At 54.8% G+C, this 57,176-nt stretch carries 57 protein-coding genes and 2 tRNA genes (1 of these 59 only partly in view); 17 read left to right on the forward strand and 42 right to left on the reverse strand.

From position 1 onward, the window contains the following. Positions 1–70 precede the first annotated feature (70 nt). The 4 genes from rssA to Y017_RS10880 are packed head-to-tail and all read right to left on the reverse strand — an operon-like array spanning position 71 to position 2,342. Complete coding sequence (gene rssA, locus Y017_RS10865) at positions 71–1,000, reverse strand: patatin-like phospholipase RssA (RefSeq protein ID WP_011588078.1); 930 nt, start codon at positions 998–1,000, stop codon at positions 71–73. After that, a complete protein-coding gene (locus Y017_RS10870; protein ID WP_011588077.1) occupies positions 997–1,206 on the reverse strand; it encodes a DUF1289 domain-containing protein in 210 nt (69 codons plus the stop codon). The genes rssA and Y017_RS10870 overlap by 4 nt, the downstream gene beginning before the upstream one ends. Next, positions 1,199–1,735: a gamma carbonic anhydrase family protein gene (locus tag Y017_RS10875; RefSeq protein WP_035460797.1), complete on the reverse strand. Its 537-nt coding sequence runs from the start codon at positions 1,733–1,735 to the stop codon at positions 1,199–1,201. The genes Y017_RS10870 and Y017_RS10875 overlap by 8 nt, the downstream gene beginning before the upstream one ends. Before the next feature lie 34 nt (positions 1,736–1,769). After that, positions 1,770–2,342, reverse strand: a complete 573-nt coding sequence (locus tag Y017_RS10880; protein WP_035460800.1) for a CoA pyrophosphatase — start codon at positions 2,340–2,342, stop codon at positions 1,770–1,772. 354 nt (positions 2,343–2,696) lie between these two features. Here Y017_RS10880 and Y017_RS10885 point away from each other — a divergent pair, with 354 nt between their 5' ends. After that, complete coding sequence (locus Y017_RS10885; RefSeq protein ID WP_035460802.1) at positions 2,697–2,975, forward strand: hypothetical protein; 279 nt, start codon at positions 2,697–2,699, stop codon at positions 2,973–2,975. Positions 2,976–3,046: 71 nt separating this feature from the next. Here Y017_RS10885 and Y017_RS10890 read toward each other — a convergent pair whose 3' ends face one another. Then, the gene (locus Y017_RS10890) at positions 3,047–3,709 is read right to left on the reverse strand and encodes a helix-turn-helix transcriptional regulator (RefSeq protein WP_231483483.1); all 663 of its coding nucleotides are present in this window, start codon (positions 3,707–3,709) and stop codon (positions 3,047–3,049) included. Between the two features lie 338 nt (positions 3,710–4,047). Here Y017_RS10890 and Y017_RS10895 point away from each other — a divergent pair, with 338 nt between their 5' ends. After that, complete coding sequence (locus tag Y017_RS10895) at positions 4,048–4,605, forward strand: NUDIX hydrolase (RefSeq protein ID WP_011588072.1); 558 nt, start codon at positions 4,048–4,050, stop codon at positions 4,603–4,605. Positions 4,606–4,622: 17 nt separating this feature from the next. On the opposite strand, the gene Y017_RS10900 is transcribed toward Y017_RS10895, so the two are convergent. The 3 genes from Y017_RS10900 to purL all read right to left on the reverse strand — a co-directional run bounded on the left by Y017_RS10900 (position 4,623) and on the right by purL (position 10,055). Further along, positions 4,623–4,958 (reverse strand): NIF3 1, encoded by a 336-nt coding sequence (locus tag Y017_RS10900; protein WP_011588071.1) that lies wholly within the window; start codon positions 4,956–4,958, stop codon positions 4,623–4,625. A 100-nt stretch (positions 4,959–5,058) separates the two neighbouring features. Next, positions 5,059–5,751: a PaaI family thioesterase gene (locus Y017_RS10905; RefSeq protein ID WP_011588070.1), complete on the reverse strand. Its 693-nt coding sequence runs from the start codon at positions 5,749–5,751 to the stop codon at positions 5,059–5,061. Between the two features lie 398 nt (positions 5,752–6,149). Beyond that, positions 6,150–10,055, reverse strand: a complete 3,906-nt coding sequence (gene purL / locus Y017_RS10910; protein WP_035460805.1) for a phosphoribosylformylglycinamidine synthase — start codon at positions 10,053–10,055, stop codon at positions 6,150–6,152. A gap of 421 nt (positions 10,056–10,476) precedes the next feature. Here purL and mltF point away from each other — a divergent pair, with 421 nt between their 5' ends. After that, positions 10,477–11,880 (forward strand): membrane-bound lytic murein transglycosylase MltF, encoded by a 1,404-nt coding sequence (mltF, locus tag Y017_RS10915; RefSeq protein ID WP_011588068.1) that lies wholly within the window; start codon positions 10,477–10,479, stop codon positions 11,878–11,880. 138 nt (positions 11,881–12,018) lie between these two features. On the opposite strand, the gene Y017_RS10920 is transcribed toward mltF, so the two are convergent. The 3 genes from Y017_RS10920 to Y017_RS10930 form a co-directional block, all read right to left on the reverse strand. Next, positions 12,019–12,483: a hypothetical protein gene (locus Y017_RS10920; protein WP_035460807.1), complete on the reverse strand. Its 465-nt coding sequence runs from the start codon at positions 12,481–12,483 to the stop codon at positions 12,019–12,021. 113 nt (positions 12,484–12,596) lie between these two features. Beyond that, positions 12,597–12,673 (reverse strand) — tRNA-Val (locus Y017_RS10925). Between the two features lie 100 nt (positions 12,674–12,773). Then, positions 12,774–13,469 carry a GntR family transcriptional regulator gene (locus Y017_RS10930; protein ID WP_011588066.1) on the reverse strand — a complete coding sequence of 232 codons (696 nt, stop codon included), beginning with the start codon at positions 13,467–13,469 and terminating at the stop codon, positions 12,774–12,776. 194 nt (positions 13,470–13,663) lie between these two features. On the opposite strand from Y017_RS10930, the gene Y017_RS10935 reads away from it, so the two are divergent. Beyond that, complete coding sequence (locus Y017_RS10935; RefSeq protein WP_011588065.1) at positions 13,664–14,209, forward strand: hypothetical protein; 546 nt, start codon at positions 13,664–13,666, stop codon at positions 14,207–14,209. A gap of 723 nt (positions 14,210–14,932) precedes the next feature. On the opposite strand, the gene Y017_RS10940 is transcribed toward Y017_RS10935, so the two are convergent. From Y017_RS10940 to dapA, 5 genes are all read right to left on the reverse strand, one after another. Beyond that, positions 14,933–15,166: a DUF6726 family protein gene (locus Y017_RS10940; RefSeq protein ID WP_011588064.1), complete on the reverse strand. Its 234-nt coding sequence runs from the start codon at positions 15,164–15,166 to the stop codon at positions 14,933–14,935. Positions 15,167–15,251: 85 nt separating this feature from the next. Continuing rightward, positions 15,252–15,968: a phosphoribosylaminoimidazolesuccinocarboxamide synthase gene (gene purC, locus Y017_RS10945; protein ID WP_011588063.1), complete on the reverse strand. Its 717-nt coding sequence runs from the start codon at positions 15,966–15,968 to the stop codon at positions 15,252–15,254. A gap of 26 nt (positions 15,969–15,994) precedes the next feature. Further along, entirely contained in the window at positions 15,995–16,768 is a 774-nt protein-coding gene (locus tag Y017_RS10950; protein WP_011588062.1) for an MBL fold metallo-hydrolase, read from the reverse strand. After that, on the reverse strand, positions 16,768–17,385 hold the full coding sequence (gene bamC / locus Y017_RS10955) for an outer membrane protein assembly factor BamC (protein ID WP_011588061.1): 618 nt from the start codon (positions 17,383–17,385) through the stop codon (positions 16,768–16,770). The genes Y017_RS10950 and bamC overlap by 1 nt, the downstream gene beginning before the upstream one ends. Next, positions 17,382–18,266 (reverse strand): 4-hydroxy-tetrahydrodipicolinate synthase, encoded by an 885-nt coding sequence (dapA, locus tag Y017_RS10960; protein WP_011588060.1) that lies wholly within the window; start codon positions 18,264–18,266, stop codon positions 17,382–17,384. The genes bamC and dapA overlap by 4 nt, the downstream gene beginning before the upstream one ends. A 313-nt stretch (positions 18,267–18,579) precedes the next feature. On the opposite strand from dapA, the gene Y017_RS10965 reads away from it, so the two are divergent. Both Y017_RS10965 and bcp read left to right on the forward strand, forming a co-directional pair. Then, positions 18,580–19,107 (forward strand): glycine cleavage system protein R, encoded by a 528-nt coding sequence (locus Y017_RS10965; RefSeq protein WP_035460809.1) that lies wholly within the window; start codon positions 18,580–18,582, stop codon positions 19,105–19,107. A gap of 53 nt (positions 19,108–19,160) precedes the next feature. Continuing rightward, entirely contained in the window at positions 19,161–19,637 is a 477-nt protein-coding gene (gene bcp / locus Y017_RS10970) for a thioredoxin-dependent thiol peroxidase (protein ID WP_011588058.1), read from the forward strand. Between the two features lie 46 nt (positions 19,638–19,683). On the opposite strand, the gene Y017_RS10975 is transcribed toward bcp, so the two are convergent. Together Y017_RS10975 and Y017_RS10980 are read right to left on the reverse strand one after the other, a co-directional pair. After that, positions 19,684–20,775 (reverse strand): AI-2E family transporter, encoded by a 1,092-nt coding sequence (locus tag Y017_RS10975; protein ID WP_035460811.1) that lies wholly within the window; start codon positions 20,773–20,775, stop codon positions 19,684–19,686. Continuing rightward, on the reverse strand, positions 20,775–21,038 hold the full coding sequence (locus Y017_RS10980; RefSeq protein WP_231483484.1) for a sulfurtransferase TusA family protein: 264 nt from the start codon (positions 21,036–21,038) through the stop codon (positions 20,775–20,777). The genes Y017_RS10975 and Y017_RS10980 overlap by 1 nt, the downstream gene beginning before the upstream one ends. A 125-nt stretch (positions 21,039–21,163) precedes the next feature. Here Y017_RS10980 and Y017_RS10985 point away from each other — a divergent pair, with 125 nt between their 5' ends. Next, positions 21,164–22,597 carry a M48 family metalloprotease gene (locus tag Y017_RS10985; RefSeq protein WP_011588055.1) on the forward strand — a complete coding sequence of 478 codons (1,434 nt, stop codon included), beginning with the start codon at positions 21,164–21,166 and terminating at the stop codon, positions 22,595–22,597. 93 nt (positions 22,598–22,690) lie between these two features. Here Y017_RS10985 and nadA read toward each other — a convergent pair whose 3' ends face one another. The 7 genes from nadA to Y017_RS11020 all read right to left on the reverse strand — a co-directional run bounded on the left by nadA (position 22,691) and on the right by Y017_RS11020 (position 30,724). Next, on the reverse strand, positions 22,691–23,740 hold the full coding sequence (gene nadA, locus Y017_RS10990) for a quinolinate synthase NadA (RefSeq protein WP_011588054.1): 1,050 nt from the start codon (positions 23,738–23,740) through the stop codon (positions 22,691–22,693). A 165-nt stretch (positions 23,741–23,905) separates the two neighbouring features. After that, positions 23,906–25,174, reverse strand: a complete 1,269-nt coding sequence (locus Y017_RS10995; protein WP_011588053.1) for a cyclopropane-fatty-acyl-phospholipid synthase family protein — start codon at positions 25,172–25,174, stop codon at positions 23,906–23,908. Between the two features lie 4 nt (positions 25,175–25,178). Beyond that, positions 25,179–25,997 carry a DUF1365 domain-containing protein gene (locus Y017_RS11000; RefSeq protein ID WP_035460813.1) on the reverse strand — a complete coding sequence of 273 codons (819 nt, stop codon included), beginning with the start codon at positions 25,995–25,997 and terminating at the stop codon, positions 25,179–25,181. Further along, complete coding sequence (locus Y017_RS11005) at positions 25,997–27,289, reverse strand: NAD(P)/FAD-dependent oxidoreductase (protein ID WP_011588051.1); 1,293 nt, start codon at positions 27,287–27,289, stop codon at positions 25,997–25,999. The genes Y017_RS11000 and Y017_RS11005 overlap by 1 nt, the downstream gene beginning before the upstream one ends. 56 nt (positions 27,290–27,345) lie before the next feature. After that, a complete protein-coding gene (locus tag Y017_RS11010; protein WP_011588050.1) occupies positions 27,346–28,800 on the reverse strand; it encodes a deoxyribodipyrimidine photo-lyase in 1,455 nt (484 codons plus the stop codon). Then, positions 28,797–29,708, reverse strand: a complete 912-nt coding sequence (locus Y017_RS11015; protein WP_011588049.1) for a MerR family transcriptional regulator — start codon at positions 29,706–29,708, stop codon at positions 28,797–28,799. Before Y017_RS11015 ends, Y017_RS11010 begins: the two co-directional genes overlap by 4 nt. Beyond that, a complete protein-coding gene (locus Y017_RS11020; RefSeq protein ID WP_011588048.1) occupies positions 29,705–30,724 on the reverse strand; it encodes a DUF523 and DUF1722 domain-containing protein in 1,020 nt (339 codons plus the stop codon). The genes Y017_RS11015 and Y017_RS11020 overlap by 4 nt, the downstream gene beginning before the upstream one ends. Positions 30,725–30,936: 212 nt before the next feature. Between Y017_RS11020 and Y017_RS11025 the strand changes: the two genes are divergently transcribed. After that, on the forward strand, positions 30,937–31,329 hold the full coding sequence (locus Y017_RS11025; RefSeq protein WP_035460815.1) for a DUF2493 domain-containing protein: 393 nt from the start codon (positions 30,937–30,939) through the stop codon (positions 31,327–31,329). Between the two features lie 89 nt (positions 31,330–31,418). Here Y017_RS11025 and Y017_RS11030 read toward each other — a convergent pair. The 15 genes from Y017_RS11030 to aspS form a co-directional block, all read right to left on the reverse strand. Continuing rightward, positions 31,419–31,494: transfer RNA gene (locus tag Y017_RS11030), tRNA-Lys, on the reverse strand. A 72-nt stretch (positions 31,495–31,566) separates the two neighbouring features. Then, on the reverse strand, positions 31,567–32,235 hold the full coding sequence (gene queC, locus Y017_RS11035; RefSeq protein ID WP_035460816.1) for a 7-cyano-7-deazaguanine synthase QueC: 669 nt from the start codon (positions 32,233–32,235) through the stop codon (positions 31,567–31,569). Between the two features lie 80 nt (positions 32,236–32,315). Then, a complete protein-coding gene (gene queE, locus Y017_RS11040) occupies positions 32,316–32,957 on the reverse strand; it encodes a 7-carboxy-7-deazaguanine synthase QueE (RefSeq protein ID WP_011588045.1) in 642 nt (213 codons plus the stop codon). A 94-nt stretch (positions 32,958–33,051) separates the two neighbouring features. Further along, positions 33,052–33,804, reverse strand: coding sequence for a YbgF trimerization domain-containing protein (locus Y017_RS11045; RefSeq protein WP_231483485.1), 753 nt, complete (start codon positions 33,802–33,804; stop codon positions 33,052–33,054). Between the two features lie 15 nt (positions 33,805–33,819). After that, the gene (gene pal, locus Y017_RS11050) at positions 33,820–34,389 is read right to left on the reverse strand and encodes a peptidoglycan-associated lipoprotein Pal (RefSeq protein ID WP_011588043.1); all 570 of its coding nucleotides are present in this window, start codon (positions 34,387–34,389) and stop codon (positions 33,820–33,822) included. Positions 34,390–34,433: 44 nt separating this feature from the next. Then, a complete protein-coding gene (gene tolB, locus Y017_RS11055; protein WP_035460818.1) occupies positions 34,434–35,738 on the reverse strand; it encodes a Tol-Pal system beta propeller repeat protein TolB in 1,305 nt (434 codons plus the stop codon). A gap of 14 nt (positions 35,739–35,752) precedes the next feature. Further along, positions 35,753–36,529, reverse strand: a complete 777-nt coding sequence (locus tag Y017_RS11060) for a cell envelope integrity protein TolA (RefSeq protein WP_035460820.1) — start codon at positions 36,527–36,529, stop codon at positions 35,753–35,755. Beyond that, entirely contained in the window at positions 36,522–36,959 is a 438-nt protein-coding gene (gene tolR, locus Y017_RS11065; RefSeq protein ID WP_011588040.1) for a protein TolR, read from the reverse strand. Before tolR ends, Y017_RS11060 begins: the two co-directional genes overlap by 8 nt. 2 nt (positions 36,960–36,961) lie before the next feature. Continuing rightward, on the reverse strand, positions 36,962–37,648 hold the full coding sequence (gene tolQ / locus Y017_RS11070; protein WP_011588039.1) for a protein TolQ: 687 nt from the start codon (positions 37,646–37,648) through the stop codon (positions 36,962–36,964). After that, positions 37,641–38,084 (reverse strand): tol-pal system-associated acyl-CoA thioesterase, encoded by a 444-nt coding sequence (gene ybgC / locus Y017_RS11075; RefSeq protein ID WP_011588038.1) that lies wholly within the window; start codon positions 38,082–38,084, stop codon positions 37,641–37,643. Before ybgC ends, tolQ begins: the two co-directional genes overlap by 8 nt. Then, on the reverse strand, positions 38,077–39,105 hold the full coding sequence (ruvB, locus tag Y017_RS11080; protein ID WP_011588037.1) for a Holliday junction branch migration DNA helicase RuvB: 1,029 nt from the start codon (positions 39,103–39,105) through the stop codon (positions 38,077–38,079). The genes ybgC and ruvB overlap by 8 nt, the downstream gene beginning before the upstream one ends. A 110-nt stretch (positions 39,106–39,215) precedes the next feature. Continuing rightward, entirely contained in the window at positions 39,216–39,818 is a 603-nt protein-coding gene (gene ruvA / locus Y017_RS11085) for a Holliday junction branch migration protein RuvA (RefSeq protein ID WP_035460822.1), read from the reverse strand. A gap of 109 nt (positions 39,819–39,927) precedes the next feature. Beyond that, positions 39,928–40,446 carry a crossover junction endodeoxyribonuclease RuvC gene (gene ruvC / locus Y017_RS11090; protein WP_011588035.1) on the reverse strand — a complete coding sequence of 173 codons (519 nt, stop codon included), beginning with the start codon at positions 40,444–40,446 and terminating at the stop codon, positions 39,928–39,930. Positions 40,447–40,694: 248 nt separating this feature from the next. Beyond that, positions 40,695–41,438: a YebC/PmpR family DNA-binding transcriptional regulator gene (locus Y017_RS11095; RefSeq protein WP_035460823.1), complete on the reverse strand. Its 744-nt coding sequence runs from the start codon at positions 41,436–41,438 to the stop codon at positions 40,695–40,697. A 93-nt stretch (positions 41,439–41,531) separates the two neighbouring features. Then, complete coding sequence (aspS, locus tag Y017_RS11100; RefSeq protein ID WP_035460824.1) at positions 41,532–43,295, reverse strand: aspartate--tRNA ligase; 1,764 nt, start codon at positions 43,293–43,295, stop codon at positions 41,532–41,534. 368 nt (positions 43,296–43,663) lie between these two features. Here aspS and Y017_RS11105 point away from each other — a divergent pair, with 368 nt between their 5' ends. From Y017_RS11105 to Y017_RS11140, 8 genes are all read left to right on the forward strand, one after another. Further along, the gene (locus Y017_RS11105) at positions 43,664–44,038 is read left to right on the forward strand and encodes an HU family DNA-binding protein (protein ID WP_011588032.1); all 375 of its coding nucleotides are present in this window, start codon (positions 43,664–43,666) and stop codon (positions 44,036–44,038) included. A gap of 136 nt (positions 44,039–44,174) precedes the next feature. Continuing rightward, positions 44,175–44,474 carry a PA4642 family protein gene (locus tag Y017_RS11110; RefSeq protein WP_011588031.1) on the forward strand — a complete coding sequence of 100 codons (300 nt, stop codon included), beginning with the start codon at positions 44,175–44,177 and terminating at the stop codon, positions 44,472–44,474. Positions 44,475–44,668: 194 nt separating this feature from the next. Further along, positions 44,669–45,889: a hypothetical protein gene (locus tag Y017_RS11115; RefSeq protein ID WP_011588030.1), complete on the forward strand. Its 1,221-nt coding sequence runs from the start codon at positions 44,669–44,671 to the stop codon at positions 45,887–45,889. Positions 45,890–45,900: 11 nt separating this feature from the next. Further along, positions 45,901–46,518, forward strand: a complete 618-nt coding sequence (locus tag Y017_RS11120) for a class I SAM-dependent methyltransferase (RefSeq protein ID WP_011588029.1) — start codon at positions 45,901–45,903, stop codon at positions 46,516–46,518. Positions 46,519–46,653: 135 nt separating this feature from the next. Continuing rightward, the gene (locus tag Y017_RS11125; RefSeq protein ID WP_011588028.1) at positions 46,654–47,856 is read left to right on the forward strand and encodes a HAMP domain-containing histidine kinase; all 1,203 of its coding nucleotides are present in this window, start codon (positions 46,654–46,656) and stop codon (positions 47,854–47,856) included. Next, positions 47,853–48,506, forward strand: a complete 654-nt coding sequence (locus Y017_RS11130) for a response regulator transcription factor (protein ID WP_011588027.1) — start codon at positions 47,853–47,855, stop codon at positions 48,504–48,506. The genes Y017_RS11125 and Y017_RS11130 overlap by 4 nt, the downstream gene beginning before the upstream one ends. 68 nt (positions 48,507–48,574) lie before the next feature. Beyond that, positions 48,575–50,335: an autotransporter assembly complex family protein gene (locus tag Y017_RS11135; protein WP_051428758.1), complete on the forward strand. Its 1,761-nt coding sequence runs from the start codon at positions 48,575–48,577 to the stop codon at positions 50,333–50,335. After that, a complete protein-coding gene (locus Y017_RS11140) occupies positions 50,332–53,829 on the forward strand; it encodes a translocation/assembly module TamB domain-containing protein (RefSeq protein WP_035460826.1) in 3,498 nt (1,165 codons plus the stop codon). Before Y017_RS11135 ends, Y017_RS11140 begins: the two co-directional genes overlap by 4 nt. Before the next feature lie 104 nt (positions 53,830–53,933). Here Y017_RS11140 and Y017_RS11145 read toward each other — a convergent pair whose 3' ends face one another. Next, a complete protein-coding gene (locus tag Y017_RS11145) occupies positions 53,934–54,341 on the reverse strand; it encodes a PaaI family thioesterase (RefSeq protein WP_011588024.1) in 408 nt (135 codons plus the stop codon). 147 nt (positions 54,342–54,488) lie between these two features. Here Y017_RS11145 and Y017_RS11150 point away from each other — a divergent pair, with 147 nt between their 5' ends. Beyond that, positions 54,489–56,207: a proline--tRNA ligase gene (locus Y017_RS11150; protein ID WP_035460828.1), complete on the forward strand. Its 1,719-nt coding sequence runs from the start codon at positions 54,489–54,491 to the stop codon at positions 56,205–56,207. A 135-nt stretch (positions 56,208–56,342) separates the two neighbouring features. Here the strand turns inward: Y017_RS11150 and Y017_RS11155 are convergent, their stop codons facing one another. Further along, positions 56,343–57,176, reverse strand: the 3' portion of a protein-coding gene (locus Y017_RS11155) for a DUF4062 domain-containing protein (RefSeq protein WP_231483486.1). The gene runs 213 nt beyond the window's last position; 834 of the gene's 1,047 nt are visible here — the last part of the coding sequence; the start codon falls outside the window, past its right edge; it ends in the stop codon at positions 56,343–56,345.

Consider the following 57,176-nt stretch of genomic DNA (forward strand, 5'->3'; position numbering starts at 1 on the left):
ATGGATAATTGATTACTGTGCGAGAAGCGCAGGCGGAACGCCAACGCCAGCCCTCAATTATCCAGCAGCTTCAAACTCTGTCCGCGATCGGCGAACCCACCCAAGCGAGAATATCGGCTTCATAGCGTTTAACCAGCGCACGCCCTTCTGCTATCGCTTCCTTCGCGCGGTGGAAGTCCATCAGCGCAAAATCTTCCAGCATTGGCACCAGTGTCACCTCTGGTGGGTCGCCAGCCATACGCGAGCGGGTAATACGGTCCTGCATGATATTGATACTAGACGCCACTACATCAAAAAACCCCGGGTCCTGACCATCGCCTGAGGCAAAATAATCCATCATTTTTTGCCAGATGCTGCGCTCTTCAGCGGTGCTCTCTTCACCCTCTGCCTGGCTACGAGTGTCCCGTGACAGGTGAGCGCCCACCAGCTGAGCATTCAAGTTTACCGCGATCACAACATCTGCACCCATGGCTCGAGCCGCAGAAACAGGTACGGGGTTAACCAAACCGCCATCGAGCATCCAGCGCCCCTGCATCTTCACCGGAGAAAACAGGCCAGGCAAAGCACAAGAAGCCCGTGCAGCATCCAACATGCGCCCTTTGGTTATCCAAACTTCGCGGCCGCTGGCCATGTCCGTGGCAACGGTGACCAACTTCTTATCCAGGGTTTCTATTTCGGGATTATCGTGGTTGTTCTGGAAAAAGCTAAACAGCTTCTCCCCCTTCACCATACCTCCGGAAAAGCTGATATCCAGCAAACCAAATACATCTTTCACCGTCAGGGACTCGACCCAATCGGCAAAGGCGTTGAGCGAACCGGTGACATAAGCGCCGCCCACCAAGGCGCCAATAGAGGTACCTGCCACCACCTGAGGATGAACGCCGATCTCATCCAGCGCCTGAATAACGCCAATATGTGCCCACCCCCTGGCCGAGCCACTGCCTAACGCCAAGCCGACAACAGGCTGGACAGGCTCTTGGCTACCCATCTCGGTCGTCATTTATCGTTCTCCTTACGCACTACGCAGGGGGCTGGCTCGCCATTCATGCGCTGATCAATACGGCGAAACACTTCTCGCTTTTCATCATCCGAGAGCAACCCCCAGATGGAAATCTCTCCACCGGTACGGAAACAGCCCACACAGATATCATCTTCATCCAATGCGCAAATCGACACACACGGCGACACTAGCTGTCTTTCAGTCATGGAACCGCTCGTCCACCTCCAGGTGCTGAGCAAACTCTTTCGCGTGGGCCACATAGTGCATGCTGCCCATGGTCAACATAGCCTTATGCCCCTCACCAATTTCTTTCACTACCTTGGCAGGTGACCCCATAACCAAGGAGTTGTCGGGAATTTTCATGCCTTCCGGCACGAGGGAGTTCGCGCCAATGATACAGTTATTGCCAATGACCGCTTTGTTGAGCACCACCGCATTGATACCGATCAGGCTGTTATTACCCACCGTACAGCCATGCAACATGACTTTGTGCCCCACCGTCACATCCTTGCCCAGTTTCATGGGCACACCCGGGTCCACGTGCAATACAGCACCGTCCTGAATATTGGTATTCTCACCAATTTCTATGACATCGTTATCCGCTCGCAGCACCGCGTTGAACCAAATACTGCTGTTGGCTTCCATGATCACCGAGCCGATGACGGTGGCGTTATCCGCTATCCAGTGGCCACCACCACGCTGCTCTAAGCGACGCTCACCAATCTTATAAATCATGCCTTTCCCCTTTTTACTGATACCCAGCGGCGGGTTATTTCACTTCGAACTCAATGCCTGCGTCATAAACATGGTTAATCAAGTCCAGAATCATGAAGGCGGTTAGCCCCCAAATACGCTTGTCTTCATAGTAATAGCTGGGAATACGAAACTGGCGACCAAACACATCGATAGGACTGGAAAGCTCTGGTATCTCATCCAGGAAAAACTGCAAGGGAACCTGAAAAATCGTGTCAATCTCGCCGGGCTCCGCTTGCAGCTCCACGTCAGGACGAACAATGCCCACAAAGGGCGTCACTTTCATACCATAACGGGACGCCAAGGGAGATAATTGCCCGAGCACATCCACATAATCCGGTGACAACCCAACTTCTTCTTCGCTTTCTCGCAAAGCGGTCATCAACAAATCTTTGTCGCCTGGATCCCGCTTGCCTCCAGGAAAGGCCACTTCGCCCGCATGAGTGGGCATGGAATTGGAGCGAACCGTCAGGATGATCTGGGGGTCAGGCACATCCACTAACGGCATTAAAACAGCGGCCTCAGGTAAGGCCAGGGACAATTCTGTGCGTCTGTAATCCGGCAAACGCTGCCTGAGCTGCTCAAGCACACCCTTCTCCAATTCACAAATTCAAACGCTAGTTTGAACAGCCCGGGCGCCCTGAGCAAGCCTTGTCAAAGCCCATTGCCGACCATCGGTCACAAACCCATCCCCCTTTTTGGGGCACGGTAAACTTTTGACTTACGCCAAACGAACTAACTGCTAACTGGCTCTCCCCCCCCCTACACCATACGCATCCCGCCATTTTCCCTGAAAACCGACTAACCAAAGTGCGCAATCGCTCCGCTTTCTATTACCCTATCGACTAGTAGAACGCTGATAAATTCGGCCCCAATGGCGAATTTCACTGCAGGAAAAGTCGCGTAAAACTGGGCGCATGGGGTTTAATTATCAGGGATGAACATGATGACAGAGGACGCCACCGCTCGCCTTTTTCTTGCCGGACTCTTGTTGATTCTGATGGCACAGGCGAACGCTACCGACCTTTCATTTTTCAATGAAACACCCACGGGAAATAAAGCGGATATTACCCAGCAGGGAAGGAGCGCCGCCACTCTTCAACGGGAGGAGCTAAGCCTTAGCGCCTCATGTCAGCAAAAGGATTTCGCCAACCAGGCCGACATCATCCAGCTCAGCTGGGAAAACCTCGCGGTGGTGAGCCGATACGGTACTGGGATCTAAACTATGCCGGGATCTGCCAGAAAGGGGCCAATAACACAATCACGCCGGGGGGAGATGACTCTCACGCAGAATTACTCTCCGCTCTCTTCCAAGTGGTTTTCATGCACCCAACGCATCACGCCCACCCGGCTTTTCACCCCCACCTTGCGATACAGGCTTTGCAAATGCGCCTTCACCGTATGTGTGCTCAGGCAAATAGCATCAGCGATTTCGTGGTTGCTCATGCCTCGCACCACATGGTCCAGCATTTGCCTTTCACGGCTCGTGAGGCTTTCAAAGATATGCCCACACCGAGTCGGGGTTTTGCGGTGACGGACCAGATAATCCATGTAACTGCGCGGGAACCAGCTACGTCCCTTGCAGACCTCATCCAACGCCTTGGAAATAAGCGCGTCGCTATCCTGCTGGTAGATAACCCCCTTGACTACCGGCCAGTTAAGCAAGAAAAAAATATTATCGTCTCGATCTGCATTAACCAGAATTACCCGACACAGCGGCATGTGCTCCTGGATACGACCAAGCAACCCTTCGATTTCCGGGGTGGAAAAGTCCAGCACATTGATGAGAACCAAGTCATCCTGAATCTGATCACAGAAAAGATCTTCACTGCTGATTGCTGTGCAGGATACGCCACGCTGGTTTTCAATTGATTTCGCTAAAAGCCGGATTGCAAGATTGTTGCAATGCGAAACCACCAGATAGGCTTTACTCTCGTCACGGGTCCTGTGCGCCATCGACACATCCATATCAATGTACCCTCCCCAATCAATGTCCCTAGCCCCAAGTGCATAGACAAGGGGCTAAGAAGCGCCGCCATGCTACATTACCAAACAGGCCAATGTCGTATGACTGGCTTCTATTAACCAAGATCGCTAGTCTATGGCCACCGTTTTCAAGAGCACCGGCTCTATCTGCGATATATTAAATATCTGCAAATTTGTGGTATACGTCACAAATAATGCCACTTTCATTTTCTACAGGCAATTGTCAAATCATTCATACCCCAAATGAATGGTCTGCGTTGAGGCGATATCTTCCGGGGCGTTAACCCCCCCCTCATTGTGAGTTTTTCATGAAATTCTGTAGCCATTGCGGCAATCCCAACCTGCAGTTCAGTATCCCTGAAGGGGATAACCGCCCCCGCTACTGGTGCCCGGATTGCGAGACGATCCATTATCAGAACCCCAAGATCGTGGTGGGTGCAGTGCCCATATGGGAAGGTAAAGTGCTGCTCTGCAAGCGCGCCATTGAGCCACGCAAAGGCTATTGGACGCTACCGGCTGGCTACATGGAAAATGGAGAAACGCTGCAGGAGGGTGCGGCCAGGGAAACGTGGGAGGAAGCCTGCGCCACGGTAGCCATTGGCGACTTGTATACAGTTTTCAATTTGCCGCATATCAATCAGGTGTATGTTTTCTTTCTTGGTGACGTGGAAGACGGTAAATACGGCGTCGGGGAAGAAAGCAGTGACGCCGGCCTCTTTTCCCTGGATGACATCCCTTGGGATGAACTGGCGTTTCCCACCATCGGCCGCACCTTGCGGTTTTATATCGACGACCTAGAGCGCAACGATTTTCCGGTTCGCACCCAAGACATCCAGCCGCTCAAACGCCGCCCCCAAGAGGAGTGACACAACACCGGCCACACTCAGTGTATGCCGGGCAACCTCTCCAGTTTCCACAAGTCAATGGCAGGCTCTTCGTAGGGGTGAGACAGACGCAGGGCGCTAATCACCGCTTGCAGACACGACTCAAGGCAAAGCGTTTCCACCCGGTATTCTTCCACTACTTCCACCTGATCCTGCTCACCTAAAAAAGGCTTACTCCCTGGCAAGGGGCGAAATTGCCCCTGCCCCAAAGTCTGGAAGCTGCAACAGTCATAATCGCCCAAGTGCCCTGCTCCCGCCTCGAATATGGCAGTTTTCACCTGCTCAACATGGCTAGCGGGCACATAGAAACACAGCTTGTAATGCAGCTCCTCCATTGTGGCCTCCTCGCGATTATCATTGGTTACGCCAAACGGCGCCCCAAGCACAAACGGCAATCAATGCCGCGCAACTTACGCGCCAACACGGGTTCCAGTTTTACACTTTCAACTCACCACACTCCGGTTTCAACTCATATTCACCTTGGGCCGAAATCCAGACACCTTCTGCCGACACTGACTGCACACCATTCACCCATACACTGCCTTCGCAGCGTAATTTACGGCGCTCTAAAGAAACCAACCGGGCCTCAAAATCCACTGGCGTGTTCAACGGAGTAGCCGCCAGATAGCGAATATTGAGAGTACCGGTCATGCCGAGCTGGCGAACATAATCCTGCGTCTTGGCCATCAACATATCCAATGCCAGTGCCAGCACGCCACCGTGCACCCGTCCTGGAGGTCCCTGAAACACCGAACCGAAGGTGGCCCGCCCGCGCACGCAGTCGCCATCCAGCCACAATTCCAACGGCGGCGAAAGCGGTGACGCCTTACCAGTAAGGATTTCAAAATCCACCAGATCGGTCACATCATCGCCACTTGCTTCCCCGGTCAGCATGCGCTGCAGAATCTGGTTGTAATCGCGCTGCCCTTCCTGCTGCAATGCCTGTCGCAATAGTTGCACCTGAGCAATGTAATCCTGCAACTTGGCCTGCGATGCATCCAGGCGTAGCACCTGTTCATTAAGGCCCGCGAGCTCCTGCCCCAGCTGACGATGCAGCTGAGCACGAGAGGAAGGCTCAGGCGTTTCCGCCACACGAATATCTCGAAAATGATAGGTGGTTTTCGTCATACGTTACCCCAAACTCTTAGGCATCAGCCAAATGCCTTGCGCGTGGACGGCCTGGATATCGCCATGCCAGCCAAGATAGTTATACCCGCCTGTGCACGGATCAAACGCTCGGCCAGCTGCGCCTAGCCGCACTGATACGGCGGCACTGACAAAATCGCTGGGCACAGGCCCGGTTTTGTAGGCCTCTTGCCGCTCCCTGGCCCCAAAGATTTTTTTCAGGCATGGAAATACAACGGGCTGAGGCTACGGGAAACTGACGGCAACACGCCATCAAACCATCGCTTGATTCTGAGCGGAGACAGGGACTGGCTCAAGGCCCGAACAGAACATAAAAAAGGCGGAAAGGGTCACCCCGTTTCCGCCTTCTACTCTTTTCACTTTAGCTTTTTAACCGATTTTCATCCTACCCATTTCCGGGCGTTGGCAAACATCCGCAACCAGGGGCCATTTTCGTGGCCGCGCCAGTCATCCGGAATCCAGCTATTTTGCAGCACACGGAACACCCGCTCGGGATGCGGCATCATAATAGTGACGCGGCCGTCAGTGGTGGTAAAACCGGTCACACCCTGTGGCGAACCATTGGGGTTGGCCGGGTATTGTTGCGCCGGATTCCCCAAGCCATCCACGTAACGCAGGCTCACCAGCCGCTGCTCGAGATTGCGATTCAATGCATCGTCCGCCAGCTCCACACGACCTTCCCCATGGGCTACCGCAATGGGAATTCGCGTACCGGCCATGCCTTGCAGCAGAATGGAGGGAGAGTCCTGCACTTCCACGAGGGATGTGCGCGCCTCGAACTGCTCTGACAGGTTGCGCACAAAACGCGGCCAGTGCTCAGCACCGGGAATCAAATCTTTCAAATGCGACAGCATCTGGCAGCCATTACAAACCCCAAGCGCAAAGGTGTCTTCTCGGAAGAAGAAACGATTAAAAGCTTCACGCATCTCTTCATTATAAAGCACCGTCTTGGCCCAGCCTCCGCCAGCACCTAGCACATCGCCGTAGGAGAAACCGCCACAGGCCACCAAGCCCTTGAAATCATCCAGCTTCACACGGCCTTCGAGCAAATCACTCATGTGCACATCAACGGCGGAGAAGCCCACACGATCAAACGCTGCAGCCATTTCCGTCTGACCATTAACGCCCTGCTCGCGCAGGATGGCCATTTGCGGTTTGCTGCCAGTATTGATGGAGGCAGAGCCAATAAACGGGGCCGCAGGGTTTTCCGTCATATCGAAGGTCAGCCGCACGTTCAGGCCCGGGCCATTGCTATACGCAATGGCATCGAATTCCTGGCGAGCACAATCCGGGTTATCCCTCAAAGACTGAATCTGGTAGCTGGTTTCTGCCCAGATACGCTGCAACTCCCGGCGCGGGGTTTCCAGTAAAGTACCGCCGCCCAAGCGCAGACGGATAACATCGTCGCCATCCGGTTGGCCTAGACAATGAACACACTGGCCCAGCCCGGCTTCCGCATAGCGCGCTATCACCGCGTCAGCCTGGGCTTTTTCAACCTGCAGCACGGCGCCCAACTCTTCGCTAAACAGGGCCGCAATGGCTTCCGGCGTATCACCAGCCAGATGATCCAAGGTGATATCCAAACCTGTACGAGCAGCGAACGCCATTTCCACCAGTGTGGTGAACAGGCCGCCGTCGGAACGATCATGGTAAGCCAGCAGTTTGCGCTCAGCCAGCAACTGTTGAGTCACTTCGAAAAAGGCAATCAGGTCTTTGGCATCATCCAAGTCCGGGGCAATGTCACCGACCTTGCCGTACACTTGTGCGAGAGCAGAGCCAGCCATACGATTCTGGCCACGGCCCAGATCCAACAGCAGCAACTCACTCTCCACGCCAGTTTTCAGTTCCGGGGTCACCGTCAGGTCGATATCGGTGACCGTGGAAAATGCAGAAATCACTAGCGACATGGGCGCAGTCACACTTTTATCGATGCCCTTGTCGTTCCACACCGTACGCATGGATAGCGAGTCCTTACCCACCGGAATGGCAATGCCCAGCTGCGGGCATAGATCCATACCCACCGCTTTCACCGCATCAAACAAGGCCTGGTCTTCACCAGGGTGGCCCGCCGCTGCCATCCAGTTGGCCGACATACTAATCTGGCCCAGGTCGCCCAGGTGTGCACCGGCAATATTGGTGATTGATTCGGCCACCGCCATACGACCAGACGCCGCCGCATCCACCAATGCCACTGGGGTACGCTCCCCCATGGCCATGGCCTCGCCAGTGGTTTTGCCCTCTGCGTTGGGATTAAAACCGGTCGCGGTTACCGCACAATCAGCCACCGGCACCTGCCAAGGGCCAACCATTTGATCACGGTGCACCAGCCCGGTAATGGAGCGATCCCCGATGGTGATCAAGAAGCTCTTGGAGGCCACAGAGGGCAAACGCAAGACCCGCTCACTGGCATCCTTGAGGTCAATACCTTCGGTGCTGAACGACTGGCGCACAAAGTCTTCGCGCTCGAAGCTGCGCAGCATTTTCGGCGGCTTGCCGAACAGCAGATCCATGGGCAGATCCACCGGCGCCTTGCCAAAATGTTCATCGCTGACGGTCAAGTGCTCTTCATCCGTCGCCTCACCCAGTACCGCATAGGGTGCGCGTTCACGCTGGCAGATGGCGTCGAAGCCGGGCACGTCTTCTGGCATCACCGCCAACACATACCGCTCCTGAGCCTCATTACACCAAATCTCTACCGGGCTCATACCGGGCTCAGAACTGGGCACCTTGCGCAACTCCAGCTTGGCACCCATATCATGGTCGTGTACCAGTTCAGGCAAGGCGTTGGACAAACCGCCAGCGCCCACATCGTGAATGGACACAATCGGGTTATCGTCCCCTTGAGCCCAGCAACGATCGATCACTTCCTGCACCCGCCGTTCGATTTCCGGGTTCTCACGTTGCACCGAGGCAAAATCTAGCGCTTCCGCAGACTGCCCCGAGGCCATGGAGCTCGCCGCCCCTCCCCCCAGCCCGATCAACATGGCCGGGCCACCCAACACAATAATCTTGGCACCGGCGGGAATGGGATTCTTTTCCACATGGCCGTCGCGAATGTTACCTAGGCCACCGGCGATCATAATTGGCTTGTGGTAGCCGCGCACCTCATCACCGTTAACGCCCGGAGCACTGATTTCCAGGGTGCGGAAATAACCACACAGGTTCGGACGGCCAAATTCATTATTAAAGGCCGCCGCACCAACCGGCCCTTCGATCATGATATCCAGCGCTGAGGCAATACGCCCAGGTTTGCCGTACGGTTGCTCCCAGGGCTGACCAAAACCGGGAATATTCAAGTTGGACACGGAAAAACCGTTTAGGCCAGCTTTGGGCTTAGAGCCACGACCTGTCGCTCCCTCATCACGGATTTCACCGCCAGAGCCGGTGGCCGCCCCCGGATGCGGTGCAATCGCCGTGGGATGATTGTGAGTCTCTACCTTCATCAACATATGTACCGGTTCGTTGACGAACTGATACTGCTGGCTGCCCGGCACCGGGAAAAAGCGGTCTGCCACCGGGCCGGCCACCACCGAGGAATTATCGCTGTAAGCGCTCAGCACCCCATCTGGTGAATGCTTGTAGGTATTACGGATCATCCCGAATAGGCTCAGATCTTGCTCTTCACCGTCAATAGTCCAATCCGCATTGAAAATCTTGTGGCGGCAGTGCTCGGAATTGGCTTGGGCAAACATCATCAGTTCCGCATCGGACGGGTTACGCCCCAACGCAATAAACTGCTCCACCAAGTATTCAACCTCATCCGCAGCCAGCGCCAGCCCCAACTCACCATTGGCGGTTTCCAGCGCCGCCCGGCCCCCGCCAAGAATATCCACGGTCGTCAATTCCCGTGGCTGGTGATGGGTAAACAAGGTGACGGCGGCATCCAGCTCGGGCAGCACCACTTCTACCATTCTGTCATGTAGGGCGGCAGCCAGAGTATCTCGATCACCTTCACCGTCCAGTCGATACTCAATCCCGCGCTCAATGCGCTCCACCTGAGTAAGGCCAGCGTTATGACAAATATCCGTTGCCTTGGAAGACCAAGGCGAAATGGTGCCTGGGCGCGGCACCACCACAAAACGCTGCCCCTCAACCTGGGCTTCTTCAACACTGGGGCCATACTCAAGCAAACCTTCCAGCACCTGGTGTTGTGCAGCATTGAGCGGCATCGACAACTCCACAAAATGCACATAGCGCGCCGACAAGGCCGATACGCCATTCAAGGACTCGAGCAGTTTTTCCTTACGAAATGCGGACAGGGCCGGGCTTCCGGAGAGGATCAGCATAGTGCGCCTTATATGATTACCAATGGGGATTGAGGGGTGCCAGATGTTCAAGGCATTTATTTAGGCTGGCAATGATACGGGATTTGCTCGCCGCTCGCAGCCTCTCAAGCCGCCCAATTGCAGCGCAAGGCAGTATACTTCTTGCTCGCTCTTACTCTGCTATCAAGCATGGACGAATCGCCCACACACAGCCCACGATATACAATTTAATGCTCACCTGTTAACCTCTAAAATTGTGCAAAAAAAGAGCAATTGTTCGACAAAGGCATACAGAACAGTCAGTTGCCGATGATAGAGTCGCGCCTCAATTTTGTGATATGGATCACAAATATGAGATCATAACGACAGCATCTAGTCTTCCGCTGATTGACAATAAGCAGCAGCCATCTGTCTGGACAACCTGGTAGAGGTAGATCACCAAGTGACAGAACTCTTTCGACATAGCAAGCATTTGCTCGCCTCGCTGGCGCTGCTCAGCGTATTGGGGCTAATGTTAGCGATGCATCCCAGCCCCTCTGCCATAGAGCGCATCATGGCCCGTGGCGAGCTGGTGGTCCTGACGCGTCCATCCAACACCACCTATTACGAAGACCAGCACGGCTTCACCGGTATGGAGTATGAACTCGCCAAAGGGTTCGCTGACAGCCAGGGCGTGGAGTTGCGTATCCTCGAATCCGACGACCTGTCCTACATTCGATATGCCATCCGCAAAGGTACCGCTGATATTGTCGCAGCCGGCCTGATCGCCACTCCAGAACGTAGCAAGAGTCTGCGTTTCAGCACCGCCTATCAGAATGTCGATGTTCTGCTAGTCCGCCGCCTTACCAGCCACCGAATTACTGACCTAAGCCAACTTAACCAGCAAACCATTGCCGTAAGCGCAGGTTCCAGCCACGCAGAGCTGCTTCTCAAGGCACAGCTTGAGAGCCCAGAGTTAGAATTCCAAGAAGTGGAAAATGCCACTCCGGAACAATTACTGGCCTTGGTGGAAGACGGTCAAGTGGATTACACCCTGATCAATTCCAACAGCTATACCCTGCAGAGAGCCCTCTGGCCCGACCTGGTCGCCGATTACACCGTCGCCAGAGACATGCCTCTGTCGTGGGCATTTAACCCCAAAGACGATAAAAGCCTATACCAGGAAGCACAGCGTTACCTGACCCAGGCCAAGGCAGACGGCACCACCGCCAAACTGGAAGACCGTTTTTACGGCCATGTAGAACAGTTCAACCTTTACGCAGCGCGCAGCTTTATGCGTCACTTGGATGATCGACTGCCTCTATACGAAGATCTATTCAAGCAAGCTGAAGAAGACAGCGGCTTTGACTGGCGCTTACTGGCCGCCCTCGCCTACCAAGAATCCCTGTGGGACCCGCAAGCCATCTCGCCCACCGGCGTGAAAGGCTTGATGATGCTCACGAACAATACTGCTCGCCAGATGGGCATCAGCGATCGAACTGACCCATCACAAAGTATCCGTGCCGGCGCCGGCTACCTGCGCCGCACCCATGCGCGGATTCCCGATCGTATTCCTGAGCCCAGCCGTACCTGGATGGCACTGGCTGCCTACAATGTGGGGTACGGGCATTTGGAAGATGCCCGCGTACTCACCCAGCGCCAGGGCGGCAACCCGGACAACTGGCAGGACGTTAAACAACGCCTGCCTCTACTGGCCAAGCCCGCCTACGCGGATCAACTCCGCTACGGAACAGCGCCAGGCGGCCAAGCAGTGGCCTATGTCCGTCACATTCGGCGCTATTACGATCTCTTAGTATGGGCAGAAAACTCCCGTCGTCGTGATGACACACTCATCGCTCTGAATTAATCCAAGCACCATCTGCCTAGCAATCACACGTTGAACACGCGAACCCACCCGGTGCTTACTGCCGGCGTACGACCAAGGCCATCCCCAAACCCAAATCCAAATTGCACGCACCGCTCAGGCAAAAAGAGCAAAGCCGCCTCATACATCATTTCGGTGGTAGAAACGCAGCTCTTCAAGAGAGCCACGCACACGTTCCACGAGTGCGTTACTGAGTTGGCGATAATCAGGATAAGGCGTTAACAGCAACCGCTTTTGCGGGTCTATGGCGACCCCCGGTACTGCCTGCAAATGCTGGGCATTGTGTTGCAAGCTGGTGAACCGTGACAGATTCTCCTTGCCCCCGATCCAATGCCAACACGGTGCCTGCACCAGTTCCGGCATGAAACATAACGCGGTTTCCCGAAACAAGACCTCATCTCGAAAATGCCGCCAATCACTCTCTACCGGGCAGGCTACCTTGGCCAGAAGGGTCACGATCTTACGCCAATGATTGGAATTAGCCGCCAGCAATGCTGCAACATCAAGGGTCATTTCATTGGGTCGATGCGGCAAATACAAAATCAGGGTCGGGCTGGTAGCACCCAAATAATCGGCGTTATGCATGCAACCATACTCGTGCTTGAGGAACGCATATTCTACCGATTGCGACACTGGAGAAGCGAAAACGAAAAAGGGCTTGTCGCAGTAATTACTGCGACAAGCCCTTCGTCTGAATCTGGTAGGCACGAGTGGATTCGAACCACCGACCCCCACCATGTCAAGGTGGTGCTCTAACCAACTGAGCTACGTGCCTAAAGAGGGTGGCAATTCTATGCAGCTTGATCCGTCAGGGCAAGACCCCCGTTGCAGATTACCGGCCATCAGCCAAATATCCACAACACAATGAGGAGTAATTACTTACGACGTCGCGAACCCCAGGCGGTTTCAATCTGCCGAGCACGGGTGATGGACTCTTCCACCAGCTCCGACTGATGCTCTGCAAATTCCCGAATAATTTCCAGCGCCGAGCGTACATCACGGCGAAAAATAGTTTCCACCAACGCCTTAAAGAACGACAAACACTCCTTTATTTCATCAGGCTCCAAATGCAACGCCATGAAGTAAGCCCGCTGCATAGCTGGCTGCATGTTAATCAACACATCTTCCACAAAAACATTACGCGCGAATGGATAAAGATGCTCCAGGAAACGAAAACTAAGAGTAAAAAAAGCATCATAATCCCGCTCTTCAGCCTCCACCTGTAACCCGTGGACCAGTTCGATGAAAGAATCCATATCTTCTTCTCGAACCACTTTAATAGCCTTTCGAATCACTAAACCCAGCAGCACCTGCATGACTTCATACAGATTACGCACATGGGTCTCTGACATCTCTTTCACCACGGCACCACGGCGAGGAAGAATGTCGATAAGCTGGCGACGCTGCAGGATCAATAAAGCCTCACGGACCGAACCTCGGCTGACATCAAGCTCACCGGCCACACGGAGTTCCTGAATGCGATCTCCCGCCAGCATATCGCCATGAATAATCTGCTGCGCAAGATGCTGGGCAATTTGCTCAGAGAGGCTTTCTTTTGCTTTGAAACCCATCGAACCCCCGGTACCTGTTGAACAATTCAGTCCATTTTGTCTGACTATAGTACACAAAAAAACCGCCACCAAGTGCAGGCTTTACTGACCCTCACCCACCAACAATCACTACATTGGTGCCATACTGACTCCCAGTAACACAGAGTCTTCTACAGCAAGAATGATGACCACATCAAAAAAACAGGCGGAGCGTCATGAACCAGAGCCTCATCACCCAGTTACCCAGAGTGGAACAACTGTTCGACCGTTACGCTGAACGTTTCGGCAAACAGCAAACAACGTACCGTAACCATGTATACCGACTGGTGAATCTAGTCATAGCGCAACGGCCCTTGAACGTAGAAGAGCTGGATAAATTACAGATTGCTGCTTTTTTCCATGATGCGGGGATCTGGTTAGCTGGCACCTTCGATTACTTGCCGTCTTCGTCCCGCCAAGCAGATCACTATCTGCAGGAGGAGCAGCTGGAAGATTGGAGTCATGATGTACACAACATGATCATGAATCATCACAAAGTTAGCCGTTTCAGCCACAACCATTTGGATCTTACTGAGGCCTTCCGTCGGGCCGACTGGATCGATGTTAGCCTTGGACTACTGCGTTTCGGTGTTCCCATGGCCAGAATTCGGCTGATCAAACGCAGCTTCCCCAACGCAGGCTTCCACCCGCTATTGTTGAAACTCAGCGGTCGGCAAATACTCAAGCAACCCTGGAGACCATTTCCTATGTTCAGGCGGTGAGCTTCGACCGACACTGTTTTATGGCTGAAAAAGTTACCCACAACTTCTGTGGATAACTCTGTGAATAGACTGTCAGGAACCTTCCCCACCACCTGCCACGCCTACCATTACATTAAAGTGATGAAAAAATGGCCATAAAATTAAACCATTTAAAATCATATACTTACAAATAAACATAACAAATCAACAGCTTAGCGATCAGCCTTCGCACAGCAGATGAAAAAATGCAGACATGCTGTGCAAAACTGTTGCCCATGAACAGGGCATTAAGGAAATAGCAAGAGGAGACGACACAAATTTCAACTTAATATTGATCGAGAGACTTATCGTTCAGGGTAATTTGAACAGACAGACAAAAGAATCTAAGTAACCTCTGAAAAACGCCTTACATGCTCAGCGTCAGCCAGAAAGGTACAAATGTTGTGTTTTATCGCAACGGGCAGCAGGTGAAGCCTTCACAGGCCACACTCTTCAGATCTTCCGGATGGACCGCACTCGTTATTATGCTTTTCATTGGATGAGCATCTCTCGACCTCCTTAAAGGAGGCAACCCCAAAACCGCGCCAAGATCGCGATCCTGCCTGAAAATCTAGGCCCGCAAAAGGTTTCAACCGTCCGTTAGAACGAGGGGATATTTCTCTTAGACAGCCAACCTATTACAAGCGTCAACGTATCAGCCAGTCCTGACTGCACTGGCCGCAGGAAAGACTAAGCCAATCGAGTTTATAACGGTATCTTATCGATGCTATCCGCCGTGTTATCAATGGCACCATCGACTTTTTCAAGGGCTTCATCGGCAGCATTGCCCGCCACTGGAATAATTGACAATACGGCCCCAACCACAGAGCCTGCCGCTCCCACTAAACGCATGGGCGTGGTGGCCAACTTGGTCAGAAAGCAACCACTAAGAACCGCAGCCAACAGAGCAATAGCGGCTAAACGCATCACAGATTTCATACTCCCACCTTTTCTACTTATTTTTAATTGGCAGTATTACCCATCAAATCACTGGCTGCAGCTTGATGGGTAATGGTTAACGATTTTAATATTCGAAGGTCATTCCCAGACGCTTACCCACTTCTTCATAGGCTTCAACCACTCCGCCCAACCCCTGACGGAAACGGTCTTTATCCAATTTTTCGCGGCTATCCTTGTCCCACAAGCGGCAGCCATCCGGGCTAAATTCATCCCCCAGTAATACCTCACCTTTAAACATGCCAAACTCCAGCTTGTAATCCACCAGCAGCATGCCCCCGTCCAGAAACAGCTGTTTGAGCACGTCGTTCACCGCAAAGGTGAGGGTTTTCATCTGTGCCACCTGATCGTCGCTGGCCCAACCAAAGCTACGAATATGGAAATCATTGACCATGGGGTCCCCCAAGTCATCGTCCTTTAAGAAGAACTCAAACGTTGGCGGCGTCAACTCCAGGCCCTCTTCCACACCCAAGCGGCGGCATATGGAGCCCGCAGCAATATTACGCACCACGCATTCCACCGGAATCATATCTAGCTTCTTCACCAGGGATTCAGTGGCCGATAGGGTTTTCTCAAAATGGCAGGGGATGCCCGCCGCTTTCAGCTTTTCCATAATGGCTGCGTTGAACTGATTATTCACTGCCCCCTTGCGAGCCAATGCCTCTTTTTTCTTACCATCAAAGGCGGAGGTATCGTCACGAAACAGCATAATCAGCATGTCTTCGTCATCGGTGGTGTACACGGACTTGGCTTTGCCGGCATACAACTCGTCGCGTTTTTCCATGGAAAGGCCTATTACTCAGGTCAGCATTAATGTACTTGTAGCCAGTCAAACCCTTCCGTCTGACTAGCAACGCTAATTCGTTCACGCCCGCGGGTTACCACCCGTTGCACGGCATCCAGTGCATGCAGGGACGTGTTGTTCTGTTCGCTCAGGTGCGACAGCACCAAATGCTGCAGGCGATCCACATTGGCCTGACGCAACAGCGCCGCAGCCTGATCATTACTCAGGTGGCCTAACATACCACCCACACGTCGTTTCAACGATGCTGGGTACGGTCCTGAGGCTAGTAATTGCGAGTCGTGATTGCATTCTAATACTAAGGCATCGCAGTCCCTGTAGGCATCAACCACATGGGGGGTAATCGCACCCAAGTCGGTAAGCACTCCCACCGTGCGCTGCTGCCAAGAAAAGCGATACTGGCAAGGTTCACGAGCATCATGGGGCACCAGCACCGGCAGAACTTCCATCGCTCCCAGTGTAAACGTCCGACCGGGGCGAATTTCTTGCCAGTTAGCCTCTTTCAGGCTGGCGCGTTTGTCGTGCACAGCGCTGGCGGTGCCAAATGAGCTATATACCGGGCACCCCACTTTACGGGCCAACGCCCCGGCGCTACGAATATGATCTCCGTGCTCATGGGTGACCAAAATCGCACTGAGCTGATCGGCGACCAGCCCCAGCTGCCCCAATCGCACCTCAGTTTCCTTAATGGTAAAACCACAATCAACCAACACCAAAGTGTCGTCAGCGTGCACCAGCGTGGCGTTGCCTTTGCTGCCACTGCCCAATGAGGCCAGCTGCATTAATCGAGCTCGTCGTAGATTCGCTCAAGAATGGCCTGCCCCGGGATTTTATCCACCAGTGCGGAGCCCTTCTCATTCAACACAGCCACCTGAATACCGTTGGTCGTATGGCTTAATTTCAACTGTGCTTCGCGGGCACCCAACTCATACCGATCGGGAACCTTAAGGTAAAAGATACCCACTTCTCGATCACGATCACTGACCTTTAAATCCGTCTGTTTTAGGGCATCACTCACATATTCCCATGCCCAGGCGTAGCGAGTGGACATCATGATAATCGGGTAACCATTGCCATCCCGACCTAGCAATGCTTTAGCGGATTCACCACGCGGAGCAGACTCAACGTTTTCGTTGCCAGAGGCACTCCCCAACACCACCAGTTGCGGCGGGCGCGGTGCCTCAAAACGCTTTTCATCTTCACCAGGAGCGGTTAGCCGCTCATCCTCGCGAGGCACCGCATACAGGGGCTGCTCACCAATAAACACGCCACCGTCGGGCACTTTAATCGGGTCGGTCACGGCCGCTTTACGGTATTCCAAACTGCTGTCTGGCAACCAGCTACAACCAGCCACCATCAAAGCGAGCATGAGTGGTGCCAGCAACGCCGCTTTCTTCATTTAACCTCCAACAGGCCGCATTGGCGCATGGTTTCACGTAACCGCGGCTGAGCCGCTTCTGACATCGGCACCAACGGTAGCCTGATACCCGCGTCAATTAGGCCCATTTCAAACAGTGCCCATTTCACCGGGATCGGATTCGCTTCAATAAACAGATCACGATGCAGGGGTTCGAGTTCCGCATTCAGTGCCCGAGCGGTATCCGCATCACCAGCCAGAGCCGCCTCACACATGGCGGCCATCTTCGCCGGGGCCACGTTAGCGGTCACCGAAATATCGCCATGTCCGCCAGCCAAAATAAAGTCCATGGCGGTGGCGTCATCGCCAGAATAAAGCATGAAATCATCAGAACAGCGCTCACGGATTTCGCGAGCCCGCTCCAAATTACCGGTGGCTTCCTTTATGCCCACGATGTTCGGCACTTTACTCAAGCGCTCCACGGTTTCCGGCAGTAAATCGCAAGATGTTCGACCGGGCACGTTATACAGTATTTGCGGAATATCTACCGCACGAGCTATCGCCAAGAAGTGTTGATACAGACCTTCCTGGGGCGGCTTGTTGTAATAAGGCGTCACCAACAGGCAAGCGTCTGCGCCATCTCGTTTGGCATCTCGAGTCAGGCGAATGGCTTCTTCTGTGTTGTTGGCACCAGTACCGGCAATAACCGGAAGGCGGCCCTTAGCCAGCGCCACCACTTCACGGATCACGCTATCGTGCTCTTCAAACCCAAGGGTAGCGGATTCACCGGTCGTCCCCACAGCTACGATGGCATGGGTGCCTTGTTCTACATGCCAATTAACCAGCGAGCGCAATCGCTCCCAGTCTACGGACCCATCTGCACGCATGGGGGTCACCAGCGCCACTATGCTGCCGCGAATCATGCCTGTCTCCTATTGTGCGCAAACCCGTTGCGCCACTCAATGCGCTCAACGATGCCTCCCAACTAGCGAGCCCTATCGTCGGGTGAAGGGCGCTATGGTAAACCCCGCCCCCAAAGCGGACAAGGAGCGCGTCTGCGGTTTACTACCTGGAATGCAACGTACAGCTTCAGACCCGTCTTCTCGGCAAGTGTTCAGTCTGAGATGAACTGGGTAAACTGATTGGCCAAATACACCTCATAAGAAGGCAAATTTCGTGCCCGCCACCGGTACGTGGACCTGAATATTGACGGCACTAGCAAAACGGAGAACAACAATGGATCAGTTGATTGTGATTTCTGCCTTAGGCACGGACCGGCCAGGCATTGTGCAGGCCCTGTCCAAGGCCGTGTTGGAATACGATGGCAATATCATGGATTCACGGATGACCGTACTCGGGGGGGAATTTGCTGTACTGATGCTGGTTGCCGGCAACGCCGCCACTTTGGACAGCTTAGAAGCCGGGCAGCAACAGTTGGCCGATCAACTAAACTTGCGGATAACCCTTAAACGCACCCGCGCCCCGGAGGCTAGCTCCGCCGCCCTGCCCTACGAAGTGGAAGTAGTGGCCATGGACAATCCGGGCATTGTCCATGAAATCGCCCACTTCTTCTCCGGGCGCAACATTAACATCGATGACCTACACACGGGCACCTACGCCGCCCCACACACTGGCACCCGCATGTTCAGCCTGCATCTAACTTTGAGCATGAACGCGGAACACTCCGTGGCCCAGCTACGCGACGCTTTTCTGGATTTTTGTGAAGCCCGCAACCTGGATGCCACCATGACGCCAAAACGCTAGCTGGGCGCAACGCAGCAAACTCATCAAGACTACCAAAGAGAACGGAATTCAATATGGCACACCCCAAAATTGGCAATCTGGCACCCAACTTCAAACTACCGGATCAAGATGGAAATCAGGTTGAATTGAAAGCGTTCAGGAATCAAAACCCGGTGGTGATTTTCTTTTACCCCAAAGCCTTGACCCCGGGCTGCACCACCCAGGCCTGCGGCATTCGTGACACCCAGGCAGAGCTTGAAAAACGGGGAGTCGTGGTATTTGGCATCAGCCCGGATGCAGTAGCACGCTTGCCCAAGTTTATCGACAAGCATTCCCTGAACTTCACCCTATTATCCGACGAAGATCACGCCATCGCCGAGAAATACGGCTGTTGGGGCATGAAGAAATTCATGGGCAAGGAATTCATGGGGCTTATCCGCACCACCTTTATCATCGGCAAGAATGGCAAACTGCTAAAGGTAATGGACAAATTCAAAACCAAAACCCATCACGAAGACCTGCTAGCTGAACTGGACGCGCTAGGGCTTTAACGCCACCTCACCAGTAAAAAGGGGCTTTCGCCCCTTTTTCTTTGCCTCATGCCTCTGGCTGGGATGCTAGCTTCCCGGGAGAATAGTCTGCCTGCCGAGGCCAGGCATTGATCACAGCTTTAATCAACGTCGCCAACGGGATGGCAAAGAACACCCCCCACAACCCCCATAGCCCGCCGAATAACAGAATGGCGGTAATAATCGCCACAGGATGCAAATTCACCGCCTCGGAAAACAACAGCGGTACCAGAATATTGCCATCAATAAACTGGATGATGCCATATACGATCATCACCAGCGCAAAGTCACCACCCCAACCGAACTGCACGTAAGCCACTGCCGCCACCGGCAAGGTGACCACTGTGGCGCCGATGTATGGCACCACCACCGACAGCCCGACCAGCACCGCCAGCAACACCGCATAATTCATATCCAGTAGTATGAAAGCGATAAACGTTGAACCGCCGACCAGCAGAATTTCAATCGCCTTACCTCTCACATAATTGGCGATCTGACCGTCCATTTCGTGCCATACGTGAGAAAGAATCCGCCGCTTACGAGGCAAAAAGCCCAGCATCCAGTTGACCAGGGTTTCCCTGTCTTTCAAAAAGAAAAACACCAACAAAGGGACCAGCACAAGAAACACCATTATTTCTACCAGGTTGGGAATCGATGCCAGCGACAACGTCAGCACTCCCTGGCCCGCCTCAGCCACCTCCCGCTGAATTACCGCGACAATGGAATTCACCTGATCCATGGAAATCACTTCTGGATAGTGAGCCGGCAGGCCCCGCAGCCAGATTTCCCCATTTTTGAGCATATGGGGCAGCTGATCCTGAACTAACAACACTAGCTGTCGCCACACCATAGGCAACAGCACCACCAAGGTGGCGGTCAACAGGCCAACAAACAGCACAAATACCAAATTGACCGCGAGCATACGCCTAACGCCCCGGCGCTCCAGCGCCCCCACCAGCCCCTGCATTAGATAGGCCACCACCATGGCCGTAAACACCGGCGCTAGCATGCCACCAAAAAAAGCAATCACCAGCCCAACGGCCAACAGCAGGACAACTAAATACACCGCCTCTTCGTCAGAAAAATAACTATCGGCCCAATTTTTCAGTATGCGTAGCATCAAGGCTCCTGTGTGCCGCAACGGATCACGAAATAGTAACAGCCTTTCGATTCCCCCATGCGAACTAGCGCATGGCAGGACTGTCTCAGATAGGCGGGAATATCATTGGCTGACCCCGTGTCCGTGGCAATCACTTCCAGCAATTGCCCGGCACGGAGCTGCCGCAACGCCTGCCGGGTTTTCAACAGCGGCAACGGGCACTGTAACGTGGACGCATCCACATGGAGATCAACCTTGTGTTCAGACATCTGGTGCTTAGTCATTCTTATCACTTCATTCATTGTCGCCCTGCCGGCATTATAGTCATAAGAGAGCCTTTGAATAACGCCTTGTGTAGCGATACTCAAGGTTACCCTACCCGTTACGACTCTCTGAACGGAGCCACGACTTGACGTTGTTTTTGCGTACATTTTTGCTATTCAGCTGCTGCTGGCTAGCCAACCCGTCCAGTGCCGATAACAATCTTCCGGTGCTAGGCGACCCTACCGCAGCGCTCATGTCTTCCGGCCAGGAATACCGCTTGGGTCGTGCTTGGCTACGCAGTCTGCGCGGGCAGACTTCCATCATGTCCGACCCCATGTTGCAGGAATACGTGGAGAGCCTAGTCTACCGGCTAGCCTCCTACAGCGACCTGAAAGAACCCAACCTGGATATCGTGGTAATAAACAGTCGCCAGATTAACGCTTTTGCAGTGCCCGGTGGGGTAATCGGGCTCAACGCCGGCCTGTTTCTAAATGCGGAGAGCGAAGACGAAGTCGCCGGAGTGGTTGCTCACGAAATTGCCCACGTAAGCCAGCGGCACTTTGCCCGCCGATACTTAGATTCAAAAAAAATGAACACTGCGGTGCTGGCCGCCATGCTGGCCAGCCTGGCCGTTGCCATTGCCGGCGACGGTGAAGCTGGGATGGCCGGTATCGCAGCCACCCAGGCCGGGGCCATTCAGGCTCAACTGGCCTATTCTCGTCAAAATGAACGCGAAGCTGACCGGGTGGGCATGCAGACCCTCGCCGCCTCTGGCATGGACCCAAGCGCCATGCCGCGCTTTTTCGAACGTATGCACGATAGCCAACGTTTCTCCGGAAATCCGCCGGAGTTTCTGCTCACTCACCCGGTCACCGAAAGCCGAATTGCTGACAGCCGCGCCCGCGCCCGCGCCCTTCCACCGGCACGTCTATCCGTTTCCACCAGTTTTCTGCTGGCACAGGCCCGCCTCAAGGCAGGCTTCATTACCTCTGATGAGCAAGCCATTGAATATTTCAAACGCTACAGCAATGAACGCAGTGCGTTAGGGTTACAGGCCGCACGATACGGCCTAGCCCTGAGCTATCTGCGTGCCAATCACTATGATCAGGCTCGCGGATTGATGCAGGGGCTAGCCGATCAATACCCCGATCAACTCTGGTTCCGCCTAGGGTTAGCTGAAGTGGCGCTGGATGAAGGTAGCTACCCGCTAGCGATTAAAGAAACCGGGTGGGTACTGAACATTTCACCGGACAATTACGCCGCGTCCATACTGCAAAGCAAAGCCTACCTGCGCAGCAAGCAACCAGAAAAGGCCCTGCCATTACTCAAACCGCTACTCAAAGACCACATCAATGATCCTCACATCTGGGACCTGCTGGCTGATGCCTACGGCAACAGTGGCGACACCGTGCGCGCCCTGCATGCCCGTGCCGAAAGCCAGTTTCTACGCGGCAACGATTCTAAAGCCCAGCAACAAATGCGCTATGCCCTGCGCGACGCAGAGAATGACTTTGCTTTGCACAGCAAATTGAACGGGCGCCTGCGAGAAATGAAGCGATTATCTGAAGAAGAGTTCTGAGCGCGGTGGCGGGGTACTGTCTAAATCGCAAGAATACAACCTGCGTTGTTTGCACAGGTTGTATCAGGCGTCACACAAAATAATAGCGGCCGGTCACGCTTTCAACTTGCGGCCGAAATCCAACATGCGGTTCAACGGCACCATGGCTTTTTCTGCCAGCGACGAGTCCACGAAAATTTCCTGCCCCATGCCGTTGGCATCTTCCAGCACCGCGAGCATGTTCTGCAGGCCATTCATTGCCATCCACGGACAGTGAGCACAACTGCGACAGGTCGCACCGGAGCCCGCCGTCGGCGCTTCCAAGAAGGTTTTGCCCGGCGCTAACTGCTGCATCTTGTAGAAAATGCCCTTGTCGGTGGCAACGATGAACACCTCATTGTCCATCTCGCAAGCGGCCTTGATCAGCTGTGAGGTTGAGCCGACCACATCCGCCATTTCCACCACCGAGGCCGGGGATTCCGGGTGCACCAGAATAGCGGCATCCGGGTAGGCGGCTTGCAAATCATGCAACCCTTTAGCTTTAAACTCTTCGTGAACAATGCAGGCACCGTCCCAACACAATACATCGGCGCCAGCTTTATCACGAACATAGCCGCCAAGGTGCTTGTCCGGCGCCCACAGAATTTTTTCACCGTTGCTATCTAGATGCTCAATCAACTCCACGGCGATGGACGAGGTGACCACCCAATCGGCACGGGCTTTCACCGCAGCGGAAGTATTGGCATAAACCACCACAGTGCGGTCCGGGTGCTGGTCGCAAAATGCGGAAAACTCTTCTTCCGGACAACCGATATCCAATGAACAGGTCGCTTCGAGTGTCGGCATGAAGACGCGTTTTTCCGGGCTAAGAATTTTGGCGGTCTCACCCATAAACTTCACCCCGGCCACAATCAACGTGGACGCAGGATGGTCTTTGCCAAAGCGGGCCATTTCCAAAGAATCAGACACACAGCCACCGGTTTCTTCCGCCAACGACTGAATTTCCGGGTCTGTGTAGTAATGCGCTACCAACACCGCATCGCGTTGACGCAACAACGCCTTGATCCGATCACGATAGGATGCGCGTTGCTCTTCGCTGAGCGTGTCCTCGGGCTCCACCTCAGCTAAATGCGCCTGGACCCGTGCTTGTGCCTCTGCCGTCATTGCCTTACCGCCCGGGGTTTCCCCCTGAAATCAACAACTTGGAAAATTGATAAAAGAATAAGGCGGGCATAATACCACAACAGCCAAAAACCGCTGAATAGCGGCCTGTTGTTAGCCCTGCAAAGGATTAAATGCGTCCGACGAGGGCGGTTTTCAAGCTTCCCTTCAAGCTTGGAAGGAAGGCCGGTAAGCGGGTCCGGCGGCAACCAGATGCACCGTGCTGATGGCCCGCTCCAGGAACGCGCCCTCGCAATAGCACAGGTAATATTCCCACATACGCACGAACCGCTCATCAAAACCCAGCTCGCGAATGCGGGGCAGCGCATCATGAAAACGCTGGCGCCAGTGATTTAAGGTCAGCGCGTAATCATGACCGATGTCGTGCAGTTCCGTGGTCACCAAGCGGGTATGGCGCGTGAGGTTGTCGCACATCACCGACACACTGGGCAGGAAACCGCCGGGAAAGATATAACGCTTAATGAAGTCCACCTGCTTCAATGCATAGTGGTAACGCTGGTCCGGCACCGTGATTGCCTGAATCAGCAGCAACCCTTCCGGCTTCAAACGCTTGCCCAACACATCAAAATAGCCAGGCAAAAATTCCGCCCCCACCGCTTCGATCATTTCCACGGACACCACCCTGTCATACTGTCCGGTGAGTTCGCGATAATCCTTTTCCAGAATGGTGATGCGATCACTTAGCCCGGCATCGGCAACCAGATCACGGGCATAACGGGCCTGCTCGCGGGATATCGTTGTGGTGGTAACGGTGACCCCGTAATGCTGCGCTGCATGCAGCGCTAAACCGCCCCAGCCCGTGCCAATTTCAAGCACCGTCATGCCGGGCTGTAATTGCAGCCGTTGGCAAATCAAATCCAGCTTGTGCACCGAGGCCTCCTCCAGGGACGCCTCCGGGCGCGAAAAAACCGCACTGGAATACATCATGGTGCGATCAAGAAACAGGCTGAAAAAATCATTGCCCAGATCGTAATGCGCGGAAATATTTCTGCGCGATCCTTGCAGCGAATTGCGATTATAGCGGTGCAGCATTCTCAACGCGGGTTTGGACAGCGCGGCAAAGCCGCCTTCCAGCGCTTGCATGGCGTCCACATTTGCGGCGAAATACCGTATTACCTTAACCAGGTCCGGGCTCGACCAGCTTTGTTCCATAAACGCCTCTGCCGCCCCCATCGCCCCACCGCTCATCATCATGCTGTAGGTGCACCAATCGGTGAGTACGATATGGCCGATTGCCTGGCTATTGTGTGAATCGCCGAGTAACACGGTGTTTCCATCCGGCTCATCAATACGCAGGCCGCCGTGTGGCACTTTCGCCAGCTTATTCAACACCAGAGTACGAGCCACTGATTGCGACCAACTCAATGTGCCGGCCTGGATACTTTTATTGTTAGAGGCTCTATCGCCAGACAGCATTACCTTACTCCCTGTTTCCATCATCGCCTGAATCACCATCATCACGTTGAGCGTTCTCGCCAGCGGGGTGACCGTGAAAGACCGCGCCTTTACGCCACAGTTTGAAGGCCTGCCAATAAATATTTTTCAGCGTGGCCAACCCTTGGGCACCAAACCGGAAAATGCCCTTGCCCATGGCGGCGGAATCCGGCGCAACTAATTGCAACTTCATTCCGGCCTTGAACACGCAGACCTGTTTATCCCGGTCCTCTAACCCTATTCGCAGATCGGGTAAGGCAACGTGAAGATGCCAATGGTATTGCAGCAGCATGGGCAAGAAAGGGGACACATGAAAAGCCTTGGGGTGGTTCACCAGCAGCACCCCGTTTTCATTTCGGGAAAACGTGAGAGGGTAAAAATGGCGCTCTCGCCATGGGGTATTTTGCACCTCGGCGATCATGCTGTCGGGCTGGCTTTTTCCTTGCGGGAAATGCAGGTACAACACCAATGGATTAAACAGGGTTCCGAAGGTACGCCACTGCGCCAGCATAACCGTTCTGCCATGGCTCCAGTTCAGCCCCAGGCTGAGCGCTTTTTCGCGAACTTTTTCCGCTAACGGCACGGCACGAGTATCCAGGTAATCCTGATCACGAAAAGTGACCGGTCGCCACCTCCTGCCCCAGGCCCAGTGCCGCCCGAGCATGGCATCAATTTTTTCCAGATCGCACCAAACCATCCACAGCGGGTAATCAAAGCTGTAGGTAAACGGTTGCAACCGTTGATGCCAGACGCGCCCGCGCGCAATAGCATAGGGCGTCAACGGGTCATTGACCGAAGCCTCCATCACGCAACGCCCCCTTCCTGCGCCTTGCCAGTGATCCCTGCCACCACGTTCAACGCAGACACCACACCATCTTCATGGAAACCATTGCGACACCAGGCACCGGCAAACCAGGTGGCATTTTTGCCGTTGTCTTTCAGTAATTGTTCCCGGGCCGCCACCGTCTGCGGTGTGAATAACGGATGCGCAAAATGGTAACGGGCGAGTACCTTTTTAGTATCAATTCGGTCACTGGCGTTCAGCGTGACACAGAAGGTTTCCGGGGCAGCAATACCCTGCAGAATATTCATGTTATAGGTCACTTGAACCCGTTCCTGATCCTGCGCATACAACATGGCATTCCAGCTTGACCATACCCGTTCCCGACGCGGTAGCAATGCTGTATCCGTATGCAGGACCACTTCATTGTCCTGGTAACCCAATTGCGACAGGTTCGCTTCTTCCCGTTCGTCTGGGTCACTGAGTAATGCCAGCGCCTGGTCGCTGTGGCACGCCAGCACAACCTGATCGTAATGCCGCTCTGTCCCGCCTACGGTGACGGTGACACCGACACCAGCCTCTACGCCCACTCCCGCTGAGCCCCGTCGTATCGACTGCACCGGGGTGCGGGTATGAAAGGTAGCGTTGCAACCGTCCACCAGAGGTTTCACGTATTGATTGGAACCACCAGGCACCACGAACCACTGAGGCCGATCATTCAACGACAATAAACCATGATTCTGGAAAAACCGGATAAAAAACCGAGCAGGAAAAACTTCCATCTGCTCCAGCGAACAAGACCAGATAGCCCCACCCATGGCGAGAATATAATCCCGGGCAAAGCGTTCACCGTAACCCTGCTCACGCAGATACTGCCCCAAAGGAAGATCTCCCTTGGCGCTATTAAGCAAAGCCGGTGCCTGCTTATTGAAGCGCAAGATGTCGCGAATGAAACGCCAGTGTGAAAAGTTCAGCAAATTGCGTTTCTGGGCAAACATGCCCCCCAGCCCATCGCCGCAGTATTCCAGCCCGTTCTTCTCATCACTGACCGCAAACCCCATAGGAGTGGGTTGGCCCTGCAAGCCAAGCTCCTCCAACAAACGAAGGTAATTCGGGTAGGTTCGATCGTTGAATACAATAAACCCTACATCAATAGCGTAATCACCATGGGGTCGAGATACCGGAATCGTACAGGTATGCCCACCCAGATAATCATTGGCTTCAAATACATCGACCTGATGACCCGCTTTTGACAGATACCAAGCGGTGCTAAGCCCACTAATACCGGCTCCAACAATAGCAATACGCTGACTCATGTCTTTCCCTTCCTACTATTGCCCATGGCCGGCGGCGACACGGGGTGTTGCTGATCCTAAGAGGTTTTATCAAACCGGCTTTTAGCCGCCTTGAACGCTACCGTCACCCGCTCACGCACTCCCGCATGGGGCACCACCGGTGGTGGATAATCCCGGGCCAGTAGCGGCTGCTTCCAGGGCTCATGGATTTGCTTGCTATCCAAGTCGCGCAATTGCGGCACCCAATGAGCAATAAAGCGGCCTTCGCTATCAAAACGTTGCCCCTGACGAACCGGATTAAACACCCGAAAATAAGGCACCGCATCGGTGCCAGATGAGGCACTCCACTGCCAGCCACCGTTATTGGCGGCAAAGTCCCCATCGATCAAATGTGTCATAAAGAACGCTTCACCGCGGCGCCAATCCAGCCAAAGATGCTTACTGAGAAACATGGCTGTCACCATGCGTAGCCGGTTATGCATCCAGCCGGTGGCAACCAGCTGCCGCATGGCTGCATCCACCAACGGGTACCCCGTACGCCCTTCACACCAAGCGGCGAATAGCTCGTCATCATTTTTCCATTCCAGCAAATCCGTTTCCGGCCGGAAGCCTTGTCCGCGGCTAACGCGAGGAAACTGCGCCATGATCTGGCGGTAAAAATCCCGCCAGGCCAACTCGTCGATCCAGCAGGCAGCACCATCACGGCTACCCGCATCCGCCATGGCCTGGGTTGCGGCCCGGAAACAACTGGCCACCGACAGGGTTCCCGCCGATAGCGCCACCGATAAGCCGCTGGTGCCAGACAAATCAGGAAAATCACGGTTGCGGCGATAGTCGGCCAGCGACCGCTCCATAAATTGATCAAGTTGTTGCCAGGCGGCCTCTTCTCCAGGCGCCCATTGCTGCGTTAGCGCCTCAGGCACGTCCAGCATTTCAAGGGCCTTCGCCACAACCTTAGCCCCCATAAACGTACCTTCAGCCCTGCATTGTGATGGCACCGGTGTCATCGCCGGGTGATGATCGGCCGTCCATACATCCCAACGTTTCTTATAAGCCCCAAACACCGTATACGGTGTTCCTTTACCGGTGCGCAGTGCCGCGGGTGGAACTAACACGCCATCGTCGAAACCGCGCAGGATAATCCCTTGCTCACGCAGGCGTTCAGCCACCAGTGTGTCTCGCTGCTTTTCATTGAGCGGATACTCACGATTGCAATACAGGTGTGTCACACCTTGGCTCTGGGCAAATTCTGCTAACGCCTCCGGCACCTTCTCGAAGGTGTCCACATCCAGCACATGCAGATCAATGCCGCGGTTAGCCAGGGACTCGCCCAGCTCACGCAAGCTTTCCAACACATACCAGCGGCGCAACGGCGCCACCTGATGACGATCCCATTGCCCCTGACACAGACAATACACCGCCAGCGCCTGTGGCCTCGTCTCACCCGCGCTTATCGATGACTCTGTCAACGCAGCGTGCAGAGGCGAGTGTGCCGCGACACGCAGGTCGTTGCGGTACCAGACCAGATTCATGGCGTACTCCAGGATTGTTGAAGTCGATCCAGTTCGCTCGCCAGCCCCTGCCGACGCCCGCCAAGCTGGGCTACCTCTTGCGGCAGTGTCATTTGCGATAGATCCAGCCCCCAGCACGCCTCACTGAGGCCACAACCAGAAGCGATACCGATTTGCTGACGCTGGGCCGCCGTTGGCCAGCGATCCACCACCCAGAGCACACCACCGGCCCGTTGCGCCAGGCTTTTGAGTACACTGCGCAGTTCTACCGTCACCAAAGGAGCCCCCAGACACCAGAGCGGGCGGTTCAATACCATCGCCAGTTCCAGTGCCGGCAAGGCTCTCCCCACCGGCACCAGCAACCAGCCGGCCTCCCCACCCCGTGGCGCCAGCGATAATGCCCGCGACGACCACTTGGCCTGCAGCACACCGTCAAACAGGGTGAGCCATCCACCCAGGGCTGAAGTGTCAGCCAAACGTGCCCGCACGGGATCACAAAAGTGATCCAGTACCAGAGCATGGCTATAATCATTCAGCAGCCCATTGAGCAACTGTTCCAGACGGCGGGTGTTGAGCGACTCCAGCGCGCAGATCGCGTCTGTTACTGCCCCGCGCCAAGGCCCTTGCTGTTCGGCACCCTGTTCCCACACCGCCCCGTTAGCCGCTGCTGAATCAGCCAGTAGCCCCGCCACCTGACTGATCGGCACCCCTCGCTCCAGCCAATGCTGAATCTGCTCGATACAAGCGATATCCACTTCGCTATAACGCCGATGCCCTTTATCCGTGCGTGCGGGCGTCAACAAACCATAACGACGCTCCCAGGCACGCAAAGTCACCGCGGGGATACCGCAGTGCATGCTCACGTGCTGAATGCTGATGCTACCGGCTTGTCGGTCCGCAACTTGAACCCTGCTTGTAGACTCGCTCATACCCGATTTCTCAGGCCTAGCGGGTCCGGGTACGGGGAAAGATAGCGCTGCTGGGCCAAGTAAGGCTGATCGGTTTTACGCAGGGCACCACGCAACAGGGTCATCGGCACAACCAGCGGCACCTCTTCACGCAGATAAGCGTCTATCTGTTCGTTGATCAACGCCCTGTCGTCTCCACCTAGATCCTGGCGCAAAAACCCGGCCAGATGTTGCAGGGTATTCACATGGGCGCCCCGGGATACACGCTTCTTCATGGCGGACATCACCGCATGAATATAATCCCCGGCAATGTCTTGCAGCGGGCGTGCTTGAAGGTCCGCCAGCATGGGGCCCACTTCACGGTAGGTTTTCTGGCAATGAGCCAACAGCTGAAATTTGTGACGGCTATGGAACACAATCAGCTTTTTAGCGGTCAGGCCTTGTTCCATCATCTGACACCAGTCGTCATACAGGAACACGCGCTCGATAAAGTTTTCACGCAGAGCGGCATCATTCAGGCGCCCTTCTTCTTCCAGTGGCATTAGCGGATAACGGCGTGCCAGCGCCGCAGCGAACAGCCCGCTGGCATCCCGACGTTGTACATTGCCCGCCTCGTTGTAGACACGGATTCTTTCCATCCCGCAGCTGGGAGACTTGGCCATCAGAATATAGCCACGCAACGGCGCTAGTGACGGCAACGTCCGGTCGATGAAATCCATCATCATCCCGGTGCAATCTCGCTTACCATCCGTGGTTAGCAACCGCAGCGGCGCTTCAGAGCCTTCGCCTGCGTCATTATTCACCGGATGCTTTTCCCCATCGTCCACCAAATGCATTGCTTTGCGCGGTGCCGACATTCCTGCCCCCATTTCTGGACACTGGGAGCGAAACTCAAAGTACTGCGACAGAACCTCGGTACAGTAACGCGAATGCTTGTGGCCTTTATCGTGGCGCACCTCCAAGCCCAGCAAACAGGCGCTGATACCAACCGGAATACGCGCCAGAATGTCCTTTTTCTCAGATTTAACCGCGTCCATGGAGTGACCTCAGTGGCAGTAGAGGCTGGCAAGCAGTTCCGCCGGCACCTCAGGGTTATACAAAAGTAGAAATCTGTACAACCTTACCCCAGCGACCTGTCAACGCATTGTGAAGGTGTTCCATCACACTTCAGCAAGACAGTGATCACAAAGGTGCAATCGTTGAAGTCTATGCTTATACTCCTCAAAACACTGACCTTATGGACAGCAAAATGCGCATTCTTGTCTGCGGTGGCCGTGATTTTGACAACCAGGCTCTACTGGCACGCACCCTGAACCGTCTACATCGGGATAACACCCTATCCCTCCTCATCCATGGCAATGCCAGCGGTGCGGACCGTCTGGCTGGGCAGTGGGCCCATGACCACGGTATTGATCAGGTGAGCTACCCTGCCAACTGGAAAGCCCATGGTCGAGCTGCTGGCCCCATGCGCAACCGCCGAATGCTGCACCACGGCCGTCCGCAGGCAGTGATTGCCTTTCCCGGCGGACGCGGCACAGCACATATGGTGGCGCTTGCAGAGCAAGCGGGTTTGCCGGTGTGGAGGCCTGCAGAAGAACAGGAAGCCTGCGGGTTTCAAGGTATTGGGGAGTTACAGCGCTAATTCACCTACCGCGCAAAGATCATCAAGGAAGAAAATAGAAAGGAAGCTGGAACGAAAAAGGGCCCGCCGTAGGCGAGCCCTTTTAAATATGGTGGGTCGTGCTGGATTCGAACCAGCGACCAATTGGTTAAAAGCCAACTGCTCTACCAACTGAGCTAACGACCCGCTCCCGAAGGAGGCGCAAATAATACGGATTTATTTCTTGGTGACAAGGGGTTAACCCATTTTTTTTCTGCTTTATTGATAGTTTGTTGGATCTTTAACCAATGCATCCTCGAAGCCTTGGCTGCGCAGACGGCAACTGTCGCATTTCCCACAAGCATTTCCATGATCGTCAGCCTGATAACAAGAGACGGTAAGACCGTAATCCAAACCCAACGCCACCCCCCGCTGAATAATCTGCGCTTTACTCAAATGCATTAACGGAGTCTCAATCTGCATGGGCCTCCCTTCTACCCCTGCCTTGGTGGCTAAAGTGGCCATGGACTGAAACGCCTCGATAAACGCCGGCCGGCAATCTGGATAGCCTGAATAGTCCACCGCATTCACTCCAATAAAAATAGCTTGCGCATCAATCACTTCCGCCAAACCTAGCGCCAGAGACAGGAATACCGTGTTACGGGCCGGCACATAGGTCACAGGAATACCGTCACCCCCGTTTTCCGGCACCTCAATGGAATGATCCGTCAACGCAGAGCCGCCGATATTCCCCATACCCAGCTCAATGACACGGTGACTCAACGCCCCCAACACGCCAGACACACGCTCCGCCGCATCCAACTCTGACCGAGTGCGTTGGCCATAATCGAATGCAATGGTATGGCAGGCATAGCCCTGATCACGGGCGATCGCCAAGCAAGTGGCTGAATCCAAGCCACCGGACAACAGCACCACGGCTTTTTTCATGGCAGGTTCCTTCATTACTCTTTGCTTTAGGGTTGTGAGACTTCACGTTTGGCGCATAGAGATCTTGCGTCTGACCTTAATCAGCGTCCGCGAGCATCATTCCAAAGAAGCTTATGTAGCTGCAATTGGAAACGTACCGGCAAACGGTCTTCGACAATCCAATTCGCCAAGTCTCCCGGGGCTAAAGTCCCTTGCACAGGTGAGAACAGCACATCACTGACCCGCTGGTGTAACTGGTACTGATCCAGCATAAAGCGTGCCCAATCGTAATCCTTGCGGTCCGCCAGCACGAACTTCACCTGGTGGTGAGCCTTGAGTAGAGCGATATTGCTCAGCCGATTATTGTGCTGTTCACCTGAACCCGGCGCTTTAAGATCCATCACCACAGACACCCGCTCGTCCACACCGGCAATATCCATGGCGCCGCCCGTTTCCAGGCTTACTTGATAACCCTCATCACAGAGCGTCTTAAGCAATGGCAGGCAGCTTGGTTGCGCTAAGGGCTCTCCTCCCGTCACCGTCACATACTGAGCACCGAGAGCCGCCACCTCCTCAAGAATAGCGGCCAAACTCCATTTTTCTCCCCCGGAGAACGCATATTCTGTATCACACCAAACACAGCGTTGCGGGCAACCCGTTAGGCGCACGAATACCGTTGGGCGGCCCACAGTGCGGGATTCACCTTGTAACGAATGGAATATTTCGGTGAGGCGGAGTTCCACAACATCTCCTGAAAGCCCTGAAAGAGGGGGGAAATGCGCGGATTCTATCACCTTTGCCCGCATCTGTGACGCAGATAAAGGTGATAGGCGCGGCTTACTCGTTGAGCTGCTCGAGAAGACCCTGAGCTTGCTTGGCTTCTCTACTATCCTGATATTGCTTGATAAGCTTGTGCAGATTGACCTTGGCAGGCGAAATTTCTCCGGCGTTGGCCTGCATGACCGCCAAGATATAGAGGCTTTTCGACGCCTTGCTATGGTCCGGGTAGTTGTCCGCCACAGCTTGGAAATGACCTTGCGCCTTCTGCAAATCCGGCTCTTTCTGGTCACTGTACAGCTTACCCGCCCAGAAATGGGCATCCGCCCGGGATAGCCCTTGCGGGAAATCCTTCAGGTACGCCTCGAAACCGGCAATGGCACCGCTGAAGTCACCAGCCACCAACTTGTCTTTAGCGGCGTTATAGGCAGCTCGATCCGCTTCCGGGTCATTGTTACCCGCGACTGCAGCCTCTTCCTTCGCAGTGCTTCCCCGTTCGGCTAACGTATTAATTCGGGCATCAAGATCCAGATAACGCTCACGTTCAGCTTTTTTGAGAGTGGAAAGTTCATGACGCAACTCTTCCAGCTGCCCCTGCAGCTGTTGAATCTGCTCTTCAAACTGTTGCTGCTGCTGCATTAATACCATCAACCCATCCTCATTCACCGCAGCAGACGGTGTGGAGGCACTGCGCATTTTTGATTGCGCCTGGGCTAGGCTGCGCTCTTCTACGGCCAGCGGCCCAGTGCTCTGTGCATGTGCACAGAACACCAAGGTGCCGAGCATCGCGCCTACAATCAGGCGCGCTCTCATCAATACCTTCATGCCTTACGGACGGCCAGACAGATAGTTAATTTCTACACGGCGGTTTTTGGCCCAATCCATTTCAGAGTGACCAAATGCTGCCGGCTTCTCTTCGCCATAGGACACGATTTCAAGCTGAGAAGAAGCAACACCCTGTACGCGCAGGAACTTCTCTACCGCTTTAGAGCGACGCTCGGACAGTGCAACGTTGTATTCACGAGTACCGCGCTCATCAGCGTGGCCTTCCAGACGAATTTTCGCGTTAGCGTTGTTCTTCAAGTAGGTCGCGTGGGCTCGCAGGGTTTCAAACGCCGCAGCCGGAATGGTGTTGCTGTCGAATGCGAAGTAAATAACACGTGAATCGGTGGTACCGTCATAGTTGGACGGATGGTTGTAGAAGTTGTCAGCAGTTAGCGGAATGCTGCTAGTGTCGGGCTTAACCGGCTCTGACCGCTCAACAGATGTTACTGGAGAGGTATCAGTCTGAGACATGCTATCGGTAGCAGAGGTATCATCTTCAGTCGGTGTACTGGAACAAGCTGCCAATGCAGCTGCCAGAACCAGAGCAAACAGCGGGTTTAGTAATGAACGCATGCGAAAAACTCCTATAATTTCCTAGTATTGGACTCGAGCACCACTCAGAGGAACGGCGACCATGCCGGCTCTCTGACTTCCCCTTCCTTCGACGGCAGCTCAACTTTGACTCTGCCATCAATGGATACGGCTTCCAGAACCCCCGCTCCCCCATGTTGCGTCCCGTAAATTACCATACTTCCATTGGGCGCAACACTGGGCGATTCATCCATATCGGTACGGGTCACAATATTAAATGTGCCACGCTGGAGGTCCTGCACACCGACATTGTAATTTCCATTTCGTCGATGCACATAAACGAGATAGCGGCCGTCTGGGGTTACATCCGAGCGCGCATTATAGCCGCCCTGGAACGAAACCCGCCGAACCGACTTATCATTTATGTTCAGTTTGTAAATCTGTGGCCCCCCGGAACGGCTGGAAGTGAACACCAAGTGTTCGCCATCGGGCAACCAACGCGGCTCGGTATCAATGCCGTAATTGTTCGTTAACCGGGTCAACACCTTGGTCGACAGATTCAACATATAAATTTCGGGATTGCCGTCACGGGACAAGGTCAACGCCAAGTGCTGACCATCTGGCGACCAGTCTGGTGCACCGTTAATGCCGCTAAAGCTGGACACCTTCTCCCGTTCAGTGGTGGCCAGGTTGTGAATATAAATACCTGGCCGCCCCTGATCTTCAAAGGAAACGTAAGCAATTTTCCTGCCATCTGGCGACCAGGTAGGGCTCATTATCGGTTCGTTACTACGCAAGATGGTCGTTACTCGGTGGCCATCCGCATCGGCATATTGCAGCTGATACGGATTGGCATCATGGCGATTATGGGTCACATAAAGAATTTTCGTAGAGAACGCTCCAGGGATCCCAGTGAGCTGCTCATAGATACGATCGCTGATGGCATGGGCCACATCACGTAGCTGGGACGCCGGCGGGCGATAGGTTTCCGACATCAATTTCTTTTGCCGCGCCACATCAAACAGTGCATAACCGACCTCGTAACCGCCGGTTTCCTGACGCTTCATGCTGCCGGTGATCACATACTCTGTGCCCAGCACTTTGAAATCCCGATAAATCATCTCTTGCTCATTACGGGGGCGGCTGAGCATGTCTTGCGGCGGCAGCGGTTTAAACTGACCGCTGCGGTGCAGGTCCGCCTGAACGATCGCGGAGACATCTTCCTCTGCATTTTTTGCACCATCAAAAGGCACTACAGCGATCGGCACCGCATCCACACGGCCCTCAGTTACCTTGATGAGCAACTCAGCCTGCGCACTGATCATCCACAAAGATGTCACCAAAGCGACGCTGATTTGCATCCATATCTTTCGTTTACAGGTTTGCTGCATCCTTAACACACCTATCATTGTGCAACTCCAGGATCGAATTCGATCACCAGTGAGCGAAACTGTTCGTTAAAAAGCGATCCATCAGGTACCGGTAGTGGGCTGGCTAGCTTGACTGCATTCAACACCGAGTCGTCAAAATCCGGGTAGCCGCTACTTTGCGCCACAGAGACATTCACCACTTCACCACCAGGGATCATCTTTATTCTTACCCGTGTGCGGATGTCATCTCGGTTACGATAATTGCCGGGAATCCGCCATTGCTGACCCACATGGGAGGCAATGGCATCGGTAAAACTGGCCACCTGTGCATTTGCCTGATCCGCGTTACTAGCCATTTCCTTATCTGGCTGGGCAGAGGCTTTGTTCTGCCTGTCCATTTCCAGCTCTTCCTCGGCCAACATCTCTTCCAAGCTCGGGGTATCGATCTCCGGTACCACCAGCTTCTTCTCGGCCTTGGGTTTAGGCGCCGATTTGGGTTTAGGTTTAGGCTCCGGCTTTTTTGCCGGCGCAGGCTTCGGATCGGGCTTGGGCGTCGGTTTAGGTTTAGGTTCCGTTTTGGGCTTAGGCTTAGGTTTTGCTGTCGGCTTGGGGGTCGGTTTTACTTCCTTCTTGGGTTTCGCTACCGGCGCTTTCTGCTGCTTGGAGCGCTCCACCATGGTCGCCTTCACATGGGGCGGCACCACTGGGGCCTTATGCAATGACGGATCCGTGCTCCAGCTAAACACCAACAAACCAAACACCAGCAAGTGAATAAACAGCGTAAACAACAACGCAACACGGCGATCACTCATTGCGTCCCTGCGGCTCAGTCACCAACCCAAGTTGGCTAATGCCGGCTTCCTGCAACGCGCCCATCAATGACACCACCCGGGCATAGGCCACATTGCCATCACCTTCCACCAAAAACAGGGTGGACGGCTTATGCTTATGAATACGCAGAACATGACCTTTGACGGTTTCCAGGCTAGAAGATTTCTGGCTGTCACCGCCCACATCAATGAAATAACGGCCATCCGCAGTCACCGAAATGATCACAGGCTCGCTCTTAGTGGTATCAATAGGGTCGCTGTTGCTGTCCGGCAGGTCCACATTAATACCCTGGGTCATCATCGGAGCCGTGGCCATGAAGATCACCAGCAGTACCAGCATCACATCGATGTAAGGCACCACGTTCATCTCGGCGACGAGCTTGCGCGGCACCCGTATCTTTACGCCGCTCATGATTATGCTCCGCGCCCATGGGCTTGACGGTGAAGTACGGAAGAAAACTCTTCCGCGAACATTTCATTTTCCGTCAGTAACGCATCACTCTGAGCCGAGAAACGGTTATAAGCCATGACCGCCGGAATCGCGGCAAACAAGCCAATGGCGGTGGCGATCAGCGCCTCGGCAATACCCGGGGCAACCACGCTGAGCGTAGCCTGTTTCACGTTCGCCAACGCCATAAAAGAATTCATGATGCCCCAAACTGTGCCGAACAACCCAACGTAAGGGCTGGTAGAACCCACTGTGGCAAGAAAAGGTAAATGCTTGGTAAGGCGGGTCTGTTCGCGCTGCAAGGCAACCCGCATGGCACGCTGGGCGCCATCCATCACCGCCTCTCCGCCACGTGCGCTTTTAGAAAGCCGGACAAACTCCTGAAAGCCCGCGCGAAAAATCGCCTCGCTGCCGGAATCTAGATCCGGCTCTTTGCGGCTCTGGTTGTAGAGGGAGGCCAGGTCATCGCTGGACCAGAATTTTCCCTCAAAGGCACGGCCCGCCCGTTGAGCACGCCCAAGCACCCGGAAACGGCCAACAATCATGTACCAGGACGTCAGCGACGCCAGAATCAATAGCGCCATCACCAGCTGCACCACCACGGTGGCGTTGCTGATCAAACTGACGACAGACATGCTGGATGCCTCAACCATGTAGCCCTTCTCCTTTGCTGGCCGCGCTAAATTTTTTATACAGTGCCGTCGGGATAGCCGCCGGCTTGAGGGTATCGGCTCTCACGCAAGCCACCTTAATGTCTGCCTGACAAATTAATGCGCCGGCTTTACGCACCTGCTGATCAAACACCAGCGTGGCCTTACCCATTTTTTTCAGTGTGGCTGACACGGTCAGCGCATCATCAATACGTGCCGGCTGGCGATACTGCACATTGGCCGAGTGAACGACAAACTGAAAATTGTCATCCGCCAGTGCATAGTGCTGATAACCCAGCGTACGTAGAAATTCAGTACGCGCCCGCTCCATGAATTTCAGGTAATTCACGTAATAGACTATGCCACCTGCATCAGTGTCTTCGATGTAGACGCGCACAGGCAGGGTAAATTCCCCGTTTTGTTGATTTTTTTCAATCATTAAACAAATCACCGTCTTGACGCGGGCGCTGCAAACCAAAATGACGCCAAGCATGGTTAGTCACTGCCCGCCCACGCGGGGTGCGTTGAATAAAGCCTTGCTGTATCAGGTAAGGCTCCACCACCTCTTCCAAGGTTCCGGAGTCTTCATTGAGTGCTGCTGCCAAGGATTCCAGTCCCACCGGCCCACCATCAAATTTGTGCATGATCATATCCAGCAGGCGCCGGTCAGTGCCGTCCAGACCACAACTGTCCACCTCCAGCATGTCCAAGGCTCGCTGGGCGATCTCTTCAGTAATCCGCCCATCGCCCTTCACTTCGGCGTAATCGCGCACGCGGCGCAGCAGGCGATTGGCAATACGCGGGGTACCACGTGCGCGGCGCGCCACTTCCATGGCACCGGCCGCTTCGATAGGAATAGCAAGAATATCGCAGGCGCGGCTAACAATGCCGGACAAGTCATCTACAGAATAGAATTCGAGGCGCTGCACAATACCAAAACGATCACGCAACGGAGCGGTAAGCAAACCGGCTCGGGTGGTCGCACCGACAAGAGTAAACGGCGGAAGATCCAGTTTGATGGAACGGGCGGCCGGCCCTTCACCGATCATGATATCCAACTGGTAATCTTCCATAGCCGGATAAAGGATTTCCTCTACCACCGGAGACAGGCGGTGAATTTCATCCACAAAAAGCACATCGCCCTCTTCCAGGTTGGTCAGGATGGCCGCCAAATCGCCTGCCTTTTCCAGCACCGGACCAGAGGTGGACTTGAGATCGCAGCCCATTTCTCGGGCAATGATATGGGCAAGCGTCGTCTTGCCGAGACCGGGCGGGCCGAAAATTAAAGTATGATCAAGGGCCTCATTGCGTCCGCGGGCGGCATCAATAAAGATTTCCATGCGCTCGCTGACTTTCGGCTGCCCATGATAATCCGCCAAGCTGGCCGGGCGAATCGCCCTGTCCTGCTGTTCTTCTTGGCTACCAACGGCAACCGCGGTAATGACTCGTTCGTTATCCATGCCTGCAGCGGGCTTGCCTCTATATCGTGGGAGTCGCTAGCGTATCGTACCCTGATACCGTACTGCCATTACTGTTATCACAAAGTGTTATGCAACTCTGGCTCAAAGCACTAGCGGGCCAGACTTTTAAGCGCCTTACGGATCAGTTGCTCGCTGCTCATGCCTTCTTGATCTGCCGCTTTACCCACCGCAACAGCGGCATCCTTGTTGCGGTAGCCCAGCGCCTCCAGGGCCGCAATGGCGTCACTGCGAGCATCATCAGGTTGATCCGTATCGACCCGGCCCGGCACACTCACTGGCCCACCATCAATCTTATCGAGTCGGTCTCTCATCTCGATAACCAAACGCTCGGCGGTTTTTTTCCCAATGCCCGGCACCTTCACAAGTGACGAGGTGTCCTGATCCTGAATACAGCGCGCCAGACGATCAGCCTCTATGCCAGAAAGAATAGCCAACGCCATTTTTGGCCCCACCCCATTCACCTTGATCAAAGCGCGAAACAGCTCACGCTCATAACGATCGGCGAAACCATACAGCAACTGAGCATCTTCACGGACCACAAAATGCGTGTGCAAGGTGAGCTCCGCACCCGCCTCGGGCAAATCGTAGAACACCGTCATCGGTGCCTCGACTTCATAGCCAACGCCATTTACGTCCAGCAGCAACACCGGGGGGCGTTTTTCCAACAGGGTGCCACGAAGTTGTCCGATCATCATTTTTCCATTTACCCGTACACAACAAAAGTATCGCGTAGAAAATACAGGGCGAATATTCGATGCTCACAATCAATCACTGAAGCAATCAACGAATACAGACACCACACTAACGAACCCGGCCGCGCCTTACCGATGTGGCACCAGCCATTCTAGCCAGGGAGAGACGCATATGAGCATGACAAAGCGCGATAGCCAGGGCATCAGCGGCGTCCTCCTGCGGGCGTTGATCCAGTTTAAGCAGATACTTCACCATTTCCCCGACCTGATTTTTTTCCGCCCCACCTTTGCCCACAACGGCCTGTTTTACTTGGCGAGCCGAATATTCAAACACTGGCACACAGGCCTGCATCACTGCCGCAATAGCTGCACCGCGAGCCTGGCCCAATTTCAGGGCAGAATCCGCATTGCGAGCCATAAACACTTTTTCGATGCTCACTTCAGCCGGCCCGTATTCCTTCACCACCTGATCAATTCCCGCGAATATCTCACCCAACCGCGGCGGGATCTCCTTGTGGGAAGTCGTAATAGTACCGAAAGCCACCGCGCGGGAACGATTTCCCACCACATCCACTACGCCGTAACCGGTGCGTCGAGAACCAGGATCAATACCCAGAATAAGCGCCATATTTCACAGACCAATAATAAAGAAGACAGGCACCCAGCCCAGCTCTTAGTAGGTGCCTCCGTTCTACCCGAGCACTGTCCAAATGTCCAGCCAACAAAGAAACGCTTCAGGTTAAACGGCTGATGCGACACGTCCTAAAGCCGCAGGCGGATTACCGCCACGCCCAGAAACCCAGACAGCAAAAAGCCCCAAACGATTCGGGGCTTTTAATTTTGCTTGCAGCTTGTTTTGTAACGTGAACCTCGCTGCTATTCCTCTTCTTGCGGTGCCGGCCAACTGGCATTGGTGTAGACGTTCTGCACGTCGTCCAAATCTTCCAGCATGTCGATCATCTTTTGCACGGTTTCAGCTGTATCCGTGTCCATTTCCGCTTCTGTAGACGGGTGCATGGTGACTTCCGCCTCAGCGAATTCCAACCCAGCTGCACGCAGGGCGTCCACCACTTCACCAAAGCTCTTATCCGGAGTGGTAATGACCAAAAAACCATCATCTCCCATCTCTTCCACATCTTCGGCACCGGCTTCCAGGGCGACTTCCATCAGCTTTTCTTCATCCACACCGGGCTCGAAAAAAATCTCACCACGTTTAGTGAATAAAAAAGCCACGGAACCACTCGTGCCCAGATTACCACCGAACTTGGAAAACGCGTGACGCACCTCAGCCACGGTACGGTTCACATTGTCCGTCATGGTTTCTACCAGAACCGCTACACCACCCTTACCGTAACCTTCATAGGTGATTTCATCCATGCTGCCGTCATCATCACCGCCGGCGCCACGCTTAACCGCACGGTCGATGGTGTCACGGGTCATGTTCTGGCCCAGTGCTTTATCAATCGCGGCCCGCAAGCGCGGGTTATCGTTGGGCTCGCCCCCACCCATCTTGGCCGCTACCGTGAGCTCGCGAATCAGTTTGGTAAAGATCTTGCCACGCTTGGCATCCTGAGCCGCCTTACGGTGCTTGATGTTGGCCCACTTGCTATGTCCTGCCATGTTACCTCCGCCAGCACGCAGCACGCGTCACGCAACACGTCTTGGGCACGCCTCTTCGCGTGATGCGTGATACCTGCCTGCGTTTCTCCTATATCAACCTTCTTCTTTACGTACCTGTACGCCAACTTCACGCAGCTGCTTGTTGTCCACTGGTGACGGTGCATTGGTCATAGTGCACGCCGCCGTTTGCGTCTTCGGGAAAGCGATCACATCACGAATTGATTCACAACCAGTCATCAACATCACCATGCGATCCAACCCAAACGCCAGGCCACCGTGGGGCGGGGCGCCGTATTTCAGACCGTCTAGCAGGAAGCCGAATTTTTCCTCGGCTTCCTCATCAGAAATGCCCAGCGCTTCAAATACAGTGCGTTGCATGGCTGGGCTATGGATACGGATGGAACCGCCACCCAGCTCAGTACCGTTAAGCACCATGTCATAGGCCCGCGATAACGCCTCGCCCGGATTACTCTTAAGCTCTTCCGCGCTACAGCTGGGCATGGTGAAGGGATGATGCAACGCATGGTATTGCCCTTCGTCTTCCTCGAACATGGGGAAGTCCACTACCCACAATGGCGCCCATTCTCCCTCGATCAAATTCAAGTCATGGCCCACTTTGACGCGCAGAGCACCCAGCGCTTCGTTAACGATCTTGGCCTTATCAGCACCGAAGAAAATCAGATCGCCGGTCTCGGCGCCAGTGCGCTCAAGGATGCCTTTAATCGCATCTTCGGTCAGGAACTTCAGGATCGGAGACTGCAGACCTTCAGCGCCGGCTGCCAAGTCGTTGACTTTGATGTAAGCCAAACCCTTGGCACCATAGATGCTGACAAACTTGGTGTAGCCATCGATATCCTTGCGCGACAGGCTGCATCCACCGGGCACTCGCATGGCTGCCACACGACCTTTCGGGTCGTTGGCCGGGCCGGAGAACACTTTAAAGTCCACGCCAGCAAGCAGGTCGGCAATATCAATCAGCTCCAATGCAATACGCAGGTCAGGCTTGTCGGACCCGAAACGCTGCATGGCCTCGGAGAATGGCATGCGCGGGAAATCCGGTAAGTCTACACTGAGCAATTCTTTAAACACCGAACGCACCATCCGTTCGGTAATGCCCATAATGTCTTCTTCCTCTACAAAGGAAGCTTCCAAATCAATCTGGGTAAATTCTGGCTGGCGATCGGCTCGCAGGTCTTCGTCACGGAAACACTTAGCAATCTGGTAGTAGCGATCAAAGCCCGCCACCATCAATAGCTGTTTGAACAACTGCGGAGACTGCGGCAACGCAAAAAAGCTACCCGGATGCGTTCGGCTGGGCACCAAGTAATCCCGTGCACCTTCCGGCGTCGCTCGGGTCAGAATCGGCGTTTCCACATCCATGAAACCCTCGCCTTCCAGGAAGGCGCGCACAACATGAGTCAGGCGCGAACGGAACTGGAAGTTTTTCAACACGTCCGGACGACGCAGATCCATATAACGGTACTTGAGACGCACCTCTTCACCGGCGGCGGAGTGGGCATCCAACTCAAATGGCGGGGTCTCCGCTTCATTAAGAATCGTCAGCTCTTTACCCAAGACTTCGATATCACCAGTGGCCATCTTATTGTTACGCACTGATTCGTCACGCATGCGTACCCGGCCGCTCAAGCGAACCACATATTCACTGCGTACTTTGTCAGCCAGCGCGAAGGCATCCACAGTGTCCGGATCAAACACCACCTGCACCAGACCATTACGGTCACGCAGGTCGAGGAAGATCACCCCACCGTGGTCACGGCGGCGACTGACCCAACCGCAAAGCTCTACTGTTTCTCCGTCGTGGGAGGCTCGCAAATCACCGCAATAATGGCTTCGCATGCTTAAAATCCGCTTGTATTCTGATTACGCCGCCCGGCGATCAAAGGCTGGCTGAAGCCACCCCGAAGCCGGACCACTGAAAAAGGCGCCATAGTATAGCGATTCAACGGCCCCCGAGCCATGCCAGACGGCGATTCACTGCCGAACGGGGCACAAGCCTACCTAATTTCACAAAATACCTTTAAAAAGAGTGTATCTACGCCTTGTGCCCTGAAAACCCATGGCATATAAAAGATGCGAACCTTAGTTAAAGACCCTCTGCGTTGCGCAATCCAGGGGCGAAGCTAACGAGGCAGCATCGCCGGTCATCCGTAGCATTACGGGGCCAATACGACATCAAAAAGACACTAAAAAGGGGTAAGTAATTCATGGCTGCAAAAAAAAAGACAGCGGCTAAAGCGTCCAGTGCTACAGCAGCTCGCAAGGTGAAAACCATCACCGAACCGATGAATAAGACTCAGATTATCAATCAGATTAGCGAAACCACCGGCCTGACCAAGAAAGACGTGAACGCTGTTTTCGACCAACTCAACGACATTATGGAAGGCCACCTGAAAAAGCGTGGTGCCGGCCAGTTCACGCTACCGGGGTTGCTGAAAATCGTGACCCAGAAAAAACCTGCCACCAAAGCACGTAAAGGCATCAACCCTTTTACCGGGGAAGCGACTACCTTCGCAGCCAAACCTGCCCGAACCATGGTCAAGGTTCGTCCGCTAAAGAAACTGAAAGACATGACCGCCTAAATTCAAGCTCTACCACCGGGTGCCCGGTGCCCGGTGGGCATTGATTCCGTTTATGCTCACTCCAACTTGTCGCCCTACACTGGCCCCCAAAGCCCGCAACCCTCTATAATGCGCGCCGCACACGGAGGAGAACCCCATGGCTGAACGTAAAGACAAACAGAAGGTGATCGGCGAGCCGATGACCGATGAGCAGATCGCAGTGTTCCTGGATTTCTCTCCCGAGGAGGGTGTAAACGGGGACTTCCACGTACTGGAAAAAGCTTACCGCGCCCTTCGCGCCGAGGATTTCACCCGCTTCTTGGCATTTTTCAAGGACCAGAACCGGGACTTGGATGCTCGCGATCCACAAGGCCGCACCCTACTATCCCTGATTGACCAACACCCGAAAGGAGCGAAATACGCGCAGGCTCTGCGCGACGCTGGCGCCACCGCCTGAATTTCCTCCCTTCTCCCTCTGCCGGGCCGGCACAAACCGGGCCGGCACAATAACGCGGCGTCCCTGCACACCAACCCATACTGGGTAGAGCTTGTCCACATCCCGCCTGCGTGGCATTGTTATTCGATTACGGGCGATCTATGCCCGGCAAATTTGTTCGCCAACAAACACAACAACAAGAGCTGTAAAACACCATGGCAGCATATTCTGCACCCTTTTGGCGCTCCCTGTGCCTAATCGCATTCTGCGCGATCAGCTTGCAACTCCATGCGGCCAGCGATGATAAGGCCGAAGATGACATAGACGACGTCTCTCCAGAAGAACTGCAAATGCAGGACATCCCGGTGGATGAGCGTATTTTCGTCGAAAAATGGAACGAAGTGCCTTACAAGAAAAGCTATTTCACCTACACAGACAAGCAGATACGTGACAAGTGGGAATACTTGGTACGCGGCCTGAAGGTACCTTACCCTTCTGCTGCCTACATGGAAGAACAGTTCACGAAGTATCCCTTCATGAAAGAAGGCATCATAGGTTGGGATGGCGATTACCAGGCACTTGAAGCACGTAGTCTGCGAGTCTGGCGTAAATTCTTTGCCGGTGACTTTCAGGAAGCCCGCGAAGAGGGCTTACAACTAGGCCCCATCGGTAAGATTCCCGCCCTGTTTTCCCAGCTGATGTACGCTATCTACTTGGCTGACCGCCAGAGTACCAAGTACATGATGCTCCAGGACGTGGCCAACCAAGCAAAGGAATACTTCGACGACATGGAGGAGGCGGCTGACGATCCGGCCGTTGCCCCCATTGTTGCCTCTATTAAGCTGGGATACGCCTACGCCATCGCTCGTATCGCCGAAGAGTCACCGGTACCGATCGTTGTCGCCCGACGCTATATCGGCAAGATCAAGAACAGTGCGGAAGAAGTGGTTGAAATCATGCCCGATCAGCCGTTGGGGCATGCCTTCCGTGCCGGTGTGGACGCCGGCATCATGCGCCGGGTGGGCAAATTCACCGGCCGCATGACTTACGGCGCGCGAACCACCACGGTGCAAGAATCTTTTGCTGACGCACTCAAACTCGCCCCGGATATTCCCATCGTCAATTACGAATACGCTAATGCGCTGATCTACATGAATCGCAAACGCGATCTAAATGAAGCAATCAGTTATTTGGAAAAAGCCATGAAAATTCGCCCGGAATTTTCCATGGATGCGCTGGACGTCATGTATTCCTACAAACGTTTACAGGAAGTAAGGCTGTATGCGCTGAACTTCCGTAGTTTTCGCAAATTCGAGAAACTGCGTCGCAAGTACAGCAAGAAGACGGATCGGAACCTAACCAGCATCATCAGCGATCCGCTGAGCATGGAGATGCTCAATAACCCGGAAAAATACATCCTCCCAAAACGCAACTAACAGGCAACCCCATGTCTCTTTATGAAGACAAGCTGTTCCCAGTATTACTGAACTGGGCTACCCGCCCAGTTTACCGGGACCGCCAACGTTTACTCGCCCAAGCCACGGGTCGGGTTCTGGAACTGGGCGTCGGCACCGGCGCCAATTTCCCTTTTTACAGCCCTGCCGCCACGGAAATTCACGGCATCGAACCCGCCGGCGGGCTGCTTGCTTTGGCCCACGACAGTGCGCAACAGTGCGTCGCACCCGAACGCTTCCACATCCAGGAAGGCGACGCTCAACAGCTGCCTTATCCTGATCAACATTTTGATACCGTGATTGCCTGCCTAGTGTTCTGCACCATCCCGGATCCGAATCAGGCCGCGCAGGAAGCGTTCCGCGTCCTTAAGCCAGGCGGCAGTCTGCTATCGCTAGAGCATGTTCTCAGCGAACGTCCTTGGATACAGCGCCTACAGAAAACCTTGAATCCGGCCTGGAAACCGTTAGCTTGCGGCTGCCAGCTCACCCGTGATACCGCGCGCATTTTCCAGCGCGCGGGCTTCCAGGCCGATACTGCCCGCCAGCATCGCCACCCCAAACTGCCCGCCTTTGCCGGCGAGCTATACGAAGGGCGATTGCTGCGGCCCTGAAGAGGCGCAACAAAAAAGCTCAACGTTAAAAGTTGGAACGCGCGTTAATTCGGGTTTCAACTTTTAACTCGCGCCCTACTCAGCGGGACAAACTGCCACACCTCTGTACCCCAATTTACCGTTACAATAGCCGCCATGGATAACCGCCCCCCCTTATTAAACTGGCGCCTGCGTCTCATCTGGCTGCGCAGCCTGCTAGTACTGGCCATCACACTCGCCCTAATCGTGCTGCAACGTTTCGGCCACAGTGGCTATCAGCTGGCTGAACTAGGCTGGCTGGGCGCGCTGTTATTACCAAACCTTGTCACCCTACTCACTCGCAAAGCCCCTTCCCAGCGCCACAGCCAATTGCTGACGTTGGAATTGGCCATGGACGCGATTTTGTTTGCTGGTTTGATTCAAGGCTTCGGTGGTGCCGGCAACCCCCTTTCCTTTTATTTATTAGTGCCCGCCTTGATGGCCTCCCTGACTTTACCCATGGCCAACGGCATACTGGTGGCGCTATTGGCTTTAGCAGGATACATGGTGTCATTAAGCTGGTACCAAATGCCCGCCATGAACAGCCCGCTACACGCTCTCACTCATCAACTCAGCGGTCTTCACAGCACCGGAATGGCGGCTGTTTTTATCGCCCTACTAGTCATGCTCAGTGTGCTCGGACAAGTAATTCAACGGCTAATACAGCAACAACAAAAGCAACAAGAACAGGCTTTGGATCTAGCCGGTCGCCGTGAGCACATGTACCAAGTAGCTGCGACCTTGGCCGATCAGGCCCATGAACTGAACACCCCGTTAGGCACTTTGGTGATGCTGGCCGATAACCTTATCCATGCTCCCGAGATGCCCGACTCCCTGCGTCCAGAAGTGGAACAAATGGATCACCTGGCCCGCAACGTGGCCAACCGTCTTAAACAAGGCAATGAAGCTCAGCTAGAATCCGGGCTGCCGCTGAGCATACTGATACAGCGATTACAACAGCACCTGCGTCATCTGGCCCCTACGCTCAGCGTGACGCATACGTTGAAAGCAGACCCCATTGTGGTCGATAGTCAGAGCTGGTACCGAGTACTGTGTAATCTGGGTTATAACGCCATGGATGCAGGCGCCACCCGCTTGGATATCATCGTCAGCGACCATGCATCGCAATACCGGCTGCAACTCAGTGACGATGGCCCAGCCCACCCGGATTCAGAACGCGAAGGTCTTGGCATGGGGTTGACCTTGGTGCATTCCGCCTTGGCACACATTGGCGCTGAACTGGAAATGGACTTTGGTCATAGCTGGACCCAAGCCCGAATTCACTGGGCCCACACCGATAGCCCTGGAGCTGGATCATGAGCAACGCCATTTCCATCCGCCACCTGATGCTAGTAGAAGACGATGACCTACTGGCTGAGCAAACCGCACGGGCTCTGGGTCGTCATGGCATCCAAGTTCATGTCGCTCACAGTCGCGAACAGGCCTTACTCGTAATCGCTGAACTCAACGCACAGGGCACCCCTCCCGATGGCGCCATTCTCGATCAAAATCTGGGAAACGATAACGGTCTTGATCTGATCGAACCGATTCGGCAACAGTTTCCCCGCTGTCGGGTAATTCTGCTCACAGGCTACGGCAGCATTGCCGCCGCCGTCGCCGCCACCCACCGTGGCGCCCACAATTATTTGACCAAACCCGCGAGTGCCAACGACATTCTGCAATCGCTTAATGCAGACCCTGCCAGCCAGACCTTACCTCTACCCGACAGCCCTCCATCACTGCAACGGCTAGAGTGGGAACACATCCAGCGTACTCTGGATGCCCACAACGGCAATATCTCGCGTGCGGCAGAGGCCCTTGGTATTCACCGCCGCACGCTGCAGCGTCGGTTGAAAAAGCGTCCCAGCGCCAGCGACTATTTACGTGACTCTCAGAGAGAGGCTCCACAAGAAAAACAAACAGAGCAGCACGTTAGCCCTACAGCCAACAAACCCACCCCACAAGGCTAACCACCTTCACCGTTAAGGTTCTCGTTCCCCTTCCCCTTGGCTTACACTGTGGGCTGACACGAACAGGGATGCAGAGCTTGGCGCACCATCGACACCACAAATGGCAGAGCAGGGCGATCGCCCTAATACTACTGATGCTATTGCCTGCTCTCGCGTTCAGCAAAACCGCGCCGAGCCTAGAAATTACCGGCAACGCCAGCGAAGCGGTGACTCATAATATACAGGCCCTGATCGATCTCTCACGCTACCCTTGCCACCCCCCCCAGGCCCAATATGGGCTGATTCGCCGGCAGATCATTGCCAACAGCACCGGTGCATTACAGGCTATGGGTTATTACGATAGCCAGCTAAACCTGTCCACCGATGAAAACAGCAATTGCGTCAGCTTCACCCTGGATGTGAACACTGGCCCCCCGGTGATACTCACGCACCTAAAAGTGGAAATTACTGGCGATGCAGCCCAGGATCCGGCGTTCTCCACGCTGCTGGAAAAAACCCAGTTGGCCATCGGCCAACGGCTTCAGCATGATCGCTACAGCAACCTGAAGAAAAGCCTGCAACAGCACCTGATCAGCCGCGGCTATGTTCAAGGCGAACTGACCGTGCACACCCTCGAGGTGGATACCAAACAACACCGCGCCAGCATCACCCTTCATGTGGACAGCGGGCCGCGCTATCACTTCGGCGAGATCAGCCTAACCGGCAGCGTGCTTGAGCGTTCGCGGGTCAACGCCTATGTAAGTTTTCAGGAAGGCGAGCCCTACGACAGTGGTCGCATGTTACAAACCCAGCAGGCTTTTTTGGGCGCCGGCTATTTCAGCGCGGTGCAGGTTCAAAAAGGGAAGCCCAACGACACCACCCGCCGGATTCCCGTCAGCATTACGCTCACCGACAACAACCGTTGGTCGCTGCTCACGGGCATAGGTGTCAGTACCGATACCGGGCCGCGGGTGAGGCTGGGCGTGGAAAACCGCCGGGTGAACGAAGCGGGGCACCGCTTCCGGGCAGAAACCGAACTGTCTAAAGTGCAACAGGGCGCCGGGGCGAGCTACCAAATTCCGCTCAAAGACCCGCTCCATGAACGGCTCGATCTGCACACCAGTTTTATCAACGAAAACACCGACAGCAACGAAAACGAACGCTGGAGCACTGGGGCCGATTATATCGTCGAGCTGGAAAATCACTGGGTAGCGACCACCTCCCTGGAGTTCCTGCGTGAGACTTATCAAATCGCAGACCAAGTAGATCAAGCCGAATTGTTGATACCCGGTTTCCAGTTAAGCCGCGTCAAAGCCGACGACCCGGTCTACCCCACCTTCGGCTGGCGTCTCAGCACCGCCATGCGTTTTGCTACCCAGAGCCTGTCATCCACCGCGGACTTTTTTCAGTTCACCAGTGGCGCAAAAATTCTTTTTCCCTTACTGGGCGGGCGCGTATTGATGCGTACCGACCTGGGTTATACCGAAGTTACTGATGTGACCGAACTCCCCGCCTCTATTCGCTTCTTCGCCGGCGGCGACTCCAGTGTGCGTGGTTTCGCTTATGACTCTCTGGGCCCTGAAGACAGCAATGGCGAGGTCATCGGCGGGCGCAACCAGGCCACTGGCAGCCTGGAGTACGACCACTCACTTACTGAAAAATGGCACTTGGCCGTGTTCACCGATGCCGGCAATGCCTTCAATGAATTCGATGAATTTGAAGCCCGCCACAGTGCCGGCCTGGGTATTCGCTGGCGCTCGCCACTGGGCCCCATCCGGTTGGACATGGCCCGAGCTGTGGATGAGCATCGCGACTGGCGGGTGCACCTGAGCATGGGGCCAGACTTATGATCAGCCGCCAACGCCTGTACGGCTTTGCCATGGGGCAAATACTGACCCGCGGCTTGCTGGTGTTGCTCAGCCTGTTATTGGTCTGCCTCCTGGCCCTGGCGTTGCTGCTGGGCACCGCCACCGGCAACCGCTGGATACTGGAACAAGCTACCCCCTTTATCCCCGGCGAACTTACTGTGGGTGAGTGGCATGGCAGCCTGCTCAGCGGGATCACCCTGAACCATATCGACTACCGCTATCAGGAACTCAATATCCGCCTGGACCAGCTCAGCGCTGAGCTGGCACCGCACGCCCTACTGAAAGGCTGGCTGGAACTGACGTCGCTCTCACTGGGGACCTTGCACGTTACCTTGCCGCCCGCCGATGATACCCCGCCACAACCGGACTCCCTGCCCGATAGCCTGCTACTGCCTTTCGGTATCCGCATCGACGCACTCACCGTGGGTACCTTCCAGCTAAACGACACTGTTCTGATTCGCCAGCTGGAAGCAGACAACCTGGCCGCCTGGCGGCGCTTCCAGATCGCCCGCCTGCAAACCCTCACCTTAGCCGGCGCCAACGTACAAGCCACCGCCCAGGGCAAACTCACCGCCCCCTTTGATGTGCAGGGCACCGCCAGCTGGGCTCTGCCGCTACCCGAAAGCGACACCCTGCAAGCTAGCCATGCCAATGGCCAGCTCACCCTGACCGGCCCATTGAGTCAGCTCCAGATCCATCACCAGCTTAGCGGCCCGGTGAAACTGCAAAGCCAGGGGCAATGGCTGCTAAAAGATGGCCAGTGGCAAATCGCTTTACAGCACCACTGGCCCGCTCAAGCATTGCCGCTAACCCTGCCGCAACCGTTGGCGCTGGGCAAAGGGGAGCTAGGCACCCATGGGCCACTCGACGCACTGCAGCTGAAAGGACACACTGGCCTCGCCAGTGGGGAGCGCAAGGTAGCAATCACTCTGGATAGCGCCCTGATACCCGGCGGCATTACTCTGCACGACCTAACCGTCAAGGACGGCGAGCAAACGCTGGGCAGCCGCGGGCAAGTCCTGTTCAGTCCGTTAAGTTGGGATCTGGATCTAAGCGGCGACCTGGATACCGCCCTGCTGCATCCACTTTTGCCCGGCCAGTTGGCCATCGACGGCCACAGCAAAGGACAGTGGGACGGCGACCGCTGGTCCCTGTCTCCCAGTGAGCTCAGCCTGCGCGGGGACGTTCGCCAACAACCTTTATCCGTGACCAGTACAGTGCAAAGCCAGACGGCCAATGGCAAACAACAACTGCAGTTACGCAGCCAAGGACGCTGGGGCGATAACTGGCTTCAAGCCAATGGCCAGGTATGGCCACAGTGGCAACTACGCAGCAAGCTGAACCTCACACGATTAGAACAACTCTACCCCGGCCTGGCAGGCAGCGTGGCAGGGCAAATTCAACTTAACGGCCGTTACAACGACCCCGCCCTCAGCGGCCAGCTCACTGTCAATAACCTAAGTTGGCAAGACTGGTCTCTGGGTCAAATGCAAAGCCGTTTTTCGCAATTACGGCTACCACAGACATCCCAACCAGGATCGATGTCACTCACCTTGAACGGTCACCAGCTAACGCAGGCCAACACCGAGCACGTCGGCACTTTTGCCCTCAGCGCCGACGGCACTTGGGCCGAGCACCAACTCACCGCTAGCGCCCGCCGCGATACGGTGGAACTGAACACCCGTTTGCAGGGGGGCATGAATACCGCAGGTAACACATGGCAAGGCACTCTTGCCGACACCCGGCTACAACACCTTCAGCTCGGCATCTGGCAACAGGATACCGACAGCACCCTGCGCCTATCGGCCCAGTCACAATCTTTGAGTCCGTTCTGCCTGGTTCAGGCCCCCAGCCGCCTGTGTCTGCAAGGTAATCACGCCGCCAATACCCTAGAAGCTCAAGCCCGCTTGGCCGACCTGCCACTGGCCCTGATCAATACTCTGCTTGGCCCCACTCTATCGATGGAGGGCACCGTCGATGCGAACCTTTCAGTGCAGGGTCCGCTGGACAACCCGAAAGGTCAGTTTGCCCTGCAAAGCCGAGAGGCCAATATCACCATCAATACGGCGGATGCGCCCCCTCCGCTGGAAATCAAACAACTAAGCCTGCACGGCAACCTGGCCAATCAACGAGTCAACAGCGCGCTAACCCTGACCACCGCGCTAGGCAATGCCCATGCACAACTGGAACATGGGCTGGGGCTCGACGCCACGTTGCAAGGCGACGTGAATTTTGATCTGAGCAGCCTAGCCTTCGTGGAACTGTTCACCGCCGACCTCCGTGAAGTTAAAGGGAGCATCAACGGCGACTTTTCCCTGGCCGGCAGTCTCCGCCAACCCATCATGAACGGTGCTATCACGCTGCAGAATGGGCAAACATTGATTCCCTTCCTCGGAGTGGATATAGCCGATGTACAGGTAGCCATTCAGGGTAACCCCCAGGGCCAGCTGGATATCATCGGTTCTGCGCAAATGGGATCGAACACCGTGGCACTTAATGGTGCTGTGGATCCCAGCCAGCCGAATATCCCCATGCAACTTACCCTCAGCGGCGACCGTCTTCTCGCCGCCGACCGGCCCGATGCTCGCATTTTGTTAACACCGGATCTGACTCTGACAGGCTCACTGGAAGGGCTGACCCTAAGCGGCTCCTTGACCATACCTGAAGCCGAAATTAGCCCAGTGGAAATTCCAGAAGGCGCCATCACCGTCAGCAAAGACCAAGTACTGGTGCACCAACAGGCGGACAGCACCACTCCCCTTCCGCTGGCCATGGATGTAACCCTGACCCTGGGAGATAAGGTGCATTTTAATGGGTTCGGGCTCGATGCCATGCTCGGAGGCGCTCTGCAAGTGGAACAGAAACCCCAGCGTCCACCACAACTCAATGGCGAGCTAATCATCCTCGAAGGGCGCTACCGAGCCTACGGTCAGAACCTGGCCATCAGCGACGGCCAGCTGATTTTCCAAGGGCCGCCGGAGAACCCCGGCCTAGATATTCGCGCCATCCGCAAAATTCCCAGCGAAGGGGTCGTGGCGGGTGTGCAATTGAGTGGCACCTTGCAAGAACCGAATGCATCACTGTTTTCTGACCCCAGCATGGAACAAAGCCAGGCCATGTCTTATCTGCTCACCGGACGACCACTAGAAAGCGGCTCCAAGAGCGAGGGTAATAAAATCGCCCAGGCATTGGCATTGTACGGGCTGGAAAGAGGCAGTGGTGTCACCGAGAAAATCGGCGACAAACTGGGAGTAGATGAGATCAGCGTCGGCAGCGACTGGGAAAGCGATGACGCTGCCCTGATGCTCGGCAAACAACTCTCAGAACGCTTATATCTGACCTATGCGGTAGGCTTGTTCGACGCCATTTCCACCGTCATCCTGCGCTACACCCTGACACGAAGCTTGCACCTGGAAGCACGCTCTAGCAGCGAAGCTAACAGCATTGATGTGATCTGGGAGAAAGAACTGAGGTAACAGCAGCGACTAGCGCTGAGCTACTAGCCGCCAGGTAGCATAAAGCCTCCTGTAGAAAGCACGCACTTTTCCGCCTTTCCCTATCTTTTTTCGTAGCGTGTAACTCAATGCGGCAGCGCGTAGGTCCCGGTGACGTGAGCCACCATTTCATCATTACCCTCACTGAACAGCTGTACTTCCAATACCGCAGCGCGCCGGCCCAACCGCAAGATCACCGCTTCAGCAATCAGATCCGCTGGCGCCGGGCGTGACAAAAAATTGATGTTCAGGTTCTGCGTTACGGCCATCTCCACCTGGCCCAACTCAGCCAAGATTGCCGCGTACATGGCCGCATCGGCCAGTCCCATCATGGTTGGCCCTGAGATACTACCGCCGGGGCGCAGGGTCGAAGGTCGAAACGGAGAGCGCAATCGCGCCCTTTGCTCCCCTACCGCTTCGATCTGCAGCCCCTCTTGCGAAGCCGCCGGCAAACCTTGGTAAATCAGATCCTGCACTTGTTGTGCATTCAGCATATCTATTTCTCAATTAACTCAGAGAGCCCAAGCATACGAAAGCCGAACAAATAAACACAGTGCAGGAAAACGCGGATGACTGGTTAGCCGTGCCCTTTGCCCATAGAATGGAGGGCTTATCGAATCAATTGGCCGAAGACTCCTTTTATGCGCACCTCCCAGTATTTGCTTGCTACCGTTAAAGAAACTCCTGCAGACGCCGTTGTAACCAGCCACCAGCTAATGCTGCGTGCCGGCATGGTCCGCAAACTGGCTTCCGGTCTTTATACTTGGCTGCCATCCGGGTTACGGGTATTACGCAAAGTGGAGCAGGTGATCCGGGAAGAAATGGACCGGGCCGGCGCTCAGGAAGTGCTGATGCCAGTGGTTCAACCCATGGAGCTGTGGGAAGAGTCCGGCCGCGCTCCGGCCTATGGCCCTGAACTGCTGCGTATTACCGATCGGCACAACAATCCCTTCTGCCTGGGCCCCACCCATGAAGAAGTGATCACCGACATGGTGCGCAATGAGCTGCACAGCTACAAACAGCTCCCCGCCAATTTCTACCAGATTCAAACCAAATTCCGTGACGAAATTCGCCCGCGTTTCGGCATCATGCGCTCTCGCGAATTCATCATGAAGGACGCCTACTCCTTCCACACTAATATGGACTCCCTGGCAGACACCTACCAGATCATGCACCGCGCCTACTGCGCCATCTTTGATCGCCTGGGCCTAGATTACCGCCCGGTAGAAGCCGATACCGGTGCCATCGGCGGGGCCGCCAGCCATGAATTCCATGTGCTGGCCGAGTCGGGTGAGGATGATATCGCCTTTTCCGATGGTTCCGATTACGCGGCCAATGTAGAACTGGCGGAGGCGTTGGCACCCACCAGCGAACGCCCGGCCCCAGGCGCGGCCATAGAAAAGGTAGACACCCCCAACGCTAAAACCATTGAAGAGCTGGTGACTCAATTCAACCTGCCCATTGAAAAAACCATCAAGACATTGGTTGTTAAAGGGGCAGAAGAAGGCCAGCTGGTAGCATTACTGGTGCGTGGCGATCACGAACTGAACGATATTAAAGCCGAGAAACTGGATGCCGTCGCCACACCGCTGGAATTTGCCAGCGAAGAGGAGATTCGCAAAGCAGTAGGTGCAGGCCCCGGTTCCCTCGGCCCCGTAGACCTACCATTTACGGTTATCGCTGATCGCAGCGTGGCAGTGATGAGCGACTTCGGCGCCGGCGCCAACGAAGACGGCAAACACTACTTCAATATCAACTGGGAGCGCGACGTGGCGCTGCCGCAAATTGCTGACCTCCGCAATGTGGTGGACGGCGACCCAAGCCCAGATGGTAGCGGCACGCTGACCATCAAACGCGGTATTGAGGTTGGCCATATTTTCCAGCTGGGCACCAAATACTCCGAAGCCTTGGGTGCCACCGTACTGGATGAGAATGGTAAATCGGTGGTCATGCCTATGGGCTGCTACGGCATTGGCGTCACCCGCGTAGTCGCCGCTGCCATTGAACAGAACAACGACGACCGGGGCATCATCTGGCCAGAAGCCATTGCACCGTTCCAGGTGGCCCTAGTGCCGGTGAACATCAAAAAGAGCCCCCGTGAGAGAGAGCTAGCGGAAAAGCTCTACGCAGAACTCACCGCCATGGGTATTGAAGTATTGTTCGATGATCGGGAAAAAGAACGCTTGGGCGTGAAACTGGCCGACACCGAACTGCTGGGCATCCCCCATCGCATCGTGATCGCTGAACGTGGCATGGACAACGGCGTGCTTGAGTACAAGGGCCGCCGAGATGCGGACAAGACCGAGGTGGCCATGGACGAGATTGTGGCGTTCCTGAAAGAGAAGATGGGAATGAATTGATCATTAAGAATAGGTAGCTGTCGTAAGACAGTAAGTCATTCCTCGAAATACAAGAGGCCGCGCCCATAGAATGGGCGCGGCCTCTTTACTTTTGAGAATCACCAACGGCCCATTCGCGCCGTTATCAATTATCAGCTAGACCTTAACGCTCCGCTTTACCGCCATCACTTGGCTCATGGTATTGTCGCCGTGGGCCGTCAATTGCCAGAGCGGTAGGCCTCGGCTATCTTTTTCCGCGGAGCGGTTAATCAGCCCCAGTGCTCGCAGATGAATTTTCACCTGATTAAAAGCATGCGTTGCCAGCACCACGTTGCGTACCGCATGAGCTCGCGGAAAATCTGCCTGCACATCCCCCAATGCTTTACGGCCAATAAAACCTTCCAGAGCCTTCTGCAACACCGACTCAGCCACCGGGTTCAGCATTAGTGGCGCCACACAAGAAAACGCCTGGTCCCAGCTAATTTTAGTAGTCACCGTGGCCAGCTTACAGTCACCGCCCTCATAAACATTACAAGAATAATCCAGTGCCACCCGGTCCCCACCTCGGGCTAGAGTCCTCAATGGTGGGCGTGCTTGGTTAAAGGCCTCTTCCCGCTCTTTTTCGAGCATTTCAATACGCGCCTTCAGCGCTTCACTCGAGGCGCCGAGGCCCTCACCAACCTGATCGGCACGTACCCACCCCACCGCTTGGTGATCCCGAATAAAGTTAGGGATAACCTTACCAGCAAGCGCATTCAAGCCCGCTTCGGTACTCCACCGATAACAGACCACTTTTTCTTCTAGCAGGCGAACAAAATCGTCTCGTCGCACCTGCCCTTCACGGGTGGGCTCGCGTTGTGCTTCCGACAGCTCAGAAGGATTATCATGAATAAACGCGATGATAGGTTTGCGTTTAGTCGCGGCGAAAATGTACTCGCGATGTATCTCACTCAAGCCCATAGGAGAGAGCGTTCCGTAACGACCTCCCAC

Source organism: Alcanivorax sp. 97CO-5 (assembly GCF_000524665.1).
GTDB lineage: Bacteria > Pseudomonadota > Gammaproteobacteria > Pseudomonadales > Alcanivoracaceae > Alcanivorax > Alcanivorax borkumensis.

Excerpts from the sequence above, each read along its gene's own strand:
- rssA (WP_011588078.1), bottom strand. The coding sequence starts at position 1,000 with ATGACGACCGAGATGGGTAGCCAAGAGCCTGTCCAGCCTGTTGTCGGC.
- Y017_RS10870 (WP_011588077.1), bottom strand. The coding sequence starts at position 1,206 with ATGACTGAAAGACAGCTAGTGTCGCCGTGTGTGTCGATTTGCGCATTG.
- Y017_RS10875 (WP_035460797.1), bottom strand. The coding sequence starts at position 1,735 with ATGATTTATAAGATTGGTGAGCGTCGCTTAGAGCAGCGTGGTGGTGGC.
- Y017_RS10885 (WP_035460802.1), top strand. The coding sequence starts at position 2,697 with ATGATGACAGAGGACGCCACCGCTCGCCTTTTTCTTGCCGGACTCTTG.
- Y017_RS10890 (WP_231483483.1), bottom strand. The coding sequence starts at position 3,709 with ATGGCGCACAGGACCCGTGACGAGAGTAAAGCCTATCTGGTGGTTTCG.
- Y017_RS10895 (WP_011588072.1), top strand. The coding sequence starts at position 4,048 with ATGAAATTCTGTAGCCATTGCGGCAATCCCAACCTGCAGTTCAGTATC.
- Y017_RS10900 (WP_011588071.1), bottom strand. The coding sequence starts at position 4,958 with ATGGAGGAGCTGCATTACAAGCTGTGTTTCTATGTGCCCGCTAGCCAT.
- Y017_RS10905 (WP_011588070.1), bottom strand. The coding sequence starts at position 5,751 with ATGACGAAAACCACCTATCATTTTCGAGATATTCGTGTGGCGGAAACG.
- purL (WP_035460805.1), bottom strand. The coding sequence starts at position 10,055 with ATGCTGATCCTCTCCGGAAGCCCGGCCCTGTCCGCATTTCGTAAGGAA.
- Y017_RS10920 (WP_035460807.1), bottom strand. The coding sequence starts at position 12,483 with ATGCATAACGCCGATTATTTGGGTGCTACCAGCCCGACCCTGATTTTG.
- Y017_RS10930 (WP_011588066.1), bottom strand. The coding sequence starts at position 13,469 with ATGGGTTTCAAAGCAAAAGAAAGCCTCTCTGAGCAAATTGCCCAGCAT.
- Y017_RS10935 (WP_011588065.1), top strand. The coding sequence starts at position 13,664 with ATGAACCAGAGCCTCATCACCCAGTTACCCAGAGTGGAACAACTGTTC.
- Y017_RS10940 (WP_011588064.1), bottom strand. The coding sequence starts at position 15,166 with ATGAAATCTGTGATGCGTTTAGCCGCTATTGCTCTGTTGGCTGCGGTT.
- purC (WP_011588063.1), bottom strand. The coding sequence starts at position 15,968 with ATGGAAAAACGCGACGAGTTGTATGCCGGCAAAGCCAAGTCCGTGTAC.
- Y017_RS10950 (WP_011588062.1), bottom strand. The coding sequence starts at position 16,768 with ATGCAGCTGGCCTCATTGGGCAGTGGCAGCAAAGGCAACGCCACGCTG.
- bamC (WP_011588061.1), bottom strand. The coding sequence starts at position 17,385 with ATGAAGAAAGCGGCGTTGCTGGCACCACTCATGCTCGCTTTGATGGTG.
- dapA (WP_011588060.1), bottom strand. The coding sequence starts at position 18,266 with ATGATTCGCGGCAGCATAGTGGCGCTGGTGACCCCCATGCGTGCAGAT.
- Y017_RS10965 (WP_035460809.1), top strand. The coding sequence starts at position 18,580 with ATGGATCAGTTGATTGTGATTTCTGCCTTAGGCACGGACCGGCCAGGC.
- bcp (WP_011588058.1), top strand. The coding sequence starts at position 19,161 with ATGGCACACCCCAAAATTGGCAATCTGGCACCCAACTTCAAACTACCG.
- Y017_RS10975 (WP_035460811.1), bottom strand. The coding sequence starts at position 20,775 with ATGCTACGCATACTGAAAAATTGGGCCGATAGTTATTTTTCTGACGAA.
- Y017_RS10980 (WP_231483484.1), bottom strand. The coding sequence starts at position 21,038 with ATGACTAAGCACCAGATGTCTGAACACAAGGTTGATCTCCATGTGGAT.
- nadA (WP_011588054.1), bottom strand. The coding sequence starts at position 23,740 with ATGACGGCAGAGGCACAAGCACGGGTCCAGGCGCATTTAGCTGAGGTG.
- Y017_RS10995 (WP_011588053.1), bottom strand. The coding sequence starts at position 25,174 with ATGCTGTCTGGCGATAGAGCCTCTAACAATAAAAGTATCCAGGCCGGC.
- Y017_RS11000 (WP_035460813.1), bottom strand. The coding sequence starts at position 25,997 with ATGGAGGCTTCGGTCAATGACCCGTTGACGCCCTATGCTATTGCGCGC.
- Y017_RS11005 (WP_011588051.1), bottom strand. The coding sequence starts at position 27,289 with ATGAGTCAGCGTATTGCTATTGTTGGAGCCGGTATTAGTGGGCTTAGC.
- Y017_RS11010 (WP_011588050.1), bottom strand. The coding sequence starts at position 28,800 with ATGAATCTGGTCTGGTACCGCAACGACCTGCGTGTCGCGGCACACTCG.
- Y017_RS11015 (WP_011588049.1), bottom strand. The coding sequence starts at position 29,708 with ATGAGCGAGTCTACAAGCAGGGTTCAAGTTGCGGACCGACAAGCCGGT.
- Y017_RS11020 (WP_011588048.1), bottom strand. The coding sequence starts at position 30,724 with ATGGACGCGGTTAAATCTGAGAAAAAGGACATTCTGGCGCGTATTCCG.
- Y017_RS11025 (WP_035460815.1), top strand. The coding sequence starts at position 30,937 with ATGCGCATTCTTGTCTGCGGTGGCCGTGATTTTGACAACCAGGCTCTA.
- queC (WP_035460816.1), bottom strand. The coding sequence starts at position 32,235 with ATGAAAAAAGCCGTGGTGCTGTTGTCCGGTGGCTTGGATTCAGCCACT.
- Y017_RS11045 (WP_231483485.1), bottom strand. The coding sequence starts at position 33,804 with ATGAGAGCGCGCCTGATTGTAGGCGCGATGCTCGGCACCTTGGTGTTC.
- pal (WP_011588043.1), bottom strand. The coding sequence starts at position 34,389 with ATGCGTTCATTACTAAACCCGCTGTTTGCTCTGGTTCTGGCAGCTGCA.
- tolB (WP_035460818.1), bottom strand. The coding sequence starts at position 35,738 with ATGCAGCAAACCTGTAAACGAAAGATATGGATGCAAATCAGCGTCGCT.
- Y017_RS11060 (WP_035460820.1), bottom strand. The coding sequence starts at position 36,529 with ATGAGTGATCGCCGTGTTGCGTTGTTGTTTACGCTGTTTATTCACTTG.
- tolR (WP_011588040.1), bottom strand. The coding sequence starts at position 36,959 with ATGAGCGGCGTAAAGATACGGGTGCCGCGCAAGCTCGTCGCCGAGATG.
- tolQ (WP_011588039.1), bottom strand. The coding sequence starts at position 37,648 with ATGGTTGAGGCATCCAGCATGTCTGTCGTCAGTTTGATCAGCAACGCC.
- ybgC (WP_011588038.1), bottom strand. The coding sequence starts at position 38,084 with ATGATTGAAAAAAATCAACAAAACGGGGAATTTACCCTGCCTGTGCGC.
- ruvB (WP_011588037.1), bottom strand. The coding sequence starts at position 39,105 with ATGGATAACGAACGAGTCATTACCGCGGTTGCCGTTGGTAGCCAAGAA.
- ruvA (WP_035460822.1), bottom strand. The coding sequence starts at position 39,818 with ATGATCGGACAACTTCGTGGCACCCTGTTGGAAAAACGCCCCCCGGTG.
- ruvC (WP_011588035.1), bottom strand. The coding sequence starts at position 40,446 with ATGGCGCTTATTCTGGGTATTGATCCTGGTTCTCGACGCACCGGTTAC.
- Y017_RS11095 (WP_035460823.1), bottom strand. The coding sequence starts at position 41,438 with ATGGCAGGACATAGCAAGTGGGCCAACATCAAGCACCGTAAGGCGGCT.
- aspS (WP_035460824.1), bottom strand. The coding sequence starts at position 43,295 with ATGCGAAGCCATTATTGCGGTGATTTGCGAGCCTCCCACGACGGAGAA.
- Y017_RS11105 (WP_011588032.1), top strand. The coding sequence starts at position 43,664 with ATGGCTGCAAAAAAAAAGACAGCGGCTAAAGCGTCCAGTGCTACAGCA.
- Y017_RS11110 (WP_011588031.1), top strand. The coding sequence starts at position 44,175 with ATGGCTGAACGTAAAGACAAACAGAAGGTGATCGGCGAGCCGATGACC.
- Y017_RS11115 (WP_011588030.1), top strand. The coding sequence starts at position 44,669 with ATGGCAGCATATTCTGCACCCTTTTGGCGCTCCCTGTGCCTAATCGCA.
- Y017_RS11120 (WP_011588029.1), top strand. The coding sequence starts at position 45,901 with ATGTCTCTTTATGAAGACAAGCTGTTCCCAGTATTACTGAACTGGGCT.
- Y017_RS11125 (WP_011588028.1), top strand. The coding sequence starts at position 46,654 with ATGGATAACCGCCCCCCCTTATTAAACTGGCGCCTGCGTCTCATCTGG.
- Y017_RS11130 (WP_011588027.1), top strand. The coding sequence starts at position 47,853 with ATGAGCAACGCCATTTCCATCCGCCACCTGATGCTAGTAGAAGACGAT.
- Y017_RS11135 (WP_051428758.1), top strand. The coding sequence starts at position 48,575 with ATGCAGAGCTTGGCGCACCATCGACACCACAAATGGCAGAGCAGGGCG.
- Y017_RS11140 (WP_035460826.1), top strand. The coding sequence starts at position 50,332 with ATGATCAGCCGCCAACGCCTGTACGGCTTTGCCATGGGGCAAATACTG.
- Y017_RS11145 (WP_011588024.1), bottom strand. The coding sequence starts at position 54,341 with ATGCTGAATGCACAACAAGTGCAGGATCTGATTTACCAAGGTTTGCCG.
- Y017_RS11150 (WP_035460828.1), top strand. The coding sequence starts at position 54,489 with ATGCGCACCTCCCAGTATTTGCTTGCTACCGTTAAAGAAACTCCTGCA.